General features: G+C 58.6%; 55 protein-coding genes and 1 tRNA gene (2 of these 56 cut by a window edge). 32 read left to right on the top strand and 24 right to left on the bottom strand.

Annotated features, from left to right (window positions below):
* The 8 genes from VOI23_RS03890 to VOI23_RS03855 form a co-directional block, all read right to left on the bottom strand.
* Positions 1-1,531 carry the 5' portion of an AMP-binding protein gene (locus tag VOI23_RS03890; protein ID WP_323781801.1) on the bottom strand. 218 nt of this gene lie to the left of the window's left edge, so 1,531 of the gene's 1,749 nt are visible here — the first part of the coding sequence; the start codon lies at positions 1,529-1,531; the stop codon falls past the left edge of the window.
* A gap of 12 nt (positions 1,532-1,543) precedes the next feature.
* Complete coding sequence (locus VOI23_RS03885; RefSeq protein ID WP_323781797.1) at positions 1,544-3,901, bottom strand: amidase; 2,358 nt, start codon at positions 3,899-3,901, stop codon at positions 1,544-1,546.
* A gap of 1 nt (position 3,902) precedes the next feature.
* Positions 3,903-4,619 (bottom strand): ABC transporter ATP-binding protein, encoded by a 717-nt coding sequence (locus tag VOI23_RS03880; protein WP_323781795.1) that lies wholly within the window; start codon positions 4,617-4,619, stop codon positions 3,903-3,905.
* Positions 4,612-5,649, bottom strand: a complete 1,038-nt coding sequence (locus VOI23_RS03875; RefSeq protein WP_323781792.1) for a branched-chain amino acid ABC transporter permease — start codon at positions 5,647-5,649, stop codon at positions 4,612-4,614. Before VOI23_RS03875 ends, VOI23_RS03880 begins: the two co-directional genes overlap by 8 nt.
* The gene (locus VOI23_RS03870; protein WP_323781789.1) at positions 5,649-6,515 is read right to left on the bottom strand and encodes an ABC transporter permease subunit; all 867 of its coding nucleotides are present in this window, start codon (positions 6,513-6,515) and stop codon (positions 5,649-5,651) included. The genes VOI23_RS03875 and VOI23_RS03870 overlap by 1 nt, the downstream gene beginning before the upstream one ends.
* Positions 6,516-6,605: 90 nt before the next feature.
* Positions 6,606-7,826, bottom strand: coding sequence for an ABC transporter substrate-binding protein (locus VOI23_RS03865; RefSeq protein ID WP_323781786.1), 1,221 nt, complete (start codon positions 7,824-7,826; stop codon positions 6,606-6,608).
* A 50-nt stretch (positions 7,827-7,876) separates the two neighbouring features.
* The gene (locus tag VOI23_RS03860; protein ID WP_323781783.1) at positions 7,877-9,466 is read right to left on the bottom strand and encodes a flotillin family protein; all 1,590 of its coding nucleotides are present in this window, start codon (positions 9,464-9,466) and stop codon (positions 7,877-7,879) included.
* 138 nt (positions 9,467-9,604) lie between these two features.
* Positions 9,605-10,723 carry a substrate-binding domain-containing protein gene (locus VOI23_RS03855; RefSeq protein WP_323781874.1) on the bottom strand — a complete coding sequence of 373 codons (1,119 nt, stop codon included), beginning with the start codon at positions 10,721-10,723 and terminating at the stop codon, positions 9,605-9,607.
* A 108-nt stretch (positions 10,724-10,831) separates the two neighbouring features.
* Here VOI23_RS03855 and VOI23_RS03850 point away from each other — a divergent pair, with 108 nt between their 5' ends.
* On the top strand, positions 10,832-11,254 hold the full coding sequence (locus tag VOI23_RS03850; RefSeq protein WP_323781778.1) for a MarR family winged helix-turn-helix transcriptional regulator: 423 nt from the start codon (positions 10,832-10,834) through the stop codon (positions 11,252-11,254).
* A 152-nt stretch (positions 11,255-11,406) separates the two neighbouring features.
* On the opposite strand, the gene VOI23_RS03845 is transcribed toward VOI23_RS03850, so the two are convergent.
* Positions 11,407-12,321 carry a LysR family transcriptional regulator gene (locus VOI23_RS03845; protein WP_323781776.1) on the bottom strand — a complete coding sequence of 305 codons (915 nt, stop codon included), beginning with the start codon at positions 12,319-12,321 and terminating at the stop codon, positions 11,407-11,409.
* Positions 12,322-12,467: 146 nt separating this feature from the next.
* Here VOI23_RS03845 and VOI23_RS03840 point away from each other — a divergent pair, with 146 nt between their 5' ends.
* From VOI23_RS03840 to VOI23_RS03815, 6 genes are all read left to right on the top strand, one after another.
* Positions 12,468-13,238 carry an HAD-IIA family hydrolase gene (locus tag VOI23_RS03840; protein WP_323781773.1) on the top strand — a complete coding sequence of 257 codons (771 nt, stop codon included), beginning with the start codon at positions 12,468-12,470 and terminating at the stop codon, positions 13,236-13,238.
* Complete coding sequence (locus VOI23_RS03835; RefSeq protein WP_323781771.1) at positions 13,232-14,161, top strand: ABC transporter permease; 930 nt, start codon at positions 13,232-13,234, stop codon at positions 14,159-14,161. The genes VOI23_RS03840 and VOI23_RS03835 overlap by 7 nt, the downstream gene beginning before the upstream one ends.
* 4 nt (positions 14,162-14,165) lie before the next feature.
* Positions 14,166-15,053, top strand: coding sequence for an ABC transporter permease (locus tag VOI23_RS03830; RefSeq protein ID WP_323781768.1), 888 nt, complete (start codon positions 14,166-14,168; stop codon positions 15,051-15,053).
* Between the two features lie 78 nt (positions 15,054-15,131).
* A complete protein-coding gene (locus VOI23_RS03825; protein WP_323781766.1) occupies positions 15,132-16,685 on the top strand; it encodes an ABC transporter substrate-binding protein in 1,554 nt (517 codons plus the stop codon).
* Positions 16,686-16,750: 65 nt separating this feature from the next.
* Positions 16,751-17,623, top strand: coding sequence for a metallophosphoesterase family protein (locus VOI23_RS03820; protein WP_323781763.1), 873 nt, complete (start codon positions 16,751-16,753; stop codon positions 17,621-17,623).
* Positions 17,624-17,626: 3 nt separating this feature from the next.
* Positions 17,627-19,477, top strand: coding sequence for an ABC transporter ATP-binding protein (locus VOI23_RS03815; protein WP_323781760.1), 1,851 nt, complete (start codon positions 17,627-17,629; stop codon positions 19,475-19,477).
* 112 nt (positions 19,478-19,589) lie between these two features.
* Here VOI23_RS03815 and VOI23_RS03810 read toward each other — a convergent pair whose 3' ends face one another.
* The gene (locus tag VOI23_RS03810) at positions 19,590-20,357 is read right to left on the bottom strand and encodes a DeoR/GlpR family DNA-binding transcription regulator (protein ID WP_323781758.1); all 768 of its coding nucleotides are present in this window, start codon (positions 20,355-20,357) and stop codon (positions 19,590-19,592) included.
* A gap of 190 nt (positions 20,358-20,547) precedes the next feature.
* Between VOI23_RS03810 and VOI23_RS03805 the strand changes: the two genes are divergently transcribed.
* Genes VOI23_RS03805 through VOI23_RS03780 form a run of 6 tightly spaced genes read left to right on the top strand, consistent with a single transcriptional unit; the run spans position 20,548 to position 26,358 of the window.
* Positions 20,548-21,519, top strand: a complete 972-nt coding sequence (locus VOI23_RS03805; protein ID WP_323781756.1) for an ABC transporter substrate-binding protein — start codon at positions 20,548-20,550, stop codon at positions 21,517-21,519.
* Complete coding sequence (locus VOI23_RS03800; RefSeq protein ID WP_323781755.1) at positions 21,516-23,222, top strand: iron ABC transporter permease; 1,707 nt, start codon at positions 21,516-21,518, stop codon at positions 23,220-23,222. The genes VOI23_RS03805 and VOI23_RS03800 overlap by 4 nt, the downstream gene beginning before the upstream one ends.
* On the top strand, positions 23,210-24,286 hold the full coding sequence (locus VOI23_RS03795) for an ABC transporter ATP-binding protein (RefSeq protein ID WP_323781752.1): 1,077 nt from the start codon (positions 23,210-23,212) through the stop codon (positions 24,284-24,286). The genes VOI23_RS03800 and VOI23_RS03795 overlap by 13 nt, the downstream gene beginning before the upstream one ends.
* A complete protein-coding gene (locus VOI23_RS03790; protein WP_323781750.1) occupies positions 24,279-25,364 on the top strand; it encodes an MBL fold metallo-hydrolase in 1,086 nt (361 codons plus the stop codon). Before VOI23_RS03795 ends, VOI23_RS03790 begins: the two co-directional genes overlap by 8 nt.
* Positions 25,361-25,924 carry a histidine phosphatase family protein gene (locus VOI23_RS03785; RefSeq protein WP_323781747.1) on the top strand — a complete coding sequence of 188 codons (564 nt, stop codon included), beginning with the start codon at positions 25,361-25,363 and terminating at the stop codon, positions 25,922-25,924. Before VOI23_RS03790 ends, VOI23_RS03785 begins: the two co-directional genes overlap by 4 nt.
* Complete coding sequence (locus tag VOI23_RS03780; protein WP_323781744.1) at positions 25,912-26,358, top strand: HAD family acid phosphatase; 447 nt, start codon at positions 25,912-25,914, stop codon at positions 26,356-26,358. The genes VOI23_RS03785 and VOI23_RS03780 overlap by 13 nt, the downstream gene beginning before the upstream one ends.
* 88 nt (positions 26,359-26,446) lie before the next feature.
* On the opposite strand, the gene VOI23_RS03775 is transcribed toward VOI23_RS03780, so the two are convergent.
* Positions 26,447-28,231, bottom strand: a complete 1,785-nt coding sequence (locus VOI23_RS03775; protein WP_323781742.1) for an SLC13 family permease — start codon at positions 28,229-28,231, stop codon at positions 26,447-26,449.
* 251 nt (positions 28,232-28,482) lie between these two features.
* Positions 28,483-29,415, bottom strand: a complete 933-nt coding sequence (locus tag VOI23_RS03770; RefSeq protein WP_323781739.1) for a 3-hydroxyacyl-CoA dehydrogenase NAD-binding domain-containing protein — start codon at positions 29,413-29,415, stop codon at positions 28,483-28,485.
* A gap of 552 nt (positions 29,416-29,967) precedes the next feature.
* Here VOI23_RS03770 and VOI23_RS03765 point away from each other — a divergent pair.
* The 5 genes from VOI23_RS03765 to VOI23_RS03745 all read left to right on the top strand — a co-directional run bounded on the left by VOI23_RS03765 (position 29,968) and on the right by VOI23_RS03745 (position 33,133).
* Positions 29,968-31,164 (top strand): tyrosine-type recombinase/integrase, encoded by a 1,197-nt coding sequence (locus VOI23_RS03765; protein WP_323781736.1) that lies wholly within the window; start codon positions 29,968-29,970, stop codon positions 31,162-31,164.
* Positions 31,165-31,887, top strand: a complete 723-nt coding sequence (locus VOI23_RS03760; protein WP_323781733.1) for a hypothetical protein — start codon at positions 31,165-31,167, stop codon at positions 31,885-31,887.
* 35 nt (positions 31,888-31,922) lie between these two features.
* Entirely contained in the window at positions 31,923-32,093 is a 171-nt protein-coding gene (locus tag VOI23_RS03755; RefSeq protein ID WP_323781730.1) for a helix-turn-helix transcriptional regulator, read from the top strand.
* Between the two features lie 112 nt (positions 32,094-32,205).
* A complete protein-coding gene (locus tag VOI23_RS03750) occupies positions 32,206-32,511 on the top strand; it encodes a winged helix domain-containing protein (RefSeq protein ID WP_323781727.1) in 306 nt (101 codons plus the stop codon).
* A gap of 127 nt (positions 32,512-32,638) precedes the next feature.
* Positions 32,639-33,133: a hypothetical protein gene (locus VOI23_RS03745; protein ID WP_323781724.1), complete on the top strand. Its 495-nt coding sequence runs from the start codon at positions 32,639-32,641 to the stop codon at positions 33,131-33,133.
* Positions 33,134-33,214: 81 nt separating this feature from the next.
* Here the strand turns inward: VOI23_RS03745 and VOI23_RS03740 are convergent, their stop codons facing one another.
* The 6 genes from VOI23_RS03740 to VOI23_RS03715 all read right to left on the bottom strand — a co-directional run bounded on the left by VOI23_RS03740 (position 33,215) and on the right by VOI23_RS03715 (position 38,100).
* Positions 33,215-33,616 carry a Rap1a/Tai family immunity protein gene (locus VOI23_RS03740; RefSeq protein WP_323781721.1) on the bottom strand — a complete coding sequence of 134 codons (402 nt, stop codon included), beginning with the start codon at positions 33,614-33,616 and terminating at the stop codon, positions 33,215-33,217.
* A gap of 222 nt (positions 33,617-33,838) precedes the next feature.
* Positions 33,839-34,291 (bottom strand): hypothetical protein, encoded by a 453-nt coding sequence (locus VOI23_RS03735; protein WP_323781718.1) that lies wholly within the window; start codon positions 34,289-34,291, stop codon positions 33,839-33,841.
* Positions 34,292-34,412: 121 nt separating this feature from the next.
* A tRNA-Thr gene (locus tag VOI23_RS03730) sits at positions 34,413-34,488 on the bottom strand.
* 44 nt (positions 34,489-34,532) lie between these two features.
* Positions 34,533-36,041 (bottom strand): heme biosynthesis protein HemY, encoded by a 1,509-nt coding sequence (locus VOI23_RS03725; protein ID WP_323781716.1) that lies wholly within the window; start codon positions 36,039-36,041, stop codon positions 34,533-34,535.
* A 14-nt stretch (positions 36,042-36,055) separates the two neighbouring features.
* Positions 36,056-37,330 carry a hypothetical protein gene (locus VOI23_RS03720; protein ID WP_323781713.1) on the bottom strand — a complete coding sequence of 425 codons (1,275 nt, stop codon included), beginning with the start codon at positions 37,328-37,330 and terminating at the stop codon, positions 36,056-36,058.
* A 53-nt stretch (positions 37,331-37,383) separates the two neighbouring features.
* The gene (locus VOI23_RS03715) at positions 37,384-38,100 is read right to left on the bottom strand and encodes a uroporphyrinogen-III synthase (protein ID WP_323781711.1); all 717 of its coding nucleotides are present in this window, start codon (positions 38,098-38,100) and stop codon (positions 37,384-37,386) included.
* A 75-nt stretch (positions 38,101-38,175) separates the two neighbouring features.
* On the opposite strand from VOI23_RS03715, the gene tsaD reads away from it, so the two are divergent.
* From tsaD to VOI23_RS03690, 5 genes are read left to right on the top strand one after another with little or no spacing between them, the layout of a single operon-like run.
* Positions 38,176-39,273: a tRNA (adenosine(37)-N6)-threonylcarbamoyltransferase complex transferase subunit TsaD gene (gene tsaD / locus VOI23_RS03710; protein ID WP_323781709.1), complete on the top strand. Its 1,098-nt coding sequence runs from the start codon at positions 38,176-38,178 to the stop codon at positions 39,271-39,273.
* Entirely contained in the window at positions 39,270-40,232 is a 963-nt protein-coding gene (locus VOI23_RS03705) for an NAD(P)H-dependent glycerol-3-phosphate dehydrogenase (RefSeq protein WP_323781706.1), read from the top strand. The genes tsaD and VOI23_RS03705 overlap by 4 nt, the downstream gene beginning before the upstream one ends.
* Positions 40,233-40,502: a YciI family protein gene (locus VOI23_RS03700; RefSeq protein WP_323781703.1), complete on the top strand. Its 270-nt coding sequence runs from the start codon at positions 40,233-40,235 to the stop codon at positions 40,500-40,502.
* Positions 40,502-40,921 carry an EVE domain-containing protein gene (locus tag VOI23_RS03695; RefSeq protein WP_323781871.1) on the top strand — a complete coding sequence of 140 codons (420 nt, stop codon included), beginning with the start codon at positions 40,502-40,504 and terminating at the stop codon, positions 40,919-40,921. The genes VOI23_RS03700 and VOI23_RS03695 overlap by 1 nt, the downstream gene beginning before the upstream one ends.
* A gap of 59 nt (positions 40,922-40,980) precedes the next feature.
* Positions 40,981-41,376, top strand: a complete 396-nt coding sequence (locus VOI23_RS03690) for a DUF1761 domain-containing protein (RefSeq protein WP_323781700.1) — start codon at positions 40,981-40,983, stop codon at positions 41,374-41,376.
* Positions 41,377-41,398: 22 nt separating this feature from the next.
* On the opposite strand, the gene glmM is transcribed toward VOI23_RS03690, so the two are convergent.
* On the bottom strand, positions 41,399-42,739 hold the full coding sequence (gene glmM, locus VOI23_RS03685; RefSeq protein ID WP_323781697.1) for a phosphoglucosamine mutase: 1,341 nt from the start codon (positions 42,737-42,739) through the stop codon (positions 41,399-41,401).
* Between the two features lie 404 nt (positions 42,740-43,143).
* On the opposite strand from glmM, the gene VOI23_RS03680 reads away from it, so the two are divergent.
* A complete protein-coding gene (locus VOI23_RS03680; RefSeq protein WP_323781694.1) occupies positions 43,144-44,970 on the top strand; it encodes a nucleoside-diphosphate sugar epimerase/dehydratase in 1,827 nt (608 codons plus the stop codon).
* A 47-nt stretch (positions 44,971-45,017) separates the two neighbouring features.
* Here VOI23_RS03680 and VOI23_RS03675 read toward each other — a convergent pair whose 3' ends face one another.
* The 3 genes from VOI23_RS03675 to VOI23_RS03665 form a co-directional block, all read right to left on the bottom strand.
* A complete protein-coding gene (locus VOI23_RS03675) occupies positions 45,018-45,359 on the bottom strand; it encodes a DUF2853 family protein (protein WP_323781691.1) in 342 nt (113 codons plus the stop codon).
* Positions 45,360-45,600: 241 nt separating this feature from the next.
* Entirely contained in the window at positions 45,601-46,995 is a 1,395-nt protein-coding gene (ahcY, locus tag VOI23_RS03670; RefSeq protein ID WP_323781688.1) for an adenosylhomocysteinase, read from the bottom strand.
* Positions 46,996-47,085: 90 nt separating this feature from the next.
* Positions 47,086-47,430, bottom strand: a complete 345-nt coding sequence (locus tag VOI23_RS03665; RefSeq protein ID WP_323781686.1) for a hypothetical protein — start codon at positions 47,428-47,430, stop codon at positions 47,086-47,088.
* Positions 47,431-47,893: 463 nt separating this feature from the next.
* Between VOI23_RS03665 and VOI23_RS03660 the strand changes: the two genes are divergently transcribed.
* Positions 47,894-48,490 (top strand): HD family hydrolase, encoded by a 597-nt coding sequence (locus VOI23_RS03660; protein ID WP_323781683.1) that lies wholly within the window; start codon positions 47,894-47,896, stop codon positions 48,488-48,490.
* Between the two features lies 1 nt (position 48,491).
* Entirely contained in the window at positions 48,492-48,974 is a 483-nt protein-coding gene (locus tag VOI23_RS03655) for a GNAT family N-acetyltransferase (protein WP_323781680.1), read from the top strand.
* 44 nt (positions 48,975-49,018) lie between these two features.
* Here the strand turns inward: VOI23_RS03655 and VOI23_RS03650 are convergent, their stop codons facing one another.
* Together VOI23_RS03650 and VOI23_RS03645 are read right to left on the bottom strand one after the other, a co-directional pair.
* Complete coding sequence (locus VOI23_RS03650) at positions 49,019-49,570, bottom strand: ActR/PrrA/RegA family redox response regulator transcription factor (RefSeq protein WP_323781677.1); 552 nt, start codon at positions 49,568-49,570, stop codon at positions 49,019-49,021.
* 77 nt (positions 49,571-49,647) lie between these two features.
* Positions 49,648-50,280, bottom strand: coding sequence for an SCO family protein (locus VOI23_RS03645; RefSeq protein WP_323781674.1), 633 nt, complete (start codon positions 50,278-50,280; stop codon positions 49,648-49,650).
* Positions 50,281-50,371: 91 nt separating this feature from the next.
* On the opposite strand from VOI23_RS03645, the gene regB reads away from it, so the two are divergent.
* The 6 genes from regB to addB form a co-directional block, all read left to right on the top strand.
* Positions 50,372-51,766, top strand: coding sequence for a sensor histidine kinase RegB (gene regB / locus VOI23_RS03640; protein ID WP_323781671.1), 1,395 nt, complete (start codon positions 50,372-50,374; stop codon positions 51,764-51,766).
* 225 nt (positions 51,767-51,991) lie between these two features.
* A complete protein-coding gene (locus VOI23_RS03635; RefSeq protein ID WP_323781669.1) occupies positions 51,992-53,377 on the top strand; it encodes a PAS-domain containing protein in 1,386 nt (461 codons plus the stop codon).
* A 40-nt stretch (positions 53,378-53,417) separates the two neighbouring features.
* The gene (gene tsaE, locus VOI23_RS03630; RefSeq protein ID WP_323781666.1) at positions 53,418-53,888 is read left to right on the top strand and encodes a tRNA (adenosine(37)-N6)-threonylcarbamoyltransferase complex ATPase subunit type 1 TsaE; all 471 of its coding nucleotides are present in this window, start codon (positions 53,418-53,420) and stop codon (positions 53,886-53,888) included.
* Positions 53,885-54,892 (top strand): aminoglycoside phosphotransferase family protein, encoded by a 1,008-nt coding sequence (locus tag VOI23_RS03625; protein ID WP_323781663.1) that lies wholly within the window; start codon positions 53,885-53,887, stop codon positions 54,890-54,892. The genes tsaE and VOI23_RS03625 overlap by 4 nt, the downstream gene beginning before the upstream one ends.
* Complete coding sequence (locus tag VOI23_RS03620; RefSeq protein WP_323781661.1) at positions 54,868-55,560, top strand: nucleotidyltransferase family protein; 693 nt, start codon at positions 54,868-54,870, stop codon at positions 55,558-55,560. The genes VOI23_RS03625 and VOI23_RS03620 overlap by 25 nt, the downstream gene beginning before the upstream one ends.
* Positions 55,553-57,112 carry the 5' portion of a double-strand break repair protein AddB gene (gene addB, locus VOI23_RS03615; protein ID WP_323781868.1) on the top strand. 1,401 nt of this gene lie beyond the right edge of the window, so only the first 1,560 of its 2,961 coding nucleotides appear in the window; its start codon is at positions 55,553-55,555; the stop codon falls past the right edge of the window. The genes VOI23_RS03620 and addB overlap by 8 nt, the downstream gene beginning before the upstream one ends.

The following is a 57,112-nucleotide window of genomic DNA, read 5'->3' as shown; positions in this document are numbered from 1 at the left end:
TACCAAAGACCTGCACATCACTTACCTTTGGATGGCGGATCAGGAATTCCTCGACCTCACGCGGATAGACGTTTTCACCGCCCCGGATGATCATGTCCTTTACCCGCCCCACGATGGAACAGAACCCGTCTTCGTCGAACACGGCTAGATCGCCAGTATGCATCCAGCCGTCGCGGATACTGTCGGCGGTCTTCTCGGGGTCCTGCCAATACCCTTTCATGACCGAATAGCCCCTCGTGCATAGCTCACCTTGCGTCCCAACGGGCACGATCTGGCCGTCCTGATCGACGATCTTGACCTCAAGATGCGGATGAACCCGACCGACGGTTTCGCAGCGTTTGTCGAGGTCATCATCAACAAAGCTTTGGAAGGAGACGGGTGACGTTTCTGTCATGCCATAGCAGATCGTGACCTCGCCCATATTCATTTCCGTATTGACCCGCTGCATGACCTCGACCGGACAAGGGGCACCCGCCATGATCCCGGTGCGCAGATGCGACAGGTCGCGCGGGTTTTGTTCCAGATCTTGCAGCATGGCGACGAACATGGTCGGAACACCGTAAACCGCCGTGCACTTTTCCGCCGCCAGAGCATCAAGCGTATCAGAGGCCACGAACGCTTCGCCGGGGAAGACCATCGCGGCCCCTTTGCTGACGGCCCCGAGAACCCCCATCACCATGCCGAAACAGTGGTAAAGCGGTACCGGAATGGCCAACCGGTCGGTTTCGGTCAGGTTGATCCGCCCGGTGACACAGTGCGCATTGTTGACGACGTTGTAATGCGACAGCGTCGCCCCTTTCGGCATACCCGTCGTACCGGATGTGAATTGAATATTGATCGCGTCATCCGGGTTGAGGGTTCGGTCAATTTCAGGCAACCGTAACTGCTGGGCCGGGCCGCCAAGTTTTTTCAGCTGGGTAAAAGAGTAGGTGCCGGGTCCCGGGGCGTCATCCATCACGATGACGCTGCGCAAATGGGGCAAACCCTCCGACTGCAACCGTCCCGGCGCGCAGGTTTCAAGTTCAGGGGCAAGGGTCCGGATCATACCGAGGTAGTCTGACGACTTGAAAGACCGGGCCGAAATGAGCGCCTTGCAACCGACCTTGTTCAACGCATATTTCAATTCGGCCAGGCGATAGGCGGGGTTGATATTGACCATGACCAGCCCAACCCGGGCGGTTGCGAATTGAGTCAGCACCCATTCGAAGCGGTTCGGGGACCAGATCCCGACGCGGTCGCCTTTTTCAAGCCCCAGAGCCAGAAGACCAGAGGCCAGTTCGTCAACCGCCCGATCCAGGTCGTAGTAGCTCAACCGGATACCCTGTTCGCAAAAGATGGCCGCATCACGCGGTCCGAAACGCGCCACCGCTTCGCGCAAAAGCTGCGGAATGGTGACATAGGCAAGCGGCGGTGCGCTCGGACCGCGCACATAGGACATTCCGTCGACCGGCGCGATCGTTTCAGCAATGGAATCCCGGGAACTGTCCCAGCCGGAAATCCGGTTTGCAAGGCTTTCGTTCAGGATCGACATGGGTGACCTCCCTTACATGGCGCGCCAGTCACCGCTTTGCTCGAAAGCATGCGCCGCCTGGTAAATTTTCAATTCCCCGTATTGCGATCCAACCAGCATCATCCCGATGGGAAGCCCTTCGCTCAGACCGCAGGGAACATCCATGGCAGGCAAACCGCCGTTGAAAGGTGCCGTATTGCCAATCATTTCGAACGCGCGCTGGACGTACAGGCTGATCGAACAATCGGCAGGCGGAATTTCCTGTGGTTTCATCGGGACGGTCGGCATCAGCAGAACGTCGTATTGCTTCAGGACATCAGAATATTTTTCGTTCACTTTGCGCATCAGGTTCTGCGCCTTGCCGTAAAAACGCCCGCGATATTGCTCCTGAAAGAATTCGCCCAGGAACATACAGACCTTCAGAGAATGAGAAAGTTCGTCCGCCCGCGACCGCCATTGCGCCATGTGATCCATCATCGAAGGCAGGAACAGGCCCTTGTAATTCGTGCCACCGGAATTGCCGCGCATCATGTGGTCCTGCAATCCTTCGACCGTAATCGCCGTCCAGCAATCGACGGCGAGGTGATGTTCGGGAATGGAAACTTCGTCGACACGGGCACCGAGTTCGCGGAAACGGTCGGCGGCGGCCAAGACCTTGTGATCAACATCCGCTTCGCTTTCGGGACGATGGAATCCTTCCTTGAGGACACCGATCCGCAACCCCTGCGCGCCACGTCCCAAGGCTTCTGTATAGCGGTATGTCTGCGGGCAATACTGACGCGGGTCCAAGCCATCACTGCCTGCGAGAACTTCAAGAAGAAGCGCATTGTCGGACACGTTATTTGTAACCGGTCCGACGTGGTCGATCGTCTGCTCGACCGGCATGATCCCGGTATAGGGAACAAGCCCGTGGGTGGGTTTCATTCCGTAAACACCGCAATTGGAAGATGGAATGCGGATCGACCCACCCTGATCGCCGGCGATCGCCATGTCCACCTCGCCCGTGGCCACCAACGCGGCGGACCCGCTGGAAGACCCGCCAGCCATATAGCCGTGTTTCCATGGGTTCTGAACCGGCCCCTTTGCATTGGTATGCGATCCGCCGGACAGACAGAAGTTTTCGCAATGGGATTTACCGGTGATGACCGCGCCAGCATCCAGCATCCGGGTGACGATGGTGGCGTCGATTTCAGGGGTGTAGCCTTCCATGATGGAAGACCCGTTCATCATCGGCACCCCGGCAAGGCAGACCGTGTCCTTCAAAACGATCCGTTTACCGCGCAGCGGCCCGTCCGGTGCCCCACGCACTTCGGTTTTCACGTACCATGCATTCAGCGGGTTTTCAGAAAAGTCGGGAAAATGCCCCGGCGCCCGCGGATACCTGACCGGAGGCAGGTTGTCGGGCGTTGCGTCCAACCGATCATAAGCCTGAATGTAAGGTTCCATGATCTGGGAAAATTCCTGCAGATCTGTGTCCGTCAGGCTCATGCCGAAGCGGTTGGCCATTTCGCGCATCTGGAAAAGAGTGGGGCGTCTCACGGTCATATTTGTCACCACGGATGTGGGCAGCGGATCGGGAATATGCCCGCCCGGTGCCTTGATTTCAGAAATACGCGATTGCGCTGCAACGGTACCGGACGCGGCTTGCCCACGGGTTGAACGCGCCGCGCCAAACCCGAGAAACTGATCGACTTTGGCCTGATCGGACAGATCGTGGCGGCTGAGTTCGCCAGTGATCCGGCCGCGTTCCAGAACCAGTACACGGTCGGAAAGGTCCGAGATGAAATCGAAATTCTGTTCGACAAGAAGGATCGACAGCCCCCGGTTTTTTCGAAGCTGTAAAAGGGTTTCAGCCATTTCTTCGATGATCGACGGCTGAATACCTTCGGTCGGTTCGTCAAGAAGCAGAAAATCGGGATCACCCATCAGGCAGCGCGCCAAAGCCAGCAATTGCTGTTCCCCGCCCGATAACGCACCGCCCTCCCGGTCGAGCAGCGGGCGCAAGCGCGGGAAATCCGAAAGCACCGCCTCCATCACATCGCTTTCAGAGGCTCCGGCATATTCGTGCCAGGCAAAGCGCAGGTTGTCGCGCACGCTAAGCTGCGGAAAGATCCCGCGACCTTGTGGGACGTATCCCAAACCCAGACCGGCGCGTTCGTAGGGTGACATGCGGGTGATGTCCGTAGCATGGAACCGCACCGATCCTGAACTTGCAGGCAGGAAACCCATGACGGTTTTCATCAGGGTCGTTTTGCCCATGCCGTTATGGCCAAGAATGCCCACGACTTCGTTCTCGGCAACCGAAAATTCGATACCATGCAGGATCGGCACCTTGCCATAACCGCCTGACAGACCCTTGATTTCAAGTATTTCCGTGACGTTTTCAGCCATGTCAGGCCTTCTTTCCAAGATAGACATTGCGAACGGTCGGATCGGACATCACCCGGTCGACGTGATCTTCCATCAGCACCTTGCCCTGATGGAAAACCGTGACATCCTGCGCGATCGACCGGATGAACTGCATGTCATGTTCAACGATCACAATGGCAGCCGTTTTGTTGAGTTCGTGAATGATGGTGGTCATGCGCTCGACATCCTCGGCGCTCATCCCTGCTGCGGGTTCGTCCAGCAGCACCAGCCACGGATCACCGACAGCCACCAGGCCCAGTTCGACCCGCTGGCGTTCGCCATGGGCAAGCTGACCCAGATCGCTCCGCGCGATCGCGTTCAGCGCCAGACGCTCAATCACTTCCTGGGTTTTCCGGTTTGCCTCGGCCGGATCATGGAACCTCCGCGCGGCCAGCCAGATGTTTTCAAATACGCTCAAGGCATCCATGACGTTCGGGGTCTGGGTTTTGATCCCAACCCCGAGAGAGGCGATCTGATGCGGAATCCAGTCAGTGGTTTCCTGTCCGCGCATATAGACCTGACCTTCGGTCGGGGTTTGTAACCCGGTGACGCATTTGAAGAACGTGGATTTGCCCGCGCCATTAGGGCCAATCAGACAACGCAATTCCCGCGCCCGCAGTTTGAAATCCACGTTGTTCGCAGCGACGACGCCGCCGAACCGCATGGTCAACCCGTGTGTTTCCAGCACAATTTCAGCCATGATTCCGTTCCCTGTTGCGCAGTCGCCGGGCCTGATGAATCCGACCCAACGGTCGGCGGCCAAAGCTGATTTTCCATAGCCCTGCCAGCGCTGGCACAATGCCGCGGGGCAGGAACAGCACGAAAAGAACGAGGATCAGGCCAGTAATCAGGGTGTTGTCGACCACGCTTTGCTGGCCCAGAAGGAATTTGAGATAGGCAAGCCCGGCCGCACCAAGGATCGGACCCAAGCGCGTTCCAAGCCCGCCAACGATACACCAGATGATAATTTCGGCGGATTGGCCCAGCGAAAACAGGTTGGGGGTGACGATTTCGCCCCAGTTGGCAAACAGTGCCCCGGCCAGCCCGGCAATCGCCGCGCCAGCGGCAAAGAGGACGGTTTTGCGCGCCCGCACGTCATAGCCCATCAGGGAAATGCGAGTTTCGTTTTCACGTATGCCAACGGCAACGCGTCCAAAGCTGGACCGAAGCAACGCCGATACCAAGAGATACACCAAAGCCAGCATTATGGCGCAGACGTAGAAATAGGTGTCACCCCAGATATAGGCGTCGGGGTTTCCGGGAATGTTCAGGGTCTGAAAACCGGGAATACCGTTGAAACCACCCAGCCGCGCCTTACCGATCACATATTGCGGTCCGGCAGTGGAATTGATGAACTTGAAAAGGATCAGCGTAACCACCAGCGTTATAACGCCAAGGTAGACATCCGTCAGCCTGCCGTAAAACATCATAATGCCAAGCAGTGCGGCAAAGAGGGCGGGCACCAGCACGGCAAGGATCATCGGCAGCGTGCTTTCACCAGTGTTGATCGCGGCGATTGCGTAAGTATAGGCGCCCAAACCGAAAAAGGCCGCTTGTCCGAAGCACAGAATGCCTCCGAAGCCCCAGATCAGGCCAAGACTGAGGCCAAGCATTCCGTAGATGGCCAGAACCGTAAGCGTGAAGGTTCCGATCAGCATCGGCATCACCCAGATCAGCAGCGCTGTAACGACGATAGTTGTTGCGAGGTCTTTTTGCAGGCTGCCAGGCATCACAGCTTCCCCTTGAAGAATTTGCCGGTAATTCCCTGCGGCAAAAGACGAAGAAGGATCACAGCAGCAACCAGAAGAGCGACCTCACCGATCACCGGAGAGAGGGCGAAGGTGAAAATCTGATTGACGACGCCGAAGAGTGAGGCGCTGGAAAACAACCCGGCGATCAGCGACGGACCACCCGCGATCACGGTGATAAACGCCTTGGCGATATAAGCCCCGCCCGAGGTTGGCACCAAACCGACCAGAGGGGCGAGCACTGCGCCCGCAAGACCAGACAAGGCCGAGCCGCAGAAGAAAGTCGCCATATATATACGGTCCGGGCTGTAGCCCAGCGCGGCCGCCATGTCCGGCCCCTGCATCGCTCCACGCGCGATCAACCCGGCGCGGGTCGCCTTTAGCGCGGTGAGCATGGCGATCAGAAGCAAAGCCGAAACAACGATAATGAAGAAATTATAGCCGTTGATCTGATAGTCGCCGATGGTGAAACCGGGGATCGGTGTTGAAATACCCGTTGTGGTGTTGCCAAAGATCATCGTGGCAAGACCGATGAAAAACAGGCTCAGCCCCCAGGTTGCCAGCATGGTATCAACCAGACGCCCATAGAGATGGCGGATCACCAGCCGTTCCACGACCAGACCGATCAGACCGACCACGATCGGCGCGATGACCAGCATTGCTATAAAAATGTTTACGCCAAGCTGCACCGCGGTGATGGTCGCATAGCCGCCCATCATCATGAATTCGCCATGCGCGAGGTTGATCACCTTCATCATGCCGAACACCACGGCCAACCCGGCGCTGATCAGGATCAACGAGGCAACCGCGTAAAGCATTTCCACCAATATGACGAATGTTAGGTCCATAAGCGCGAGGTATCCTTAGGCAAAGCTCGACCGTTCCCCCGCGAGGGGGGCAAGGCGGCAACCGCCGCCCTGCTTCGGATCTGCAAGGGTTCAGATCTTAATTTCGTACTGGGTGTTATCGTTCGGATTGGCCGACAGATCGCAGACCGCCTGAGTGTCGATCGGTTGCCGCTGTGGCAAGGTTTCGATCACGCGCATGCCCTGATTTTCGATTTCCATCAGATGAACATCAAGCACCGCATGGTGGGTTTTCGGATCGACGGTGACCTTGCCCGACGGACCTTCGATGGAAAGCCCGGTTTCAAGCGCCGCGATCATCGCATCCCGATCCAGAGATCCCGCCTGACGCACCGCTTCGGCCCATGTCAGAATGCCGTTATAGTTCGAAACGGCGATTTCATGGATCATACTGCTGTCGCCATAGGCCGCGGCCCATTTTTCCTTGAATGCCACGTTCCCGGGAGTATCCAATTCCTGGCTGTAATTATAAGCTACCATGATACCGTTACCCTCTTCGGGGGTCAGAACCTTGTGTTCGTTCCCCACCCCAAGCGTTGTGGAGGCCAATGGAATACGGTCTTTCATTCCCGCCGCCGCCCATTGCCGGAAGAAAGACAGATGCGCCCCACCGACCAGCGGCGCGATGACAAGATCGGGACCGGCCGATTGGATTTTCGCAATGGTCGACCCGAAATCGCTAACGTCGAGCGGGAAGAAATCGACCCCGACCGTTTCACCGCCATTTTCGGCGACGAATTTCTGAATCCAGCGCGCGGTGATCTGGCCGTAATTATAGTCAGCGGCAAGAATATAAACCTTCTTGCCCGCTTTCCCCATCGCATAGGGTACCAGCGCTGCGACCTGCTGGGCAGGGGTGACGCCATTGATGAAGATATTGCGGTCACAGACGCCGCCTTCGTAAAGTACGTTGTAGAAATAGAGCGTCTTTGTCTTGCGCATGGTCTGGCGGATCGCTTCGCGCGACGCAGACAGAATGCCGCCATGCACCACATCCACTTTGTCCTGCCGGGTCAGTTGCTGGGCGTATTGGGAATAAAGCGCCATATCGGATTGGGTATCATAGGCTTCGACTTCGATTTTCTTACCCAAAAGACCGCCGGCACCGTTGATTTCATTCACCGCAAGCCGCATCGCCATATCCATCGGCTTGCCGTAGGCATCGAAAATGCCGGACGTATCGATGATCGACCCCAGCTTGATCGTGTCCCCGGCCAACGCCACGCGGGGCAGAAGGCTTGCGCCTGCTATCGCGGCTGTTGCGTTCAAAAATTTCCGTCTGTTCAGTAACATGGCAATATCCTCTCTGATGGCATTCTGTGTCGGTGCGCAGTTTTCCTGCGTCACTCTTTTTTGGATTTGATACGGTTGGCGTAGTCAGCGGTCCGACCGGCGAGGTTGGCATCGAAATCAAGGCCGATTTCTTCGCCCATCTGTTTCATCGCGGGCAGGCGCACGGCCATGCCAAGGATCTGATCCATCGCGGCGCCAAAGGCCCCGTCAACACCTTCGCCAGAAGTACCGCCACCACCACCGGCACCGGAAATCTGGTTGATGCGGATCGAGTCGATCTTTTCAACCGGCTTCATCATCTGGGTCATGATCTCGGGCAACCGGTCGAGCTTGCGTTCTTCCAGACGCATCCGGATGACGGCATCGCTCAGGGTGTTCTCTGCGGCATTGAGGGCAACGCGCCCGGCGGCTTCGGCCTCCATCCGCGCCTGTTCGGCTTCGGCGGCCTTGGTCGCAACGGTGGCGTTGGCCTGCGCCTTTGCCAGCATCGTGCCGACGTCGCTTTTGACCCGGGCGTCTTCCAGTTCAAGTTCTTTTACCTGTTTCAGTCGGGCGGTTTCGCGTTCGCGTTCCGCGACCGCCCGGTCTTTCTGGGCCTGAACATGCTCGGCTGCCAAAAGGATCTTGGCGCGCGCTTCTTCCTCGATCGCCTTGGCTTCGGATTCCTCGGCGCGTTTCCGGGCAAGATGAATATCGTTTTCAATCCTGGATTCTTCCAACGAAAGGATCGCCGCCATTTCAGCTTTTCTCAGTGTCTCGTCCTGCTCGACCTGAGACGCCTTGGCACGGCCTTCGTTTTCTATCCGCGCGGTCTCACTTGCCAGCTTCGCGGCATCCCGCGCACGATCTTCCCGGGATTTCGCGTCCGCTTCCAGTTTGGCCAGATGCTCTTGCTGGGCGATCTCGGCTTCGCGCTCTTCGCGTTGCAGCTCAAGCTGGCGCTGGTGCTGGACAAGACGGCTTTCGCGTACTGAAATTTCCGCCTCGGTCTCGATCCGAACACGCGCCTTGCGCTGATCGGCGACCAGTTCGGCCAACCGCCGCATACCTTGGGCATTGAAGGCGTTGTTTTCGTTCCACAAGCTGAGATCGCTTTGATCAACCGCAATCAAAGCGGCGGATACCAGCGTCAGGCCAAGCCGTTCGGCCTGCGTTTCGACCGCCGTTGCGACATCTTGGGCAAAGCCGCTACGATCGAGATGTATTTCCTCAAGCGTGCGCGCCGCCGCCGCGTTTTGAATGGCATTCACCAACGCGCCGGAGAGAACTTCTTCTACGGTGTCACCGCCACGGGCAATCCGATGCCCGAGCGCCTGAGCCGCAGTCGAGATACCCGTCTCAGTCGGATCGACCCGCAGTTCGAATTCGAAAGTGACATCGGCCCGCATTTGATCCCGTGTCAGGACGGCGTCGCGTCCTTGGCGACGCGTTGAAAAGTTGAGCGCGCCCATCGAAACACGCTGCACCTGATGCAGGATGGGCAGGGCCAGGCACCCGCCATCGGTCACCACGCGGCGTCCCCCGAACCCGGTCCGAACCAGAGCAGTATCCAAAGTTGCTTTGGCGTAGAACCGTTGCAGGAACCAGATCCCGACAAGGACAATCAGTGCCGCAAGCACCAACAGAGCAATCCAGAGCAAGGCAGTTCTCCCCGATTTAGCATGTGTCGCACACCGGAAATGGTGCCGCGATCATTCTTGATTAAACCGTGGAAGATTTTAATTTCCAATTCAAGCATTAAATTTGAAAAGGAAAATAATTGTCTCTAGTGCATTGTTTTATAACTCTTTAATAACTTCGAACTTCAATCCATCCGCCCGAGCAAGGTATATCGGAGCCCGCTCGCTCTTGTTTGAATTGGCCCGTGTACGCCCGCTGCGATGAACCACAGGCAACACGTCTTTACTATAATGTTCACGCCAATCGAGCGCGTAGCTCTGCATCAGCCCGGCCAGGAAATGCACACCTTCATAGGTCGATTGTCCAAGCGCGTTCAGCGCAGGTGCGACATCGCCGTGGAGCTTGTAATAGAGTTCCTTGAAGGCCGCGTTCGCGTCGGTCGGGAGCGCCGCAAAGTAAGACGAGGCCACGAATAACCGTTTGCTATTGCGCGACCCGCTGGCCATCAACGCGTTTTCCTCGACGGCACAGGACAGGCGCACCATCCGGTTATGCAATCCGGCGCTGCCGAAGGCCCGGTTGAACGCCACGGCATCCTGACCAACGAGGGAAATCAGAACGGCTTCTGCGCCCGAACCGGCAATTTCGTCAACAAAGCGTGCCATATTGCGGATGCCGAATGGCAGGTATTTTTCGTAAACCAAACCCACTGACATTTCTTTCAGTTTCGATTTGGCAAAAGAATGCGACGTCCGCGGCCAGACATAATCGTTCCCGATCAACGCCCAACTTTTGGGACGGTATTTATTCTGAAGCAGCTCGATTGACGGGCCCAGCTGTTCCTGCGGGGTTTCGCCGATGGCGAAAAGCCCGGCCGTGCTTTCCCCGCCTTCGTAAAGAGGCGTATAGACATAGGGAATCCGCTGCCGCACGACTTTGCTGAGACGCTGGCGGATCGCGCTGATATGCATCCCGACAATCGCGTCGATCGCGCCCGCTTCGATAAGCCCGTTGACGGTCTCTTCGATCGAAATATTGGCCTCGAGAGCAGCGTCGATCATGATGAGCTGAATTTTGCGACCTTCAATCCCACCGGCCCGGTTCAGTTCCTCAACCGCAACCTGTGCGCTTGAGATACATGACGGTGCCCATAGCCCGGCCGAACCGCACAAGGGAATGAGCAGGGCGATCCGGTATGCTCCCTTACCGTATGTAAGAGAAAAGTCGTGAAGTTCCTCCAATTCCGTCGGAACCGTTGGAGCAGTCAAAAACGTCATCATGGCGCTGGCGCCCTTTCCGTGCGGATCGGGGACCAACACATTCCATTTGAATTCACTTTCCAAGTCAACTAAAATTTGATCAGCAGAAATTGGTGAGTATGTGTCATGGAACCCAGCGGCAGCCCGATCTACAACTATCTTTCTTACGCGCTTGCTGCGGCCCACCGAAAGGTCAACACGTCGCTGAGCGCCCGCCTGCGCAAGCACGGTCTTCAGATCGAAACATGGCGCGTTCTGGAAACGCTCGACGCCGGAAATAGACTGACCATGGGCGAACTTGCAGAAATCGTTCTGATGAATCCTCCCACTTTGACCAAACTGGTTGATCGCATGGTTTCGGACGGTCTGGTTCACCGTCAGGTCGCGCAAAATGATCAACGCCAGATCAACGTTCTGCCGACGGCTCTTGGTCGAAAACGCATGATGCAGATCAGACAGGAAATTCAGGATCAGGATTCCGCAATCCTGGATCAGCTTGGAAAATCCGAAACCGAGCAGCTGATACAGCTGTTGCGCGGGATTAGCTGACGCGATCTGTGTTTTCATGATCTGCCAACGAGGGTTCGGTCAGCAGGATCTGCCATCGCCCCTGCGGCGATCTGTCCATCGGGTTGTGGCTAACCGCCAAAATTTTAGGCACCTTACCGCGAAGATTTGGAATTACGCGCCGACACAGGGTGTCAGGGCAATATCGCCGTTTCTGGCCGGAACTGCCCCGCGACGTTGAAAAACAAGTCCGTCAACGCATTGCGGTCATCGGCAAGCGCGAACACCACCTCGTCCACCGTCGAACGAAATTCCGGAACCCTGATCCGGCGCACAGTGTCCGACCGGTAAGTGCCAAAGCGCCACATGAAGCCGACACCGATCCCCAAAGCTACCGCTTCATAGACCGCATCCCTTGTATCCGCCGTCAAACGCGGTTCGGGCGTGAGCCCGGCCTGACGGAACCCGCGGTCCACGACCTTCTGGGTGGACGACCCCGGGGATCTGAACACCAGCGGGCGGGCCGCGAGGTGATCCAGAGTTACCTCTTTTTTCCCGGCCATTGTATTATCAGGCGACACGATCGCCACCACTTCCTGTGACAGGACCGGGAAGCGCCGGAACCGCGAATCCACGGGCAGATTGGGCAGAACTGCGACATCGACTTCGCGCCGGGACACCGCGGCCATGATGTCCTGATGCGATCCACTTTCGACCGACACCGTCAGGGTCGGGTGGAGATCCAGCATACGCCCAATAATGGCGATGCCCGGCATCGAATTTCCCAAACCGACCCGCAGGCGATGTTTGCCCGAAGGTCCCCGGCGTGCCAGCACACGTTCAGCGTCACGTTGGGCCTGCAGCATACGGCTGGCGATGTCGCACAGTTCCAGACAGGCAGGGGTCGGTAGCAGCACCCCGCGCAAGCGATCGAACAAGTGGATGTCGTAGGCGCGCTCCAGATCTCGGATCTGCTGTGCGACGGCGGAATGCGAAATGCCGATTCGGCGGGCCGCAGCAGAATACGATCCTTCTTCCGCGACCGCCGTAAGGGCGCGCAAACGGGAAAGAGAGAGCCCTGAGACCGTTTCTGAAACCGATGCCTTCATGATCCGCAACATACACCTTCACACGTAACGGCGATGTTACAGTTCCCCATCATCACCGTCGCAACAGTCGGCGCGAGGCCGGCTCCAAGAAAGCAACAGCGCCGCAACGCGCAGACGGGGAATTCCCCGAACAAAAGGGTATTGCCATGCGAAAGCCGATCGGATTGCAGCAATTTCTGGACGGTCCCTGGCTCGGCCGGGACGCCGTTCTGGCGGATTTGGACGGCTGCCTTTTGTCTGGCGATACGGTGCTGCCCGACGTGCCCGAACTATTCGCCCGCTGCGCGGACCGGTTATGGATCGTTTCCAACAATTCATCGGACACAGCGCCAACCCTGTCGACACGGTTGGCAGGGCTCGGCCTTGCACTATCGTCAGACCGTATCCTGTTGGCAGGTGAGATGACGCTGCGCGCGCTGGCTGCTGCCCGGCCCGGAGCGCGGGTGGCTCTGTATGTGAATCCACCGCTGCAGGAGCTGGCGCGAGATTTGGGATTGCAGCCTGACCGTGACCAGCCGCAGTCGGTCGTTTTGGGCCGCGACACCGCCCTGAGCTTTGCCGATATCGCTCGTATCGCCGAATTGGCCGATGCCGGGCTGTCGATCTATTTGACCAATCCCGACACCAGCCACCCGGGCGCCGATGGCACCCCGCAGCCCGAAACCGGTGCGATCTGGGCAGCGATCACGGCCATCGTCCCGCAGGCCCGCATGACGAGCCTGGGGAAACCAGCCCCCGATTTGCCGCGCGAAGCACTGCGTCGCGCGGGCGTCACCCCGGGGGCCGCCGTTTTCATCGGCGACACCGAGGCAACCGACGGCGCCGCCGCCATGGCCGCCGGTGTCGAATTCGTGCGGCTGATACGCCCGGGCGAAACCCCAGCGCTACCCCTCAAAACTGGAGTCCATACATGCTGAGTTATACTCTGCGCACCCTGATGCGGATGGCTCTGACCTTCTTCGTAATCGTCACCATCGTGTTCTTTGCGACCCGGCTGTCGGGCAACGCGGTCGACTTCGTGATCGGCGACGGAATGACCACCGAAGATCGTGATCTGCTGATCAAGTATTATGAGCTCGACCGACCGGTCCTGTCGCAATATTTCGCCTTTCTGCGGTCCTTCACCGATGGTCAGTTCGGCCTGTCTTTCATCGAAAGGCGCCCGGTGGCGGATATGGTTCTGGAACGCGTCTGGCCCTCGACGCAACTGCTGCTTTCCGCTGTCACCCTGACCCTGCTGGTGTCGATCCCGCTGGGCATCACGGCGGCAATATGGCGCAAAAGCTGGATCGGCAGCGCGGTAATGGTGGTGGCCTTCCTCGGCTATGCGGTGCCGAATTTCGTCCTCGCGATCGTGATGGTTCTGATCTTCTCCTACTGGCTGAACTGGCTGCCAGTGGTGGGCAACGGCACGGCGTGGCATTTCATCATGCCCACCGTCGCGCTGGCGGGCGTTCTGATCGCGGCGCTGACACGATTTACCCGTAACGCCATGCTGGACGTGCTGGGACAGGATTTCATGCGCACCGCCCGTGCCAAGGGCCTGCCCGAAAGCGCAGTCATCTTCAAACATGGACTGCGCAATGCCGGCATCACCATCCTGTCGGTGATCGGGTTGCAGGTTGCCGGATTGGCGGCCTCGGGATCAGTGGTGATCGAGTCGATCTTCGCTTGGCCGGGGATCGGCGATCTGTTGGTCACCTCGGCGCTGCGCCGCGACTACCCGGTGCTGCAATTCGGCGTGCTGACCGTCGCGGTGGCCGTGATCATGATCAATGCTGCTATCGACCTCGCCTATGCCTGGGCCGATCCGCGCCTGCGTCACAGCGTGAAAGGCTGACCCCATGACCTACCCTGCCGTCCCTGCCACCTCTGTCCCGGCTGCCGCCCTGCAACTCTGGCATAGCGCCAATATCATCCAGAAGGCGGCGATCGTGATCGGTCTGAGCCTTGTCCTTATGGCCCTTCTGGCTCCGCTGATCGCTCCGTTCGATCCGAATTCGCAAAGCCTGATCTCACGGCTGCGCCCACCGCTTGGGCTTGAGCGGGCCAAGGCCGGGTATTTGCTGGGCACCGACGAATTGGGGCGCGACGTGTTTTCGCGCAGCCTCTACGGGCTGCGGCTAACGCTGATGCTGGCCAGTCTTGGCGCAATGTTGGGCCTGCTGATCGGCGGTACGCTGGGGCTGCTGGCAGGCATCGTTGGCGGCCGGGTCGAGGCGACAATCATGGCCGCAGTCGATACCCAGATCGCCGTGCCCTTCACGCTGGTCGCCCTGTTCCTGCTGGCGATCCTCGGCAGTTCGATCGAAGTGATCGTGCTGGTTCTGGGATTAGCAGGGTGGGAACAATATGCCCGTATCGTGCGGGGTGAAGTGAAGCGGTTGATGAACATCCCCTTCATTGAGGCCGCCCGCGCCGCTGGAGCCGGTCCGCTGCGCATTGCCCGGCATCACCTTCTGCCCAACATCATCTCGCCGCTGGTGGTGCAGTTCACGCTGGCACTGTCAAACATCGTGCTGCTGGAAAGCACCCTGTCCTTCCTTGGCCTTGGCGTACAGCCACCCACCGCGACGCTGGGATCGATGGTCGGGATTGGCCGCGACTACATGCCGACCGCACCATGGATCGTAGCAGCACCGGCGACGATGATCCTGCTTATTACCTTCGCCGTGCAAATCCTTGGCGACTGGCTGCGCGATGGCGCCGATGTGCGGCTGCGCGAAAGGTAGCCCCGAACATATCAACAACAGAGGCGCAAACGCCCGTCCCCTTCAATCGTCTAATCAATCCTTACGGAGACAAGACAAATGCTGAGACTGCTGCTTTCCACCGCCCTCGCCGCCGGGCTCGCCTCGGGCGCTTCTACCCAAGAGATCACCGTCGGCGCCGCCAACGTGTCGAGCTATCTCGACCCCGGTCGCGACCATTCCAATGTCGGGTCGCAATTCTACTACAACAGCTTCGACACCCTGATCGGCAAGAACCACGACACGCTGGAAGCCGATTGGCAACCGGCGCTGGCCACCGAATGGAAACTGGTCGACCCCAAGACCATGGAATTGAAACTGCGCGACGGCGTGACCTTCCACAACGGCGAAGTCATGAACGCCGATGACGTGGTATTTTCGCTCAACCGCATGTACCAGGCCGATTTCCCGCCCTATGTGGTGCGGTCGCGCGACCGGTTGTCGAACTTCGTCAAGGCCGAAAAGATCGACGACCTGACCGTGCGCATCAGCGTCGAAAAAGAAGAACCGCTGTGGGAAACCCTGTTGAACCTGCAGCAGGTCATGATCATCCCAGAGGACTATACCAAGGGCCTGACCGGCGACCCCAAAGTGGCCGAGCATGACGATTTCGAAGCCTTTTCGCTGGCACCCGTGGGCACCGGCCCCTATCGCATCGCCGAATTCGTGCCGGGCGAACGGGTGGTCTATGAACGGTTCGACGATTTTTGGGGCGAAAAGGCACCGCTGGCCAAAGCCACTGTGCAGCACATCCCCGAAACCGCATCGCGGCTGACCGCGCTGAAAACCGGCGAGGCCAACATCATCACCAATATCGCCCCCGACCAGCTGGCGCTGATCGAGAGCGACAAGAACCTGCGCACCGTGGGTAGCGCCACACCGCTGTTTCACGTCATGATCATGAACGTGAACCACCCCAAGCTGAAGGACCCGCGCATCCGTCAGGCGCTGAGCCTCGCCATCGACCGCGACACGCTGAACGAGGCGCTGTGGCTGGGTAAGGCTGTCGTTCCCTCGACCCACACGCTGAAGGAATACGGCGATCTCTATATGCCGGAACTGAAGACCTTCGAATACAACCCCGAAAAGGCCAAGCAACTGCTGAAGGAAGCCGGTTATGACGGGTTCGAGGTCACCTTCGACACCCACCCGACCTATTACACCAACGGGTTGCTGGCCGCACAGGCGATCACCGAAATGTGGAAAGAGGTCGGCATCAACGGCCGCGTCAACATCGCCGAAAAATGGTCAGGACGGTCGCCCGAGATGATGACCCGGAACTGGTCGAACCCGATGTATTTCGCCGACCCGTTCGGATCTTTCGGCGTGATGTGGGCCCCGAACGGTCCCTCCGAGGGCGAAGGCCGCTTTAACACCGACGCGGAATACGCCAAAATCTGGGAACGCTTCCGCTTCTCCAAGGACGTCGAGGCCCGCAAGACCGCCTACGGCGAACTTATGGAACGCATCAAGCAGGACCCGCCGGTGCTGCCGCTCTATCGTCCCTATGAGAGCTGGGCGATGCGCAAGGACGTGAGCTGGGCACCGAAGCCAGGCCACATTCCCTACGTGCTCGACTTCCGTGCCGGGTCGATCTCCTTCGCTTCGAACTGATCATAAAACGGCCCGCCGCCCACGCGGCGGCGGGCCCCTCCCCCCAATTCAGGAAAGTCCCCGCCATGTCCGTTCGTCTTGCCATTGTTGCCGATATCCACCACGGAACCCCTTCTGCCACCAAGCGCGGCGATACCGCGATGGGATTGATGGAGGAATTCGCCCATTACGTCCGCGACGCCGAAGTCGATCACGTGCTCGATCTGGGCGACCGGATTTCGGATGTCGACCACGACACCGACCTGCGGTTGGAGGCCGAGGTGGCCGAGGCCTTCCGCGCCGTGGAAAAACCGATCTGGCACCTGAACGGCAACCACGACCGCGATTACCTGAGCATCGCAGAGAACGAGGAAATCCTCGGCCAGTCGCTGGGCCACGAAACCCACGATATCGGCGATTGGCGCATCGCGCTGTGGCGTGCCGATACCCGCATCCTGCGCACGCCCGAACACAACGGTTTCGTGCTGCGCGAAGCCGACCTTCTTTGGCTGTCGCGCACCGTTCAGGCCGCCGACCGACCGCTTCTGGTGGTTAGCCACGTGCCGGTGTCGGGCCATTCCCAGATCGGCAACTACTATTTCCAGAACAACCCCGGTCATTCCACCTACCCGATGGCGGATCGCGCCCGCGCCGCGCTGGCACAGGCCAAGGTGCCGGTGGTCTGCCTGTCCGGTCACGTGCATTGGAACACCGTCACCACCGTAGACGGCATCCCGCACCTGACCCAGCAATCGCTGACCGAAAGCTTCACCACCGAAGGCGCCCCTGCCGGTGCGATGGGCGTGATCGAACTGGGCGACACTGTGCGCTGGGACGTGGTGGGCGATGATCCCTACCGCGCCGAAATCACCCCCTCCGCCCGGCGCTGGACCCCGGTCATGCCGGATTTCCGCGACCATCCCGAACGGCGTGCTCGTAACGCCAAAACCGAAAGCTGAGCCATGCCCCGTTCCCCCCTTCTGAGCGTCGACGATTTACGCCTGAACTTCGGATCACATGAAGCCGTAAAGGGCCTGTCCTTCGATATAGCGAAGGGGGAAACGGTGGCGTTGGTTGGTGAATCCGGGTCAGGAAAATCCGCCACTGCGCTGGCCCTGTTGCGCCTCATCGAGCGCGAAGGCGGAGCCATCACCGGCGGCACCATCACCCTGCATGGTACCCCCGCGCTGGAACTTTCGACACTGACCGACCGACAGATGCAGCAGGTGCGCGGCAACCGCGTTTCGATGATTTTTCAGGAACCGATGACCGCGCTCAACCCGGTGATGACGCTGGGCGAACAGGTGGCTGAGGTGCTGCGCCTGCATCGCCGGCTTGATGCAACCGAGGCCCGCGCCGCCGCGCGCGAGGCGTTCGAGCGGGTAAAGATTCCCGAACCGGAACGACGGCTGAATCAGTTTCCGCACGAATTATCGGGTGGACTGCGCCAGCGGGTGATGATCGCCATGGCGCTGGCCTGCCGGCCCGACCTGTTGATCGCGGATGAACCGACGACGGCGCTTGACGTGACCACCCAGGCCGAAATCCTGGCCCTGATCCGACAGTTGCAGGACGAGATCGGCATGGCGGTTCTGTTCATCACCCACGACATGGGCGTGGTCGCCAATATCGCCGACCGCGTCGTGGTTCTGAAACAGGGCGAAAAGGCCGAGGAAGGCCCGGTCGAGGATGTCTTCGCCCGACCCCGCGCCGCCTATACCCGGCAACTGATGGCTGCGACACCGAAACTGGGCAGCGGTGCGCCGAAACCGCTGCGCCGCCCGGCCAATCCGGTGCTGGCGGTTGAAAACCTAGCCGTGCGCTTTCCGGTCCAGCGCGGATTGTTCTCTGGCGGGCACCTGGATTACCACGCGGTGAACGGCGTTTCGCTATCGGTTGCGCCGGGCGAAACGCTGGGGCTGGTGGGCGAATCCGGTTGTGGAAAATCCACGCTGGCCCGCGCTGTCCTGCGCCTTGTTGAACCAAGCGAGGGCCGCGTCCACCTGAACGGACATGAGATCACCCGACTCGACGCGGTCGAGATGCGGCCGCTGCGCCAGAATGCTCAGATGGTGTTCCAAGATCCCTTCGCCAGCCTCAATCCGCGCATGACCGTACGCGACCTGATCACCGAACCGGCCCATATCCACCACCGGATGTCGCGCCGTGACCGCTGTGCGCTGGCCGATGAGCTGCTGACAAAGGTCGGGTTGGAATCGGACGCAGCCGACCGCTACCCGCATCAGTTTTCCGGCGGCCAGCGTCAGCGGCTGTGCATCGCCCGCGCCCTTTCGGCGCGTCCGGCCCTGATCGTCGCCGACGAGGCGGTGTCGGCGCTTGACGTGTCGGTCGCGCGGCAGGTCACCGACCTGATGGCGCGGTTACAGGCCGAGGATGGGGTGTCGTTCCTGTTCATTTCGCACGATATCGCGGTGGTCGAACGGGTCAGCCACCGGGTAGCCGTCATGTGGGCCGGGCAAATCGTCGAAACCGGCCCGACAGAAGCCGTGCTGCATAACCCGCAGCACCCCTACACGAGGCGGCTCCTGTCGGCTGTTCCGCTGCCGGATCCATCCCGCCGCAACGAATCCCGGCCAAATCTGGCAACCCTGACAGCGCCTAAACTTTTGCTGCCCACAGGGCATACACCGGTGCGCGCGGATATGGTCGAGGTTGCGAACGGCCATTTTGTAGCCGACCACGATCCGGCCAGCGCTCTTTTGTTCGGGAAATCGCCGCTATCGCAGGCGGAGATCAGCCACGGCGGTGCGACGCCCGAAGCCATGCGTCGGGACCAGTTTGACCGGGTCTGAAATCGCCATGTCGGCTGCGCGCCGGACGGGCACAAGATTCTGAATGGATGACCCGGGCCGCTTCCGCATAGCTACAACCCGAACCGACCTGCGGTTTTGCTGTGGCCGGTCGCTACACTTCGACAATTTCGCAGTTTTTTCGTCGCCCCTGCTGCTTCAGAACGGGTGGGAAACCACCGCCGCAGACCACCCGTTCCAAATCGTGAAACCGGCCCCAGCTATGCGGTGCCTGTCGCCCGATCTTGGCGTGATCGACGACAAGCGTACGGGTGCGTGCACAGGCGCAAATCGCTTGTCTGGCACGAATTTCATCAAGATTGAAATCAAGCAGATCGCCGTTCACCGACATTCCACCAACGGAAAAAATGGCATGGTCGAATTTGAGACCTGCAAAGAATTCAAGGCTCTCGGCGCCGATGAAGTCGAGATCGCGCAACCGCACCTCGCCGCCGGCGAGCAAAACGGTGATCCGTTCGGCCATCCGCAGGGCCAAAACCACATGGATGTTGTTGGTCGCCACCGTTAGGCCTTCATGTCCGGTCAGCGCCCGCGCAACAGCTTCGACCGTGGTGCCGGTTCCCAGCGCGACTGTGGCCCCGTTCGGGATCAATGCGGCGACGGCCGCGCCGATCCGGTTCTTTTCGTCGCGCGAAACGGCTAGTCGCGGTTGGTAGCTGATATTTTCGGTGGCCGAGGTCAGTGTCGCGCCACCATGGCGGCGGCGCACGATCCGGGCTTCGTCCAGCGCGCGCAAATCCGACCGCAGGGTTTGCACCGTGACGTCCAGCATTTCGGCCAACGCCGCCGCCGACAGTTCCCCATAGCTGGAAAGCAAGTTGACGATATGATCGCGGCGCCGGGCCGCATCACCTTTTTCCATTTTCGTTCGAAGCCTAACTGATTCATCAGGATGCTATGTTTTCCGTCATGTCATCGCAATCAATATCCGGAAAAACAACATTATTATGTCTGTCACTAAAGCTTCACGAGAAGGAGGTAGGAAGCGTTCAAGAGAGCCAAATTCTTCCATTTTGCTTTCGTACGAAAATCAACTCTGTATGGAGAAACCGATGTCCCGTTCCCTTCTGGCCGCCGCTATTGCCTTGACGCTGCCCTCTATGGCTGTTGCTGAAACGCTGACGCTTTACACGTCGCAACCAAACGCAGATGCCCAGCAAACCGTTGACGCCTTCAAGGCGGCCAACCCCGATATCGATGTTGAGTGGGTCCGCGACGGCACCACTAAAATGATGGCCCGCGTGGCCGCAGAGATCGAAGCAGGCGCGCCGCAGGCCGATGTATTGCTGATCGCTGACATGGTGACACTAGAAGGTCTGGCTCAGGCGGGTCGGTTGGCTGCCTACGCATCACCCGAAGATGCGGCTTATGACGCTTCGCTCTACAGCGCGGAAGGCTATTACCATTCGACCAAGCTGATCACTACCGGTATCGTCTACAACACCGGCGCCGAAATCGCCCCGACATCCTGGGCCGACCTTGCGAAACCGGAAATGGCCGATCTCGTCGCGATGCCCTCGCCGCTTTATTCCGGCGCCGCGCTGATCCACCTGGCGACCGTGACCGGCACCGACGGACTGGGCTGGAAGTATTACGAAGATCTGGCCGCGAACAACGCGCGCGCGCAGGGCGGTAACGGCGGCACGTTCAAAGCCGTTGCAGCAGGTGAAAAACCTTACGGCGTTCTGGTCGATTTTCTGGCCATCCGCGCCAAGGCAAAAGGGTCGCCGGTCGAGTTCGTCTTCCCCGAAGAAGGGGTGTCCTACGTCACCGAACCCGTCGCCATCATGGCCGGGACCAAGCACATGAAAGCGGCCGAGAAATTCGTCGATTTCCTGCTTAGCGAAGCTGGTCAGGAACTGGTTGTCGACATGGGCTATATCCCGGCACGCAATGGCGTGGCGAGCCCCGAAGGGTTCCCGTCACGCGACGAAATTAAGCTGATGGCGTTCAATCCCGCCAAGGCTCTGGCCGACACCGAAACCAACAAGGCGCGCTTTGCCAAGGTGTTTGACATCCAATGAGCTTGGCGTCTGTCGACAATGGCAGCAGCCGGTCTCTGGACCGGCTGCTGCCTCTCATTTTGCTTCCTGTCGGTCTTATTGCTCTCGGACCTGTGCTGCGGCTATTGCTGGAAGGAGTCGGTTTCGGTGACGGTTTTACAACCGATCACCTGACCACCGTTCTGACCCGTGACAGCACCCGCACGGCGCTGATCCATTCGCTTCTGACTGCGGGTGGTGGCACCGTTTTGTCGGTGCTGATCGGCGCGACCTTCGCCTTTCTGGTGGCGCTGACCGACATTCGCGGCAAGGGCGCCTTGGTGTTTTGCCTGATGATCCCGATGATGATCCCGCCGCAGATCACCGCGCTGGCCTGGATGCAGATGACGGGACCGTCTTCGGTGGTGTTGAAAATGCTCGGGATCGCGCCCCACCTCGGCAGCCCGCAACCGCTGCATTCCGCCACCGGCATCATCATTCTGTTGGGCATTCAACACGCGTCGCTGGTTTTCCTGACCCTTCGCGCGGGGTTGCGCATGATCCCCGCTGACCTGGTCGAGGCCGCTCGGATGTCCGGCGCCGGGGCCTTCCGGGTCTGGGCGCAGATCGTGCTGCCACTATCGATGCCATCGCTCATTGCGGGGGCTGCGATGGCCTTTGTCACCGCTTTGGGCAATTTCGGCATCCCGGCGATGCTTGGTATTCCCGCGCGCTATTCCACCCTGCCGACGCTGATCTATCAGCGACTGGTCGGCATGGGGCCCAGCGTCCTGCCCGAAGTCGCGGTGCTGGCGCTGCTGATCGGCGCGGTGGCGATCGCAGGTGTACTGATCAGCCGCTCCATGCTGTCGCGTCAGGGCTTCGGACTTGTCGGCCTGTCCGGCGTGCCGCTGGCGCTGTCGCTGGGCCGCGCGCGCCTGCTGCTGGAAATCACGCTCTGGGTCTTTATATTCGCGATCCTCGCTTTGCCGTTGTTCGCGCTTCTGGCGACCTCTTTGATTCCGGCATACGGGGTGCCGCTGACCTTTGACAGCGCCACGATCAAGGCGTGGATCGAGGTTCTCTTCGTTCAGCCAGTCACCCGCCGCGCCTATAGCAATTCGCTGTTTCTGGCGGTGCTTGCAGCGATGATCCTGATGGCGATCAGCTTCCCTCTGGCATGGTTGATGGAACGCCGCGCGAACCGCCTGAGCCGGGTATTGGATGCGCTGATCGACCTGCCTTACGCGCTGCCCGGCGTAGTGTTGTCGATCGCCTGTATCCTGACTTTCCTCAACCTTCCATTCACCGATCTGACGCTTTACGGCACCATCTGGATTATCCTGATGGCGTACCTCGCCCGGTTCTTCGTGGTGATGCTGCGCCCGATTCAGGCCAGCATTGCCCAGCTTGACCCTGCAATGGAAGAAGCCGCCGCAAGCGTCGGGGCCGGGCTAGGACGCCGCTTGCGCGACATCGTGCTGCCGCTTGCTGCGCCGTCCGCTGCTGCCGGGGCGATCCTCGTTTTCCTGACAGCGGTGAATGAATTGACGGTTTCGGCGCTGCTGTGGTCCTCGGGGACCGAAACGCTGGGTGTCGTCATCTACAACCTAGAAGACAGCGGCGAAACGGTAATGGCCTCGGCGCTGGCCATGTCGATCGTTGTTCTCATCATCGTGCTCATGGGGCTGGTTCAGGCCGGGGCAAAACGATTCCCGAAAGGAGTGATCCCGTGGCAGAGCTGACATTTTCCAACCTCACCAAACGGTTCGACGGGGTGTCCGCGCTGGACGGGATCGACGCCGTGATCGAGTCTGGTGAATTCGTGGCCCTACTTGGGCCCTCGGGCTGCGGCAAGACCACGTTGCTGCGCCTGACCGCCGGGTTCGAACAGCCTGATGAGGGCGAGATTCGGATCGGTGGCGATACTGTTGCAGGTGCAGGCTGTTTCGCGCCGCCCGAAGCGCGCGAAATCGGCATCGTGTTTCAGTCTTACGCGCTTTGGCCGCATAAGAGCGTCGCCGCCAACGTATCCTATCCGCTGGAAGTTCGCCGCCTCCCGCGCGCCGAACGCGAAGCGCGGGTGGCCGAGGCGCTGAACCTGACCGGGCTGCGCGATTTCGCCGACCGGATGCCATCACAATTGTCCGGCGGTCAACGTCAGCGCGTCGCGCTGGCTCGCTGCCTTGTTTTCGAACCGCGCGCGGTGCTGCTGGACGAACCGCTGGCCAATCTCGATCTGGCCTTGCGCGCATCAATGCAGGATGTCTTTTCGATGTTCCACCGGCGCACCGATGCGACCATGCTTTACGTGACCCACGACCAAAGCGAGGCGCTGGCGCTGGCCGACCGGGTGGCAGTAATGGAATCCGGGCGGATCCGGCAATTCGCCGCCCCCGAAATCCTGTATCGCGAACCTGCGGATTGCTTCGTCGCTGGCTTCGTCGGCGATGGCGCGGTGGTTCCGGCGCGGCTGACCGGGCAGTCAGACCCGGGGCGGGTTCTGCTGTCTGTTCTGGGGCAGAACATCTGGTGCCGCAGCGCCACCGCCACCCCCAGCCATGTCAGCATCCGGCCCGAGGCGATCACCCTGTCTGACGATGCGCCGTTGCGCGCGCGGGTGAGCAGCTGCACCTATCTGGGCGGCCGCTTCCGGCTTGTTCTGGATGCCGAAGGTGAAGCGCTGGTGGCCTTCGCGCCGCAACGGGCGGCAATCGGAGAACTGATCGGGGTGACGATCCGCGACCCGTGGGCCTTTCTCGATCCCGAGGCGGAAACCCTGATGCCGAAGACCCTGATCCATGCGTGACACCCATTCCTCAATCGCTCCTTGGGTCGAGGTCCTGTCCGGTCTGGGCGAAAAAGGACCCGCCTGCATCCGTCTGTGGACCGGTCGCGCAATTTGGGTGCTGGATGTGGGCTTTGGCCCCGAAGCGACATCGCCGTTTGAACCGCACTGGCTGGATGGGGCGGACCGGGTTTTCATCAGCCATGACCATATCGACCATATCGGTGGCGCTGCCCATGCCGTGGCGGCGGGATTGCCGATACATTGTACGGCTCAGACCGCCCGCTCACTGCCGCCCGGCGCGGCCGTCGATCCTTTGCCTGAGATCGGTCAGACGATGATCGACGGCATCACCGTCACCACCGGGCGCAATGGCCATGCGCTTGGTGGCGTCTGGTTCCATTTCGACCTCGGGGACGGATTGTTCTTTTCCGGCGACTGGTCCGAAGAAAGCAGCTGGTTCGCCTTTGATCACCCCCCTGCCGCAGCAACCGCGATGGTCGATTCCTCGTATCATCTGGATGACGTGCCACAGGCAGAGCGTCTGGCAACGCTGGACCGAACCCTTGAGGACCTGCGCCAGCGGCAAATCCTGTTTCCTGTCCCGCCTTCGGGCCGGGCGGGCGAACTGGCGCTGCATCTCATGCGGCACGGCGCGCTGTCCATTGATGACAGTTGCCGCCTTGCCATCGGCAGGGCGATTTCCAGCGGCAGCCTGAACAAAGATGCGGAAGCATTGACGCCGCTGCTGGATCGAAAATTTGACCCATCAGCGCGCTTTCTGATCTGCGATACGCCCAATGCCGATGGCGGCACAGCATGGCAACTGGTGCAGGATTGGCGTGATAGCGGCCGGTTGGGGCAGGAATCGATGGTTCTGTTTACCGGTCATATGACCGCCCATGCCCGCGCGATTGCGGCGCAAGGGGGCAGGTTTCTGCGCTGGAATGTGCATCCGCCACTGTCTGATCAGATCGGCATGGTCCGGCGGCTTGGCGCGCGTCGTTTCGCGCCGCTTTTCTGCAACCAGCCGGAGGACTATTTGCTTGAACCGAGATTCAACGCGGCGCTGATGTTGAACGAAAGGTGCCTGCTGTGATCGCTCCGACGCGTCCCTTCATCCTGATCCGTCATGGTCAGACCGATGCCAACCGCGACGGTGTGATTGCCGGTCGCATCGAAGCAAGGCTGACCGAAACAGGCCGCGCCACTGCACGCGCGCTTGCCGAGTGGCCCTGGCCCGACCCGATTGCCCTGTTTGCCAGCCCGCAACAGCGCGCACGTCAGACCGCAGAATTGGCGTTTCCCGACCGCGAACCGATCCTGCTTGAAGATCTGCGGGAACGCGACTGGGGGCGCTTCGAAGGCCGACCCGTGTCCGACGCGCCACCGCGCGAAGAAACGCCAGAAGGCGGCGAGTCGTGGCCGGACATGATCGTCCGGGTCCGCGCCGCCTTGTGTATCGCGCAGGACCGCGCGCACGGGGCGCTTCCGGTTCTGGTTGCCCATTCTGGTGTCGTGCGCGCCGCGCGACAGATTACCGGCGCATCACCGCATGGTCCGTCGCCAGCGAATTCAACGCCCTACCTTTTCGCGCCCGTCCCGGAGGGTTGGCGCGAAACCATGCTGCACAAGAAGGATAACAGATGGATTGCGTGATCTTCGACATTGACGGAACGCTGGCCGAATTCGATGCGCCGCGCTTGGGGCATCTGGTCCACGGCGAGATCAAACATTGGGATGCCTTCCACGACGCGATGGCCTCGGCCCCGGTGATCGAACCCGTGTTGCGGCTTCTGACCCGATTGAAAGCGCAAGGCGAAGCAATCGTGTTGTGCTCCGGACGCCCGGAAGGATGGCGCGATCAAACGGCAGCGTGGCTTGCGGCCGTGGGCATCCAGCACGATGCGCTTTATCTGCGCCGCCGGGACGAAGATCATGCCAGCGATCCCGAGGTGAAACGCTCTGCCCTCGATCGTATCCACGCAGATGGCTATCGCCCTTGGCTCGTGGTCGATGATCGCAGCGCAGTCGTCGACTTCTGGCGCGGGACGGGGCTGACATGTCTTCAATGTGCGCCCGGTGATTTCTGACGCCTTGCGAAACGCCTAGCACCAATGAATGTCGGCTAGGGGCCGCACTTGTTGGGTAGCCCTTTTGGTCGGGCTTATGTTGGCTTCGTCAAATCGGCCAGAAGAAGAGCAACGCCGGGACCGAGACCACAATGACGAGGATCTCAAGCGGCAATCCCATACGCCAGTAGTCGGAAAAGCGATAGCCGCCGGGGCCGAGTATGATGGTGTTGTTCTTGTGTCCGATGGGGGTAAGGAACGCACAGGACGCGGCGACCGCGACGGCCATAAGAAACGTATCCGGGTTTGCATCCAGCGCGCTTGCGATCGAGAGCGAAATCGGCGCCGCGATCAATGTCGTTGCGACGTTGTTGAGAAAATCCGACATCGTCATCGTCACCGCCATCAGCACGGCCAGGGTAACCCAGGGTGCACTGCCCTCTGTCAGTAGGAGAATCTGATTGGCGACAACCTGTGCGCCGCCGGTTCTTTCAAAGGCTTCGGCAAGCGGAATCAGGCTCGCCAACAGGACGATGACTTTCCATTCAATCGACATGTAAATTTCGCGTCCACTCACGAGCCCAAGGGCGAGAAAAGCGATGACAGCGCCCGAAAGCGCAACCGAGAGCGAAATCACCCCGGCAACGGCAAGCGCGACCGCAGCGAAAAAAATGCCAATGGAAAGACCCGCCTTGGGACGCTGAATCACTTCGGTTCTGCGACCCTCTATCGGAAGCACCCCGAGCCATTCAATGCTGCTTGCCACGCGTTCCGGGGTTCCGAGAAGCAAAAGCACATCGCCCGCACGAATGGTAAGAAGCCGGACCCGGTCCCGAAACCGCCTACCCTCGCGCGACACACCCAGAAGCGTCACCGAATGGCGGTGCAGAAGATTCAGGCTGCGCGCCGTACGACCGTTGATGCGCGCGCCATCCGGCACGATCGCCTCTTGCAGGGTAAGACCCGGAGCCGTGACACCGCCTTCGTGCTTTTCCGATCCGGCGAATTTGAGCGCAGCCTTACCCATGAAAGCCTCGATGGCTTTGGGTTCTCCTTCGACGACAAGGAAATCTCCGGTGCGCAGCGTTTCGCGGCTTGCCAGTCCTGGCCGCCGCTTGCCATGACTTATCAAACCAACGATGTGAACATCCGCATCGTCCGCTGTCGGATAAAGCTGCTGCACCGTTGTCTCTTGTTCCGATGGCAGTTCGTCAACCTGAAGTTCGGCTACGTAGCGGCCATTGCGGATTTCCTGTTCTACTTCCGCAACCGAGGTTCTGGAGGGCAGAAGCCGCCACCCGACAAGCGAAACAAAGGCGATCCCCGCAATCGCAACCGCCAGCCCGACCGGCGTGAAATCGAACATAGAAAACGATTGACCCAAAACGTCCTGCCTGTACTCCGATATGACAATGTTGGGTGGGGTCCCGATCAGCGTGACCATGCCGCCAAGGATGGTAGCGAAAGACAACGGCATCAGGCTTTGACCGGCAGCACGCTTGGCTTTGTTCGCGGCCTCCACATCAAGTGGCATAAGAAGCGCAAGCGCCGCGACATTGTTGATGACTGCCGAAAGCAGGGCCCCCACACTTGCGATCAGGGCGATGTGAAGCGGCAAAGGACGGTCGGGTTTGATGATCCGGGCAGCGATCAGTTCGACTGCTCCCGAGGATGACAGACCCCGGCTTACGATCAATACCAGCGCAATGATCGCAACAGCCGAGTGACCAAATCCGGAAAACACCTCCTCAGACGGCACAAGGCCCAGTGCCGCAGCACAAATCAAGGCTGCAAATGCCACAAGATCGTACCGGACCCGACCCCAGACAAGCATCACGAAGATCACCACGAACAGGATGAAGAGGAGCGTCTGGTCGTCAATCATGAATTTCATAGGAAAAGTTCCGAACACGCGTGATATGGTGAGGGGCAGACCATCCAGCACCCCCTTAATAATTTTCCCATCGGCCCTATCGAACGCGCCGACGGTTTGTCAGATCATAGCGTCCACTACGGCGCGGAAAAACCTGATATTCAAGACCAGAGGCATCCAACCAAACCAAAAGCTGAATGCCTGCGGTCTGTGTGGGGATCTGGGCAAACTCGTTTTTTACCGGTACGCCGCAATCGGGGGCGGCGGGAATGTCAGACCTGCGGCGCATCCTTGCGGGCGCGCAGCGCCGCAATCAGAGCTTTGTCACGAACTGTTTCCAGCTCGGCAACCTCGCGCCCGGCGGCTTCGCGCATGACGCCCGCGACCAGTGCGTCCTGAACATCCTGGGTCAGGGACGGCGCGCCCAACGCCGCCCAGCGTCGTTCCTGACTTGGCCCGAGATGCGCCAGATAGCCTGCCATGCCGCCCGTTCCGCCGCCCAGATGATAAGCCATATGCGCGCCCAGCACCGACCAGCGCAGGCCCGGCCCGTTGACGAGAGCGGCATCGATCGCCTCGACATCCGCGATGCCGTCCTGAACCATGAACACCGCTTCGCGCCAAAGCGCCGAAGCAAGCCGGTTTGCGATATGGCCGGTGGCGTCCTTTTTCAGCCGCACCGGCACCCGGTCGGCAGCGCGATAGATCGCTTCGGCCCGGGCGATCCTATCCGGGTCTGTGCCATAGATTTCGACCAGCGGAACCAGGTGTGGAGGGTTGAACGGATGCGCGGTGATCAAACGCGCCGGATCTTTCAGGCCGGGGCGAAGGTCGGACCAAGTCAGCGCCGAAGTGGATGACGCCAGCACTGCATCCGGCGCCATCAAAGGCTCTACATCTGCATAAAGCGCATGTTTCAGGGCAATAGCCTCGGGCGCGTTTTCCTGAATCAAATCCGCGCCAGTGACCGCCTCGGCCAGAGTTTCGCACAGGGTCAGTGTACCGCGCGGCCCGGCATCCGGTGCCACCTCGAACAATTGCGCCATCGGTGCATTCATACGCCCAGCAGTTGCGGCAAGCGCATCAGGCTCAGGATCCCAAACACACACATCGGCACCGTGATGCTGAAACAGCGCGGCCCAGGCCACACCGATCAGGCCAGCGCCCAGAATGGCAATCTTTGGTGTCTGTTCCGTTTCGTTCATCGGGAATCTCTTTGCGTTTCGTGATCACAGTGTTTCGTTATGCGGGACATCGGCGCAAGACAAATACCAATTCCGAAAACGCCGTATTAGGGGCAGGAGACCCCGGTCTGTCCTCTAGTATCCATCGCAGATCGGTCGCTGCGATCACAGATTGCAGGCAAATCGCCGTCGGGTCGCGGTCATGCCCGATACCTGCCCGTCATAGCGGCCTGCGCCGGCACCAAATCACCCTGTCATGCAACCTGTATCAGGTTTCGAATCTGCCTATCCTTTGGCGGCATCCGAGGGATTACACTCAGATTAGTTTGGTCCCAAACCGACAAGAATCTGCCGCTAAAACCCATAAATATTAGGGTTCTTTGTATATCTTTGACCATGTTTGGATAGGAAAGTGGTGCCGCTGAAGGGCATCAAAAACCTATATCTTGATAATCCACCACATACCGGCTCGCGAGCTATAGCCATCAATTATTGGATTTCCCCGTTCCGAACTGTTCCATTACGTCCTACTGTATTCCATATATAGTGGGTGGACGAATAGGTGGACGAAAAATGGCACACCCTAAAAACAAGCTGACCAACGCAGAGCTAAAGGCCAAGCCACCAGGCAAGTATTCGGATGGTGGCGGACTGTGGCTTCATGTCCGTGCCTATGGTGGGTCGCAATGGTTCCTGCGCTACACTAGTTTTGGGCGTCGCCATGAAATGGGCCTTGGCGGCTATCCGGGCGTCTCGCTGAAGGAAGCTCGACAGGAGGCCGAGAAATGGCGCGCGGTCGTGCGGGACGGCAAAAACCCCATCAAGGAACGCGAGCGCCTGAAACGCGAGGCCGAATACAACCTGTACATTCTGCGCGATATCGCTCTCGACGCCTTCGAAAGCCGCAAAGCGGAACTGAAGGGCGACGGCAAGGCAGGGCGCTGGTTCAGCCCCTTGGAAATTCACGTCCTGCCGAAGCTGGGAAAAATGCCGGTTTCGCAGATCGACCAGCGCGATATCCGCGACACGCTTGCGCCTATCTGGCACGACAAGGCCGACACGGCCCGCAAGGCGCTTAACCGCCTGTCCATCTGTATGCGCCACGCGGCAGCGCTGGGCTTGGACGTGGACTTGCAAGCCACCGACAAGGCAAAGGCACTTTTGGGCAGGCAACGACACAAGGCTAAGCACATTCCCAGCCTGTACTGGCAGGACGTGCCCGCCTTCTACCAGTCGCTCGACGGTGGATCGGTCACAGAACTGGCGTTGCGCCTGCTCATCCTGACGGCGGTGCGCAGCGCACCTTTGCGCCATCTGCACCTTGACCAGATCGACGGTGATATCTGGACCATCCCCGCAGAGGCCATGAAAGGCCGCAGGGACGCGACCGAGGATTTCCGGGTGCCCCTCTCGCAAGAGGCGCAAAAGGCCATTTCTGAGGCCACGCCGTTCGCCCGCGACGGCTTCCTGTTTCCCGGCATCCGCAAAGGCGTGATTTCCGACATGACCATGGGCAAATTTATGGAGCGGCGCGGTATGGCAGAGCGTCCCCATGGCTTCCGCTCCAGTTTCCGCGATTGGGTCGCCGAGGCAACGAACACCCCGCATGACGCGGCCGAAACGGCGCTGGGTCATACGGTAGGCGGCAAGGTGGAGCGGGCTTATCGGCGGACGGATTTTTTAGAGCAACGGCGGGCATTGATGGAGCGGTGGGCAGGGCTTCTCTGCTTTAAAAATAGTCAAGTCGCCCAATTCCATGGGACGGCCTAGATGGTAGAAAAGCCTGACATTCCACCTTTCGAACTTGCAAAAGAAATATTGGAAGAAGCTGCTAAGCAGTTTGGATGTGATGAGGTCGCAGATTTGCGCGAAGTCGACTATAAGCGAGTACTTATGTCGTTGCATCCGGGCATAGAGGCAATCGTGCTGGCTCATAATCGAGTTTTCTATCGCGTGGAGGAAGCAACTGCCGACCAGTTGGCGGTAATGTCCCATGGCAACAAAGTTATTTTTGAAATTGTCAGGGAGATTTGTCATGCAAACGTGTGGAACGGCGAACCTGTTCCAGAACCTTTGCGGGCGATTTGCTCACAATTGATACTGGGAAAAAAAGTGGGTTTTTCTGAAAGCGGAGCAATACCCGGGCGAAATTTTGCCATTCAATGGGTCACAACGCGAATGATTTCTTACCTATGCGATGCTTATTCAATCAAGAAAACGCGTAGCGATGCCAGCCCGTCCGATAGCGCGGTAGAATATGCGAAAAATGCGTTGGAATCCTTCGGAATTCACTACTCGTACAATGCTATCCGTGATTGGACTAGACCACACAAGAACTCTCAATTCACGCTATGGGCGGACGCTCTTGACGATTTCTTGAACGAAGAAACGATGATAGCCTTGGGGCTTTCAAAAAGGAGGAAACTACGGATTTTGAACCCGTGGGGTCAATTCGCGAGAATGCACCTTTCGACAGCCGCGAAGCACCGTTGATATTCTGGGGGCACCAAACAATAAGGTGTCTCAAAATGCGTTATCTCACTTTCCGCGACCTGCAAGAAAAACTCGGTGGCCGTGGTCGCACCACCATTTATCGTGACGTGGAATTGGGCCGTTTGCCCAAGCCCGTGAAACTCGGTTCCCGCCTGTATTGGGTGGAGGCCGATATCGACGCCGCTCTGGCGGAAAATGCGGGATAAGACCCGCCCCACCTGGCGCGGGCGCGCTGGGCGTATGGGCGGGAATATATCTTGGTGGATACCCCTCTTTCATACGCCTAACGCCGCGCCTTTTCAATCGAAAGGGCCAAACATGGCAAGAAAATCCGACTGGGGCGCTGCCCTTTTTTCCATCACTCACCCCAACGGGCTTACAGATGCGGTGGCGGTTTCAGGCCGTGACCGCTGGGCGCTGGAGGCGCTTGTCAAGTCCGGCTCCAAGGGTTGCACACCTATCGACACCCCCGGCCCGCGTTGGAGCGGCTACGTTCACAACCTGCGTAAGCTGGGGGTGCCCATAGAAACCGTCACAGAGTCGCATGACGGCCCGTTCGCGGGTACTCATGCCCGTTACGTACTCAAGGCCACCGTGAAGCGGTTGGAGGCGCGTACAGCATGACTTGCAAGCAACCCCCATCCCGCCCCACCCCGCGCGACCAGGTGGAAAAGCGACTGCGCCACCAATTCGGGCTGGATGGGCATATTGCACGGATCATCTTTGACCTTCACTTTCACAGGCCGGATTGATGGCGAGTAAATCATACAAGCGCAACAAAAAGGGGGCTGGGCGTCACGTCCAGCTTCCCGAATACCTGCAAGCGACGGAAGCCTGGGCAACACTGAGACCCGGCCCAAGGGCGCTCTACATCGAACTCAAGCGGCGCTTCAACGGGCGGAACAATGGCCGAATTGTTCTCAGTCACCGGGACGCCGCAAAGGCGTTGAATGTACACCGCAACACGGTAGGTGGATGGTTCGCGGAATTGGAGGCTCGCGGCTTCATTTCGATGACGCAAGGCCCGCATCTTGGCCCCTCTGGAATTGGGCAAGCTGCACTGTGGGCGCTGCAAGAGATTCCTACTGCTGATGGCAAGCCTGCCGAGCGTGGCTTCATGCGCTGGAAGGAAATGAAAAAGCCCCGCACAAAAACGGTGCAGGCCCGTCACAAAGATTGTGACACTGAAAGCGAAATCGGGCACGATAGCGGCAAACCTGTCCTCAAAATTGTGACGCGAGGATGAATTTTATCAATGTTTCCGAGGCACAAATAAAAGGACACATATAGATATTGCCATGGGCTGCGTGCCCATCCATGTGATTGACTACTCGCACGGAAAACTGTTTTGCAACGCAGACTGCACGAGAGTTCGCGCGCTCTCGTGGCGAATTTCTGGATTGGCCGTCAGATACCGAACGACGATATCGACGACTTGGCCATTCTCAACAGCAGACGGGATGCAGAAACCAAGCGCGACACTGGACAATATATCAAATTTGTCTGGCTCCAACTTATTCGATGAAGATGCAACCACCCCGACCAACGCCCCCCACTTCATGGATTCAACAGATCCCAGAATGAAACCTATGCAGAATCCGCTTTCGACCCCAACGGGATTCTCCGATTCACAAGCTTGGAGGATGGTATTGCCCGTAAACGGCTCCGCGCGAAGGGGCGCGCAAAGGAGCAATAAAAAAAGCGATGCAATCAGTCGGTAAAAAAGCATAGCTCGTTCCTTTTGCCCTAAGCCCAAGGTAAGCTTGCCCGAAGGCCTAAGAATTACAAATGATTTCGGTAAAATCCGGAGGCAGATATGGGCGGCATAGGCAGCGGGCGTCACTGGCACTGGGATGCCAAGAGTACCACTACTGATTATCGTAGGCTCGACGTGCGGCGCTGGGCGCGGGACGGGCTTCTGAAAGCGAACGCAGCCTTCGGCTGGCAGTGGTCACGAGAAGGCGATGTAGTCGGCTCTATCCGTGTTGCCGTGGAGTGTGAAGCCGTGAGGCTCATCTACCGGTCGCGCGACCATGGCGCGGATTGGCAGGATTGGAATTATCGGGTTTGGCTGGATAGAACACCCTGCAACCTGGGCGGAGAACGTGTTTGGTTTCTTTGCCCAGCGCGCGGTTGCAGACGGCGTGTGGCGCTTCTGTACGGTGGCGAGATTTTCGCCTGCCGTCATTGCCACAATTTGGCCTATCCTTCTCAGCGAGAGCACGGCTTTCAACGTATGCAACGGCGAGCTGACACCATTAGGTGTAAGCTTGGCTGGGAGCATGGAGATGACTTCGGGGCGAAGCCGAAGGGAATGCACTGGCGGACGTTCAATCGGTTGGTGGCCGAACTCGACAATTTTGAGGGATGCAGCAACTCGGGTTTCATTGAATACTTCGGTCAAAGATTTGGAAACTTACCCGTCTGAGCACTTCCATCAACGCTATTAGGGTGGGCAAAAGGGTGGACATTAACAAGAACAAACCAATTTTCTCGTTAAGTTTCATTATCTTATGAAGATTTTATGGTGCCGCTGAAGGGACTCGAACCCCCGACCCCATCATTACGAATGACGTGCTCTACCAGCTGAGCTACAGCGGCCTGGTAGGCGGGGCTATAGCACCCCGCCCGATCTTGGAAAAGACCTATTTTTCGGCGTCTTCCCCGGGGCGGTCGGCCGCTTCTGCAACGGTGTCGTCGTCCGCGGCCGGGTCCAGAATTTCAGCATCTTCGACCAGATCGGCCTGATCCGATTCGGTTTCACCGCTCTTGTCCTCCAGCGATCCGACGATCAGCGGCAGCATCGCCATGCTTGATGCCGAGGCAATTTCGGACTCGGGCGGCGATTGCCAGACAAGGGTATCGAACGCGCCGCAGTTTTCGCAAACCGGCACCCATTCATGATGGATATTGTGGCATTTATCGCAAACCCATTGTGGCCCGCGCGGTGCGTTCAGCGCCCGCGCCAGCCACCCCTTGACCACCGTGTCGGACGCCCCTTCGCCGCGCGCCACAGCGGCCATTATGGTCAGCGCCCGGGAATCCGGATCATGCTCGACCAGATCGCCCAGCGCGCGGCGCGCGGCGGGGAAATCTTCGGCCGCAATTTGCAACTCGGCTTCTAACAGCTTGGCTTCGCGGTGATCGGGCACCAGATGCAGCAATGGCCGGAACCGTTTCAGCCGTTCAGCGGCGGTTTCGTCGGGATGGATCGCGGCGAATGCGGTGGCCAGATCCGGATGCGGATGGACAGCCCAAGCCTTCTTCAGAATTTTTGCCGCCTTGCGTAGCTGTTGCTTTTCAATCAGCCCGCGCGCAGCCAAAGCAGCCGCCGGCACCAGATCGGGCGACAGGCGGTTGGCCTCAATCGCCTCTTCCATCGCCTCGATGCTGTTGCCTTCGGTCAGGATCGTCTTCGCCTCGGACAGGGCCAACACGGCATCGCGGCGTTTATGAACATCACGCGGCAGGGTGCCGTTCTTCAGCTTCAGGTTCAGCGTGCCACGCGCGCCCGACCAGTCGCGGGCCTGAGCCTGCAACTGCAGAAGCGTGTCTTGGGTTTCTTCATGCTTGGGTTTCAACGCGATGGCCTTTTCGGCCAGTTTGCGCGCGGTGTCGGTATCGCCTTGCGACAATTTCTGTTTCATGATGCCGCGAACGCCGACAAACCGTGTTTTGTCATCCTTCAGCAACCGCTTATAGACCTCTTGCGCCTTTTTGCTGTCGCCCGCCATTTCCGCCGCCTGCGCGGTCAGCAAATTGGTCAGGTTTGGTTGAGCAAGATAGCGTTCGGCGCGCGCCGCCTTATGCATTGCCACACGCGGTTCGCCCGATGCCAACGCCATCATGCCGTCGGTCAGGGCCTGATATCCTTTGCGTTCCCGGTTGCGGTCGAAATAGCGCGATAGGGCGGTTTCGTCACCGTTGAGAAATTTCAGAATCGCCACGGCCAGCGCAGCCAGCTTCAACAGCAGCCACAGAGACAGCAAAAGCACCAAGAAGGCGATCACGGCGCTGAGCGGGGTCAGACTGAATTCTATCCCGCCAAAGGCAATCCTTACACCGCCATCCATTTCCAGCAGATATCCGGCGCCAAGCGTAGCCGCGGCGACCAGGACAACGAAAACGACAATCTTGATAAGAGACCAAAGCATAAATCGTTATCCTCTTATTTGCTCATTACTTGCTGGCGCAACGCGGCGACCGCAGCCAACGCATCTGCACGGGCGGTGGCCTGCGCCATCCAATCGGTCAGTTCGACCCGGCCATCTTCGGGCAGGGCCTCCAATTCGGCCATGGCATCTGCCAAATGACCGGCTTTCAACGCGGCTTCGGCACGTGACAGGATCGCGTCAGCATCGTCGCCCTCACGTGGCTCAAGCGACCGAACCCCTAGCTGATCGCGCAGAAACTTCAGTGTGCCGCCACCGGTTTCCGCTTCGCGCGATGTTTTCAGCGCGGCGCGGGCGGCATCGGGGAAACTGTCCTGCAACGCGATCAGGCTGGGCGCACCATCGGCCAGACGGATCAGAATGTCCGGCACCGCGACACCGGCTTGTTCCAGTTCGGTTAAAGATTCGGCAAAGGACCCGCCGGTATCCAGCGCGACCTGAATCTGCGCCACGGCCCCGCGCAGCATCGTAGAGCGGGCGTCTTGTGCTGCCGACGCTTCCTTGGCTTCGGCTGCGGCCAACATATCCTCGATCTCGCCACGTTGTGTCGCCATCGCGTCCTGCAACGCCTGCAATTCGCGTTCATAGGCATCGACAGCTTCTTTCGATGCGAATTCGGTGATTGGGCGCTTTTCCAGATTGTTCAGGCGATCCTCATAGCCTGCGATTTGAGTCGCAAGCTGCTCCACCTGTATGGTGCTTTGCGACACACTTTGCGAAACCTTCGTCAACTCGGCGCTCAGATCGGGCGGTAGCTTGATTGCATCGACCTGTGCGGCCAAATCGTCGATCCGCCTGGTCTGAGCTGACAAGCTAGATTCTGTTTGAGCTTGCAACTGGGTAACGGTGTTGCTGCCTGAAATGCCTTCGGGGAACAGGTAGAGTGCCCCGCCTGCCCCGACCCCCGCAGCGATCACACCGCCCAATAGCGCGGGCCAAAACCCGCCCTTGCGCACGACAACCGGTTCTGGTGCAGCATCCGCAAGCGCATTTTCAACGATGTTGTCTGCTACCGGTTCGTCCAGAACCCCGGACGCTTCGGCTTCGGTCACATCCGGTCCATCAGACGATTCAGCGCTCTCATCCTCGGCAATGAGAAACGTGTCTTTTTCTGCGGCCTCAGGTTTTTCTTCTTCCGAGGCAGGATTTTCCACCAAGTCATTCGGAGAATCCGCGACAGCTTCCGCATCCGGGGCGTCAACATTTACGGCATCTTCGGTCTCTGCCTGATGATCTTCGGAATTCTCCGGGGATTTCTTTGGATCGGACACCTGCGACTACCTTTCGAATCTCTAATATTCTCGAAGCTCAATTTTACCCAAGCTTACTTTCCGGCGCGTGAAGCCTCAAGCGACCTAGCTGCGTCTAACAGTCCCTCTATCGTATCGATCATTGACTCGGCGTCGGGTGAATGTGCCCTCTCAATCCGAAAAACCGGCAATGTATCCAACGCCTCAGTCACCGCATCGCTTAGCGCCGCGATCAATAAGGGCGCGTCGCCCGCCTGCTGCGCCGCGAAGAGTTTTGCACTGCGTGGCGAAAAAAGAGGCACGATCACGGCCTGATCGCTCGCTAGCAGGGTTTTTGCGTCCTCAGTCAAAGGTGTTTCCAGTTGTTCGTAAACTACCTGTTCCCCGGTTGCCACGCCCGCAGCGGTCAGCCGGCCGGCCAGATTCCCGCGCGCATGACGCCCCCGCAGATGCAACAGCGGACCCTGAGGCGCATCGGCCATAATCCGCTGAAACAGAGTTTGGGCATCGCGTTCCATCGCTATGACATCAAACCCCTTGGCCCGCGCCGCCGCCGCTGTTGCCGATCCTACAACATAGCATCGCCGTCCCTGCCCCGCCTTTAGGGCCGCCAAAGCGTTTTGCGAGGTAAAGATCAGCATCTGCATACCGGTCAAATCGGGCGCTGGCAAAATTGTTTCGATCCGCAAAACCGGGGAAATCAAAACGGGAAGATCGCCCAAACGGTCCCGAAGCTGAGCCGCGAAACGCTGCGAAGACGCTAGGGGCCGGGTCAGCAGGAGTGTCGCCATTTCACGCGCGCCGGGATTGTTTGCACCTGCCTACGGTGTTACCTGCGGGGAAGCATTCATGCAACGGGCAGGATCATGGGTCGAACCCTTACCATTCTGGGATTGGAAAGCAGCTGCGACGACACCGCAGCGGCAGTCGTGCGCCAAACTGATGGGCAGGTGCCGGCTATTCTGTCTTCTGTCGTCTTTGGCCAGACCGAGCTGCACGCCGAATTCGGCGGCGTCGTTCCTGAAATTGCCGCCCGCGCCCATGCAGAAAAGATCGATATCTGCGTGAAACAGGCTCTGGAACAGGCAAAGCTGGCTTTGGCCGATATTGATGCCATCGCAGTGACTGCGGGTCCCGGTCTGATTGGCGGGGTATTGTCGGGGGTGATGTGCGCCAAAGGGCTGTCGGCCGGATCTGGCAAGCCGCTGATTGGGGTGAACCATCTTGCCGGACATGCGCTGACCCCGCGGCTGACCGATCAGATCGCCTTCCCCTATCTGATGCTGCTGGTGTCGGGCGGGCATTGCCAGTTTCTGCTGGTGAAAGGCCCCGAAGACTTCACCCGACTGGGCGGCACCATCGACGACGCCCCGGGCGAAGCTTTCGATAAAACCGCGCGGCTGCTGGGCCTGCCGCAACCAGGCGGACCATCGGTCGAAGCCGAGGCAGTGAACGGTGATCCGAAACGATTCCGTTTTCCCCGGCCCATGCTGGACCGTGAAGGGTGCGACATGTCCTTTTCGGGGTTGAAAACAGCCCTGCTACGCGCCCGCGATCAGGTCGTGGCAGAAAAGGGCGGGCTGACATTGCAGGACCGCGCCGATCTGGCTGCGGGATTTCAGGCGGCGATCCGCGATGTTCTGGTGGAAAAGACCCGACGCGCGCTGATCCTCTATCTGGCCGAAAACCCGACACAGCCTACCGTGGCTGTTGCAGGCGGCGTCGCCGCGAACAAGGCCATTCGGGCAGGGATAGAGACTGTTTCTGCCGAAAATGGCGTTCAGTTCACCGCACCTCCGCTGGCGCTGTGTACCGACAACGCAGCCATGATCGCCTATGCCGGACTGGAACGGTTCCGGTTGGGGCATAGGGATGACATGACTTTGACTGCCCGTCCGCGTTGGCCACTGGACAAACGTGCCCCGGCTCTGCTTGGATCGGGAAAAAAGGGAGCAAAGGCATGATCGCTGTTGCAGGATCAGGGGCGTTTGGCACCGCACTGGCGGTTTCACTGGCCGCAACCGGTCAGCCGGTGCAGCTTTGGGCGCGTGATCCCGATCATGCCACGCAAATGGAACGAACCCGGGAAAACGCCCGGCGCCTGCCCGGTGTGGCGTTACCGGACAACCTCCAGGTTGTGGCTGACTTAGAGTCTGTTGTGTCGGAAATCCCACTTTTGCTTGCCGCGCCGATGCAACAGTTGCGCGACATGCTGGTGCTCCACAAACTGGCGCTTGGCGGGCGGCCTCTGGTTGCCTGCTGCAAGGGAGTGGAGCTGTCCACAGGGCTGGGTCCGGTCGGCGTGATCGAGGAACTGATCCCTTCGGCAACGCCCGCGATCCTGACAGGGCCTAGCTTCGCCGTTGATATTGCCGGGGGCCTGCCCACCGCCTTGACGCTGGCTTGCCACGATCCGGTGATGGGAAAGCGCCTGCAGCAGGCCCTGTCGACGCAAAATCTGCGGATCTACCGCACCACCGATACGATCGGTGCCGAACTTGGTGGCGCGGTAAAGAACGTGATCGCCATCGCCTCGGGCGCAGTAATAGGTGCGGGACTGGGTGAAAGCGCACGTGCTGCGTTGATGACCCGTGGATTTGCCGAAATGCAACGCATGGCGCTGGCGCTTGGCGCACAGCCCGAAACCTTGGCGGGGCTATCGGGTTTCGGCGATTTGACGTTGACCTGCACCTCGGAACAGTCGCGCAATTACCGTTTCGGACTGGCACTGGGACGAAGGGAAACCTTCGATCCCACCGTAACCGTCGAAGGCGCCGCCACCTCCCGCGCGGTTCTGGAGCGGGCGCGGATCATGCTGATCGACATGCCAATCACCGAAGCTGTTGTCGCTCTGCTGGATGGCAGGCTGCAACTGAGTCAAGCCATGGAAATGTTACTGTCCCGACCCCTGAAGGAGGAATAAATGCTGGTAGCCCTGATCGCCCGTGACAAAGACGGCGCACTGGAAATTCGCAAGGCCAACCGGGCCGACCATTTGGCCTATATTGACGCGACCGGCGTGGTTTCCCAAGCTGGTCCGCTGATCGTCGGAGGCGACATGGCCGGGTCTCTGGTCATTCTGGACGTCGCCGACATGGCCGCTGCCGAAGATTGGGCCGCCAACGATCCCTATGCCAAGGCCGGGCTGTTCGATACAGTTGAACTGATCGAATGGAAAAAGGTCATCGGCTGATGCGTTACTGGCTGTTCAAATCCGAACCCTCGACATGGGGCTGGGATGACCAAATAGCCAAGGGCGATACGGGCGAGGAATGGGACGGCGTGCGGAATTATCAGGCGCGCAATTTCATGCGCGAAATGAAACTGGGCGATCGCGGCTTTTTCTATCATTCTCAGAAAGAAAAAGCGATTGTTGGCATTGTTGAGATTTGCGCTGAAGCCCATTCCGATAGCAGCACTGACGACCCGCGCTGGGAATGTGTGGATATCAAGGCGGTCTGCCCGGTGAAAACACCGGTGACGCTGGACCAAATCAAATCGGATGAGCGGCTGTCCGACATGGTTTTAGTGAAAAACTCGCGTCTTTCAGTGCAACCAGTGTCGTGCCGGGAATGGGCCGTGATTTGCGACATGGCCGGCGTGATTCTATAGCTTTCTCCGACAGGATAGGGCACCTTGCCGCGGGGAAACCTGAAATCAGGGAGGGACGCATGGAATTTATAAACATATTTGCGGCCGCACTTGCCAGCTATGCCTTTGGTGCAATCTGGTACATGGTCAATACCAAGGCTTGGGTCGCAGCCTCAGGTGTGGAACTGGGCGAGAATGGTCAGCCCAAGGATCGGTCCAATCCAATGCCCTACATCGTTTCATTCATCTGTACGGTAATCGTTGCGGGCATGATGCGCCATATCTTTGCGCTGGCCGGGATCGACAGTCTGGCCAAGGGTGTGGTGGCTGGTCTGGGGGTCGGGCTTTTCCTGGTCACGCCGTGGGTCGTCACCAATTACACCTTTGCCGGTCGTCCGCGCGCATTAAGCCTGATCGATGGCGGTTATGCCACCATCGGCTGTGCCATCATGGGCGCGGTTCTGACACTGTTCTAATCCCGAAAGACTCTGTTCCGGCCTAGCAGGCTGTTTCTACAGCATCGCAGATCGAGGTAATGACCTTGTCCAGCAGCGCCTGATCAGTGGCTTCACCCATCACACGGATCAAGGGTTCAGTGCCCGATTTACGGATCAACAACCGACCATCGCCATTGAGGCTTTTCTCACCGTCGGCAATGGCCTGTTGCACGCAATCGGAGTCGAGCGGCGTTTGTCCGTCCGAAAAGCGAACATTGCGCAGGATCTGCGGCACAGGTTCGAAGACCCGGGCCAGATCGCTTGCTTTCTTGCCGCTTTCGACCATTGCACGCAGGAATTGCAGCGCCGCAATCAACCCGTCGCCGGTTGTGGCGTAATCGGTCATCACGATATGGCCCGATTGTTCGCCCCCGAGATTGAAACCCTTTTCGCGCATCTTTTCGACCACGTAACGATCGCCAACGGCAGTGCGTTCCAGCGCGATCCCCTGCCCTGCGAGATATTTTTCCAGCCCCAGATTCGACATCACTGTCGCCACAAGAGTATCGCCCATCAACGTACCGTCGCGTTTCCAGATCGACGCGATCAACGCCATGATCTGATCACCATCGGCGGGGATGCCATTTTCATCCAGAATAATGACCCGGTCCGCGTCGCCATCCAGACAAATGCCCAGATTGGCGCGGGTTTCGCGGACCTTGGCCGCCGCCGCCGCAGTGTCGGTCGAACCGCAGCCGGCGTTGATGTTGCGACCGTTCGGGTTGACACCGACGGGCACCACCTCGGCACCCAGTTCCCACAGGACCGCCGGAGCGGCCTTGTACGCGGCACCATTCGCACAATCCAGCACCACCCGCAGACCGTCCAAGCGCAGCTTGTTGGGAAAAGTGGTCTTGGCATATTCCACGTAACGACCCAGCGCGTCGTCGATCCGTTTGGCACGACCGATATTTTCCGGCGCAGCAAGGGTCACGCCGTCATTCAGGATACGCTCGATTTCGATTTCGGCTTCGTCCGACAACTTGAATCCGTTGGGGCCGAAAAATTTAATGCCGTTGTCATAGGCCGGGTTGTGGCTGGCCGAAATCATTACGCCAACATCGGCGCGCATGGAATGGGTCAGATAGCCAATCGCCGGGGTAGGCATCGGCCCCAAAAGCAGCACATCCATGCCAGTTGATGTAAACCCTGCCGTCAACGCGTTTTCCAGCATATATCCCGACAGGCGGGTATCCTTGCCGATCACAACCCGATGTTCGTGCTTGTCACGGCGAAAATAGCGACCCGCTGCCGCGCCCAGCTTCATGGCCAATTCAGCCGTCATCGGAAAGCTGTTGGTCCGCCCACGCACTCCGTCGGTGCCAAAAAGAGAACGTGTCATCGCATCTAAAACCCATAAACCCAGATTGGGGCTTTCTTATGCGCCACAGCCAATTGTGTCCAGCCTCTGCGCTGAGACGGGCTTGGCTGACAGCGAAGACATCGGCTGATTTTTACGCGAATTGTTTCAGTTGGGCCAGGCTTTTTACGGCCAAAAAATAGGCAAGCTGTCCATTTTTGATGCGGTTTCATGCTTTGTTGCCACACAGCATGTCTTGCACCGGCTAAAATTTGGCAAGCTTCGTCAGGCCGCAACATAGTTCTAAGCGCAGATGCAGAATCCCTGATATCTGGAATTCGGGAGCGGGACGGGAATACCGGAACTTGATTAAAGACCTGAAGATAGCTGCTCTCGACCGGATTTTTTCTCAGCTGAATCAACTGCCCCGTCAACATAAGTCCATCATGATGCTGACGCTGGACGCTGTGCTGATCTGCGCCACATTTGTCGGGTCGCACCTGATCGCACGGACAATCTGGCCAAGCGCCCAACTGCTGATTGATATGCTCCCCTATATGCTGATCATGGGGATGGCAGGTATGGCGATGACGGCCGCGATCGGACTGCACCGGGTGCGGTTGATTGCTTTCCAGATGCGCAGCGTGGCGCAAAGCGCAGCCGTTTCCGGGTCCATGGCCATCATCGGCGCGGTCATGCTACTGGTGCCGGGGGTGCCTTTGAGCCCTCTGGGCAATGTAATCTTTGCCATGAGCTTTCTGATCCTCAGTGTTGCGTCCCGTCAGATCCTGCTGGACGCCGTAACTCAGATTTATCGTCATGGGCGCAAAAGGCAGCGGGTGCTGATCTATGGTGCCGGTCGTACCGGTCAGCAATTGGCCGCTGCATTGGCCACCGACGAAACGGTGGAACCGATCTGTTTCGTCGACGACAATCCGACCCTTCAAAGCCTGACTATTTACGGGTTAATCGTCTATTCCCCGGTGCAACTGGGCGATCTGATCACTACACAACAGATCGACCGCGTCGTGTTGGCGATGCCGTCGGTCAGCCAGCCCGAGCTGGCGCGGATCGAACGCAAAGTCCGCGATCTGGGCTGTGAAGTTCAGGCGCTGCCCTCTTTTGCTGAACTGTTGGAAAACGGTGGGTCACCACGCAACCTTTCGCATCGACAATTGCACGGGTTAATGAACCGCAATCGACTGGAAAAGGAACTGCCCGGAGTAAGCGACACCTATCAGGGTCAACGCATTCTGGTCACAGGTGCAGGCGGATCGATCGGATCAGAAATCTGCCGTCAGCTTCTGACCTGTAAACCAGCGGCTTTGGTTTTGTTGGATCACAGTGAACTGGCACTGTACGAAATCAACAAAGAACTGACTGGGCTGCAAAGTTCGATCCCGATCACGCCTGTGCTTGGGACCATCTGCCAGCGACCATTGCTGCGCCATGTGATGGAAGAAAACAAAATCGACGTGGTACTGCATGCTGCCGCCTATAAGCATGTGCCGATGGTCGAAGCGAATATCCTGGAGGGGTTGCGCAACAATGTGATGGGTACCCGGATACTGGCGGACGAGGCGCGCCGCGCCGGGGTCGGGCGGTTCACTCTGGTATCTTCGGACAAAGCGGTGCGCCCGACCAGCGTGATGGGCTGCACCAAACGTATGGCCGAACTGATCGTGCAGGATTTCGCATCGCGGTCGGAGCACACGCTGTTTTCGATGGTGCGTTTCGGCAATGTGGTGAATTCCTCGGGGTCTGTCGTGCCTCTGTTTCAGGATCAGATCGCGCGTGGCGGCCCGGTCACAGTCACTCACCCCGATGTGACGCGCTATTTCATGACCATCCCAGAAGCGGTGCGGCTGGTTCTGCTAGCCGGATCAATCGCCGAAGGTGGTGATGTCCTGGTGCTGGATATGGGGGACCCCGTCAAAATTGACGATGTGGCCCGCCACATGATCGAAGGCGCAGGGCTAAGCGTGAAATCAGATACCAATCCCGATGGCGATATCGCCATAACCTATGCCGGGCTACGCCCGGGCGAAAAACTGCACGAAGAATTGCTGATAAGCCGCGACATGATCACCACGCCGCACCCCAAGATAATGCGGGCGCAGGAAGGGCGGCTTTCGGAAATCGAAATGGCTAAGATAAATAAGGAACTGGCACGGGTGATCGAAGATCACGACATTTCCGGCGGTCTGGCGTTGCTGGATAACTGGATCGAAGGGCGCGGCGCCAGCCTTGTCGCTGCCACAAGGGGCGACTGAAAGCCGCCCCATAAGTTCGGCTGCGGCGGCGTCCAACGCTGCCAAGATCAGCCGTAAACAGCTTCTTTTTTGAAATGCTTGGTCAACATGTAATAGACCACGGCGCGGTATTTGTTGCGCTCTGAACGGCCATAAGTTTCGATCACTGAATTGATCGCTGCCATTAGATCCGGACCGTCCTCCAAGCCAAGTTTCTTGATCAGGAAGTTTGTTTTGACCGTTTCCAGCTCGGATTCCTGCGTCGCCGCCACGGTCGACGCATCGGCGTTATAGATCGCCGGACCACAGCCAATGGTCACCTTGGTCAAAAGATCCATATCCGGATCCATTCCGCATTTGTTTTTCAGATCATCGGCATATTGCGCGATCAGATCGTCCCGTTTTCCCATTTCTTCACTCCCGCCGTTCCGCCTTAGCAATAAGGCAATTTCTGTCCATACTGATGCGAGCGCAGCCTAGACGCGTTACCATCAGGCACAAAGGGGAAATTTGGGCAGCTTTCCCCATCGGCATCCCAACGGGGCAGGGCCGTGTTCTGCTCCATCTTTGCAATCACCTTTGCCCCCAAAAAAAAGAAACCCCGCCAAGGCATGGCGGGGTTTCTGACCAGTTCTTAAGAGGCATTTCAGCTCAATAGCGGTAATGTTCCGGCTTGAACGGGCCTTCGGGACTTACGCCGATATAGTCGGCCTGATCCTGGCTCAGCTTAGAAAGCTTCACGCCGATCCGGTCCAGATGCAGCCGGGCGACCTTTTCGTCCAGATGCTTGGGCAGGATATAGACTTCGTTCTTGTACTCCTCGCCGCGGGTCCACAATTCGATCTGCGCCAGCGTCTGGTTGGTGAAGCTGGCCGACATCACGAAGGACGGGTGGCCGGTGGCGTTGCCGAGGTTCAGCAGGCGGCCTTCGGACAGCAGGATGATCCGCGCGCCCGACGGCATTTCGATCATGTCCACCTGGTCCTTGATGTTGGTCCATTTGTGGTTCTTCAGCGCCGCGACCTGAATTTCGTTGTCGAAATGGCCGATATTGCCGACGATCGCCATATCCTTCATCTCGCGCATATGCTCGATGCGGATGATGTCCTTGTTGCCGGTGGTGGTGATGAAGATGTCGGCGCTCGACACCGCGTCTTCCAGCGTCACCACTTCGAACCCGTCCATCGCGGCCTGCAGAGCACAGATCGGATCGACCTCGGTTACTTTCACCCGGGCACCCGCACCGCGCAGCGAAGCGGCGGATCCTTTGCCGACATCGCCATAACCGCAGACCAAGGCGACCTTGCCAGCCATCATGGTGTCGGTGGCGCGGCGGATACCGTCGACCAGCGATTCCTTGCAGCCGTATTTATTGTCAAATTTCGACTTGGTGACGGAATCGTTCACGTTGATGGCGGGGAAGGGCAGGTGGCCCTTTTCCATCATCTGGTACAGGCGATGCACGCCGGTGGTGGTTTCCTCAGTCACACCCTTGATCATGTGACGCTGCTTGGTGAACCAGCCGGGGCTTTCTTTCAGGCGCTTCTTGATCTGCGCGAACAGCGCGACCTCTTCTTCACTGGTCGGGGTTTCGATCAGGTCGGTTTCGCCTTCTTCAACGCGCGCACCGATCAGAATATAGAGCGTCGCATCACCGCCATCGTCGAGGATCATGTTGGCGCCGCCTTCCTCGAAGTGGAAAATGCGGTCGGCGTAATCCCAGTATTCTTCCAGCGTTTCACCCTTGATAGCGAAAACCGGGGTGCCGGTCGCGGCAATCGCCGCCGCAGCGTGATCCTGGGTCGAAAAGATGTTGCACGAGGCCCAGCGAACATCGGCGCCCAGCGCCACCAGCGTTTCGATCAGGACCGCGGTCTGGATCGTCATGTGCAGTGACCCGGCGATACGTGCGCCTTTCAGCGGCTGGGTCTGCCCGTATTCTTCACGCAGCGCCATCAGGCCCGGCATTTCGGTTTCGGCAATGTCCAGCTCTTTGCGGCCGAACTCAGCCAGATTGATGTCTTTTACGATATAGTCGTTTGCCATCCGGACAGCTCCTTACAATCACATTTGCAAGGCAGATAACATTCGACCCTTAATCACACAATGTGCGATTGGCCCGATACGCCTTCTGGATCAGCCTTCTACACCTTCTTGAGGTACCAGGCTGGCTGCATTCCAATTTCGACCGGTTGCCAGAATGCAGCTGATCCCATCGGCCCGGGTAATGAACACGGTGAAGCTACCGGTGTCGGAAGACGACCAGACTTCAATCAATTGCTGCGGATTTTGCAGCCCGCCGCCAGTCAGCTGCTCATTGTATTTTTTCGACAGACTGTTCACCAAAGTGTCACGCGGCAAGCATTTGGATGCTTGGGCAGAAACCGCCGAAGCCAAAAAGCCAACACCCAGACAAATAGTCACAGCCAAAGCGTATCGTGGCGCGGGGCCGACGGCGCGGGTTTTCAGAAAAATGGACATACTCGTACTCCTTTTCCATGAAAATGCCGTCGGATCTGACGCCCGGGAAAGAGCGCGGTTCAGGCGGAATTTACAGCAAGTACCGGAGCAAACTATGTGCCTGAGTCATCCATGTTTCGGCATTCTTCTACTGATCAAATACGGCCAATTCACAATTAGTTTGAATCGTTCCGAACCGGACCTATCCGTAAGAAAGGGGTCATCAACACGACCGGTTGCGCCTTGTTTTGTTGATTCAATGGCTGGTTATCGAATGGTTCAAACGCTTTCGCTTTATGTCACAGCTATGGTTTGGCGCGGGATCATAACTCCCACCCCATACGATTCAGGTTCCGTGCACGTTGTGGCATTGACGTTACAACAACTCCACGAACAAGGCGGAATAGCCTCGTGTGGCAAAGCGTCCACGTTGCATGAATCGGGCTCACCGGCTACTCAGGACCAGAAGTTCACGAGGTGCCCTATGGCCGCAAAACAACCCCGCGCTTGGCAACGGATGTTGTCTGGTCGTCGGCTGGATCTGCTGGATCCAACCCCGATGGATATCGAGATCGAAGACATCGCGCATGGGCTGGCGTTTGTGGCGCGCTGGAATGGTCAAACACAAGGTGATTTCGCCTATTCCGTAGCCGAGCATTCGCTGCTGGTCGAAGAGCTTTATACTCGAATGACCCCGCAAGCCCCGGTCAAATGGCAGCTGGCCGCGTTGCTGCATGACGCGCCCGAATATGTTATCGGCGATATGATTTCCCCGGTTAAGGCGGCGGTCGGGCCGGAATATGACGAGCTGGATAAACGGCTGATGGCTGCGATCCACATTCGATTCGGTTTGCCAGCGACGATCCCGGCAACGGTAAAGAAACAAATCAAGAAGGCAGACCGCGTCAGCGCCTGGATGGAAGCGACTCAGATCGCGGGTTTCACGGTAAACGAGGCGACAAGGTTTTTTGGCAAACCCGACCCAGCGGTGATTGAGGGTCTGGCGATTCGACTGCGCCCACCGGTCGAGGCGCGGAACGACTACACTGGCCGTGTCGCAATGCTATTACAGGACTGCTGAAATGCGAATCCGTCGCGCAACCCGTATCGATACGCGACCGATGGCCGATCTGCTGAACGAAATTATTGCAGCGGGCGGAACGACAGCGATAACCGATTTGGTCAGCGGCAAAATGCTTTGGGACTGGATCGAAACTGGCGCAGAACGGGCCGCTTGGCACGTGGCGGACGACGCGGGCGACATCATTGGGTTTCAATGGATTGGCCCGCAGGATTATCTGCCGGACGAAGCGTGCGATATTGCGACCTTCGTACGGATCGGCCAGACTGGCCTGGGGACCGGATCAAAGCTGTTCGAAGCAACCCGGGCGGCCGCCGAAGCGCTTGGGTATGTCTGGATCAACGCCAATATCCGCGCCGATAACGACAGCGGGCTGACGTACCATCAAAGCCGCGGATTTCGCGACTATGACCGCTGGCATGATTACAGGCTCAATAATGGTCAGAAGGTCGATAAGGTTCTGAAACGCTTCGATCTCGATTGACCCAAGCGCGGCGAGCGCCGCTCACCCGCGCTTGTCCAAATTGCTCAGCGCGGACTACGCTTGGCCAGGATGCGCTGCAACGTCCTGCGGTGCATGTTCAGCCGCCGGGCGGTTTCGCTGACATTTCGGTCGCACAGCTCGTACACCCGCTGAATATGTTCCCACCGCACCCGGTCGGCGCTCATCGGGTTTTCCGGTGGCGGCGGCATTTCGTCATCGGCGGCCAGCAGAGCATTCGTGATATCGGTGGCATCGGCGGGTTTCGACAGGTAATCGGTCGCCCCGATCTTGACCGCCGCCACAGCGGTGGCAATGGCGCCATAGCCGGTCAGCACCACGATCCGGCTATCTGGACGTTTTTCCCGCAGCACTTCGACCACATCCAGTCCATTCCCGTCCTCCAGACGCAGGTCGCAAACGGCATAGGCTGGCGGTCGGGCGGTGGCGATGGCTTTGCCAGCGGCGACGGAACCTGCGGTTTCCACTTCGAAACCACGTTTTTCCATAGCCTTGGCCAGCCGTTTCAGAAACGGTTCATCGTCATCGACGATCAACAGCGATTTGTCCTCGCCGATCTTTTCAGAAAGCTCAGCCATGTGGATCCTCCAGCGTCGCGCGACCACGGTTTTACCGGTTCTATAGCGCAGGGTGTCTTGCGTCAAACCATCCCGGCTTAGCCATGCGCGTCCAGAAAACACTGAACCTTGTCAGCCATTTGTTCCGGCTCCAGATCACGGCGGAAAAATTCCACAAAACCGTCGTCGGGGAACACCAGATAAGTGAAGGTCGAATGATCAATCAGGTAGTAGTCTTCGTCACCCGCTTCGGGTTCCTGTTTCTGGTAAAAGGTACGATAGGCTTGGCTGGCCGCTTTCACCTGTTCCGGGGTCCCGGTCAGTCCAATCATGCGCGGATGCAGGTAATCGGTAAAATCGGCCAGCAATTCCGGTGTGTCGCGGTCAGGGTCGATGGAAATGAACACCGGCTTCACGATCTTGCCGCGGTTTTCCAGTATTTCGATCGTTTCGGCATTGCGCGCATTGTCCAGAGGGCAAACATCGGGACAGAAAGTATAGCCGAAATAGAGCAGCGTAGGCTGGTCGATCACGTCTTTGTCGGTGACCGTTTTGCCAGTTTCGTCAACCAGAGTGAACGGCCCGCCGAGCGTGGATCCACCAGCCACTGCGCCGGTACGACAATCGGCATATTTGTCATCCGGCCCGGTACCAGAGGTTACATACCATGTCGCCCCCAGCAATGCAGCTATGGCAACGGCCGAAATCGACGCGACAAATGTACGGTTCATGATGGTATCCTCGGTCCGGGAGCGGTCTGTTGATTGGTCTTTCTTGCATATTTATCATTAGACAAAGAAATTCAACGGGACGAAGTCGCACATGGCCGAAACGACATTCAAAGTACTCAAGGGCAGCGAGCGCGGTAACTGGATCAAGCTGCGCACGATCACCTTGCTCAGATGGGCGGCCATTGCCGGACAGTTGACGGCGATTTTCGTTGCTCAGGTCTTTTTTGACCTGCAATTGGAAATCAGCCTTTGCCTGTTGGTCATTTCCGTTTCGATTCTCGGCAATCTGATCACGATGTTCATTTTTCCCGAAAGCAAACGACTGACGGAAACCGAAAACCTGCTGATGGTGCTATTCGATCTGTTGCAGCTGTCGCTGTTATTATACCTCACCGGCGGTTTGCATAATCCGTTTTCGATCCTTATCCTTGGTCCTGTGACGGTATCTGCTTCGGCTCTGTCGCTGCGCTCGACCATGTTTCTTGGCATCACCGCGATTCTGGCGGTGACGCTGCTGGCCAGATTCCATCTGCCACTGCGGACCGATCAAGGCTTCATCTTGCGAATCCCGGATATCTTCGTTTTCGGAAATTGGATCGCCACCGTGATCGCGGTGATCTTTCTTGGAGCCTATTCGCGTCGCGTCACTGTGGAAATGCACGCGATGTCCGACGCGTTGCAGGCGACCTACATGGCCCTGTCCAGGGAACAGAAACTGACCGATATCGGTGGCGTTGTGGCGGCGGCGGCACACGAACTGGGCACTCCATTGGCGACGATCAAGCTGACCAGCGCCGAATTAATTGAGGATCTGGAGGACTGGCCTGAACTGCAGGAAGATGCCCGCCTGATCCGCGAACAGGCTGATCGCTGCCGCGATATTCTACGGTCGATGGGGCGGGCCGGCAAAGACGATCTGCACCTGCGTCAGGCCCCGCTGATGGCGGTCCTGCGCGAAGCGGCAGATCCTCATCTGGAGCGCGGCAAGGAATTGCATTTCGAATTGGCGGATGGGCTTGATGCGCAGTCACAGCCTTCGGTTCTGCGCCGACCCGAAATCATCCACGGAGTACGCAACCTGATCCAGAACGGGGTCGACTTCGCCACTGAAAATGTCTGGGTCGAAGCAAGCTGGAACGACAGCGAAATCCGTGTTCGCATCATGGATGACGGTGCGGGCTATCCACCTCAGTTGATCGGACGTATCGGAGACCCGTTCATGCGCCGCCGTCGCGCTGGGGCAGACATGACGAAACGACCGGAATACGAAGGTATGGGTTTGGGCCTTTTCATTGCAAAAACCTTGCTGGAACGGTCGGGAGCTGAGTTGAGTTTCGCTAATGGCCGCGATCCGCATATGCCACTCGGTATTCATTCCGAAAGATGTGGTGCAATCGTCGAAGTTGTTTGGTTGCGCCGGAAAATCGACGCACAAAGCGGTGAAAATGCTGTTCCAATTGGGGAAAATCAGCCTTTGGCGATCTAACCACTCACCCTTTAAGAGCTTGTTAACCAGTTATCTTCAACTTAGAGATTATTTTTAGACAGGTGTACCATGCTCGATTTACAGAGTTTTTTGGGGATTTGTGCAATTTCTCTGATCGCTGCGGCACTTACATTTCGTTTCGTTCAAAAGCCCCAAGCAGATCCCACGATTTCGGTTTTCAACGGTAACGAAGAGACCAGATTCCTTTATAATGGATCTGATCTGTTGAATGCCAGTGACAGCGGCGAAGTCCTGTTGGACATGGCCGAAGGTGACCGCACCGATTGGTACCAAATGGCAAAGCTACTACGCCCGCGTTTTCCTGATTTTCCAGACGTACCTCCGCCAGGGTTGTCTGGCAATCCACTGACGCTGGAATCCATCGATATGGGAGGAGACTCGACCGTCCTGATCGAGGATATAAATGGTCTGACCAGGGTCAGCCTGATTGATAATACTCCAAACCGGACCCAATCAGCCGCTGATCTGCATCAGCGCAGGGTTTGGGAAGCCCAAATCGATACGCTCAACAGCGCGGTTCAAGGGTCGCCCTATCCGATCTGGCAAACCGATGCACATGGTCGGGTCAAATGGGCCAATTCGGCTTATGAAATGCTGGCGAGAGCTTGTATTGGACCGAACGCCGAAGGTCACGAATCGCTCTTCGAGCTGACCGGGAGCAAACCGCCGGTGCCATCGCGCAAACGGTTGTCAGTCACGCTCAAGAACGGGTCCGAATGCTTGTGGTATGACGTTACATCGTCCCTGACGGACAAGTTTACCATGCACTATGCCACCGATATCAATGCGGTTGTGCAAGCGGAGATCGCACAACGCAATTTCGTGCAAACCCTGACCAAAACCTTTGCTCAACTGTCGATCGGCTTGGCGATATTCGATCGTAAGCGTGAGTTGGCACTGTTCAATCCGGCGCTAGCGGATTTGACCCACTTGTCAGTGGAATTTCTGTCCAAACGGCCAAGCCTGCACGATTTCTTTGACCGGCTACGCGACAATCAGACCATGCCGGAACCGAAGAACTACAATTCTTGGCTCGATGAAATGGACGACTTGATCGATGCTGCCAGCGACGGCCGCTACCTGGAAACATGGCATTTGCCAACGGGGCTGACATATCGCGTAAGCGGTCGGCCGCATCCGGACGGCGCAATGGCCTTCCTGATCGAAGATATCAGTGCCGAAATGTCGCTAACCCGTCGTTTTCGCGCCGATCTGGAATTAAATCAGTCGGTACTGAACCATCTGAACCTGGCAGTCGCGGTTTTTTCTTCGAGTGGTCAAATGTATTTTTGCAACAGCATGTATTGCGAGATTTGGAAAACCGAACCGGATTATGGCCTCACGGAACCAACGATCAGAGATTCCGTGCAGCATTGGAAAGGGGCCAGCCTGCCATCACCCCGTTGGGACGAAATCGCGCAATTCGTTACCACCGCCACGCCGAATTGCGATCAGCAGGTTCCGGTCCGGCTGAAGGACGGCACCAACCTGACCACCTGGGCTCGGAGGATCGGCGGCGGTGCGACGATGGTTCTGTTCGAATATGCCCAACAGGTCGAGATGCAGCCCAAATTGGTCGATAGTGCCTGATCCGGCTTGCAGCGGCGACGCTTCCGAGTAATCTCCGGGCATGGCCATTTGCCCCATTATCATAGATCTGAAAACACCGGACGAAACCGCGGCACTGGCACGCGCTATTGCCAGGGTTTTGGCCCCCGGCGACGTGATCCTGCTACAAGGCGGGATCGGCGCCGGAAAAACCCATTTCGCCCGCGCCTTGGTCCAATCCCTGCTGCACGAACCCGAGGATGTACCATCGCCAACCTTTACATTGGTACAAGTCTATGACGGCCAAACAGCCGAGATCTGGCATAGCGATCTGTACCGGCTGAGCAGCCCGGATGAAGCGGTTGAGCTGGGGCTGGAAGACGCTTTCGAAGGCGCGATTTGTCTGGTGGAATGGCCTGATCGGTTGGCGGAACTGACCCCGGCAAATGCGTTGACCCTGACCTTCGATGTCACCGGTGAAGAAACCCGCCGCGTCGCCCTGACCTGGAGCAACGACAAGTGGGACGACAAGCTGGAAGGGATCGCGGCATGAGCGAGCGGACAAAACTGATCGAAGGCTTCATCGCCGGATCGGAATGGGCCGGGGCCAAACGCAGCGCGCTGGCCGGGGATGCTTCGAACCGTCGATATGAACGGCTGCAGCGCGGTGGTGAAACCGCCGTGTTGATGGATGCACCGCCGGAAAAGGGCGAAGATGTCCGCCCCTTCGTTTCCATCGCGCATTATCTGACCGAACTGGGCCTCAGTGCGCCGCGAATCTGGGCCGAAGACGCCGAACATGGATTTTTGATCCTCGAAGATCTTGGCGACGATTTGTTCGCGCGCGTCATTCCCGATCACCCCGATCTTGAGGTCCCGCTTTATCAGGCCGCAACCGATGTTTTGATCCGGCTACACGAGGCGGAGCCGCCGTCAAATCTGACCCGGTATTCGCCTGAAGTGATGGCCGATTTGTCCGCTTTGGCCTGGACCTGGTACAAGGGCGGCGATGCTTCGTCGGAACAAATGTTTCGCGATGTTTTCGCGCCGATCCTGGAACACTACGCGGCGGATCATTCTGTCCTGATCCAGCGCGACTATCACGCCGAAAATCTGCTTTGGATGCCGGATCGCGCTGGTACCGCGCGGGTTGGGTTGCTGGACTTTCAGGATGCGATGACCGGGCATCGCGCCTATGATTTGGTATCGCTTTTGCAGGATGCCCGCCGCGATGTGCCGCCCGAAATCGAAACCGCGATGATCCGACGCTATGTTGACGAAGCAGCACTTGATCCGGATGCGTTTCAGACCGCCTATGCGGTGCTGGGGGCGCAGCGCAATCTGCGTATCATAGGTGTCTTTGCCCGGCTCTGCCTGCGCGACGGAAAATCACATTATATCGACCTGATCCCGCGGGTGTGGAACCTGATGTTGCGCGATCTGGATCATCCGGTGCTGGCACCGGTCAGTTCAATCGTGTTGAATGCCCTTCCGAAACCCACTCCCGACTACTTGCAGGACCTGAAACAGAAATGCGCCACCACCCGCACCCTGTAATGCTGTTTGCCGCCGGATTCGGCACCCGCATGGGGGCGCTGACAGCGGACCGGCCCAAACCCTTGGTCGAGGTTGCGGGTCGTCCAATGATCGATCGCGCGCTGGATCTGGTCGATGCCTATGGCAGCGAAAAGGTGGTCGCCAACCTGCACTACAAATCCGATATGTTGCGCGCCCATCTGGCCGGGCGCGATATCGGATTTTCAGAAGAATACCCTGAAATTCTGGAAACCGGCGGCGGGCTGCGCGCGGCGTTGCCCCTGTTGGGAACGGGGCCGGTGATGACCCTGAACACCGATGCGATCTGGTCTGGCCCAAATCCGCTGCAGATTCTGGCCAAGGCATGGGACCCGGAGAGAATGGACGCGCTGTTGATCTGCGTCTCGCGGGACAGCGCGGTAGGCCATAGCGGTACCGGTGATTTCCTGAGCGATGAACAGGGTCGGCTGCGCCGGGGACCCGGGGCGATCTATGGCGGCGCGCAGATCGTAAATCCCGACGGGCTGAATGCCATCGAACAGGATGCTTTTTCGCTCAATCTGCTGTGGGACCGGATGTTACGGGACGGGCGCCTTTTCGGGATCGGATATCCCGGGCAATGGTGCGATGTTGGTCGCCCCGAAGGGATCGCACTGGCCGAAAGGATGATCGGGTATGGCGATGTTTGATCCATCTGAAAAACCGCGCGTTTTCGGCCTGCCCCCGGGGGTGGATTTCCCGAAATTGCTGGTTAAAGGGATGTTGCAGCGTAGCGAAGGAACCCAGCCACAGGACCTTGCGCGGGCCACGTTGATGGTCAACACAAGACGAATGGCGCGGCGTATCCGCGACCTGTTCGATGCCGGTCCAGCGTTGTTGCTGCCGCAAATCAGGTTGGTGACCGATCCGGGTCAGGGCCACGTCTTCACCGACATTCCCGATGCGGTATCGCCGCTACGCCGCCGGTTAGAAGTCGCACAGTTGGTGTCGCGCCTTCTGGACCAACAACCTGATCTGGCGCCGCGCGCATCACTTTACGATCTGGCCGACAGCTTGGCCGATCTGATGGATGAAATGCAGGGTGAAGGGGTCGGGCCAGAGGCATTGCAGAACCTCGATGTCAGCGATGAATCGGGGCATTGGAAACGTGCGCTCGGTTTTCTCGATATCGTGCAGCACTATTTCAGCGACAGCGGGGCAACCCCTGACGCGCAAACCCGGCAGCGGATGATCGTCAACGCGCTGACCGAAAGTTGGCAGGAAAAACCGCAACAACAACCACTGATCGTCGCTGGATCAACCGGATCGCGCGGCACCACCATGGCGCTGATGAAGGCGGTGGCGAAATTACCGCAAGGGGCTCTGGTATTGCCTGGGTATGATTTCGAAATGCCGCTTTCGGCTTGGGACGACCTGAGCGATGCCCCAGATGCCCACGGCGAAAAAGGGATGCCCGCCGAAGACCATCCGCAATACCGGTTTCGCAAACTGATGGACGAACTGGGCGTCGGACCGCAGGATGTTCAGCCCTGGACTGACACCCCCGCCCCTTGTCCGGTGCGCAACCGGTTGGTGTCCCTGGCGCTGCGCCCGGCGCCGGTCACCGATCGCTGGCTAGAAGAAGGGCCGGAACTGACCGGACTCGATCAGGCCTGCACCGATCTGACCCTGATCGAAGCGCCATCGCAGCGAGATGAAGCGCTGACCATCGCGCTGCGCCTGCGCCAGGCCGCTGATGAAGGCATCACTGCGGCACTGATCACACCCGACCGGATGCTGACGCGGCAGGTCACCTCGGCTCTGGACCGTTGGGGCATCGTGCCGGACGATTCCGCCGGTACGCCGCTGCAATTGTCCGCGCCGGGACGGTTTCTTCGTCATGTTTCGGCTCTGTTTCACCGCAAACTGACGTCGGAATCGCTTCTGACGATGTTGATGCATCCGCTGACCCATATGGGCGGCGAACGCGGGGCACATCTGCGCCTGACCCGCGAATTGGAACTGCATATCCGGCGCCAGGGTATGCCGTTCCCCGATCCCGAGCAGATGCGATTCTGGGCCAACCTGCGCGACGACCCGGAAGCCATACCGTGGATGGAGTGGTTGATCGGGGCCTTCATAGACAAGGACGGGGCTAGTCTGATGGCGCTGAGCGATCACGTCGATCGCCATATTGCGCTGGCCGAAGTCATCGCCAATGGCAGCGCCCCGACCGGAGAAAACACACTTTGGGACAAGGAT

Origin of the sequence: Thalassovita sp. (assembly GCF_034670005.1) — a bacterium.
Taxonomy (GTDB): domain Bacteria; phylum Pseudomonadota; class Alphaproteobacteria; order Rhodobacterales; family Rhodobacteraceae; genus Thalassobius.
Note: the sequence above shows the minus strand (reverse complement) of the source record. Positions and strands in the feature narration are given on the sequence as shown.

Bases quoted from the DNA above. Each gene is read 5' to 3' on its own strand.
- VOI23_RS03885 (WP_323781797.1), bottom strand. From the start codon at position 3,901: ATGGCTGAAAACGTCACGGAAATACTTGAAATCAAGGGTCTGTCAGGC.
- VOI23_RS03880 (WP_323781795.1), bottom strand. From the start codon at position 4,619: ATGGCTGAAATTGTGCTGGAAACACACGGGTTGACCATGCGGTTCGGC.
- VOI23_RS03875 (WP_323781792.1), bottom strand. From the start codon at position 5,649: ATGCCTGGCAGCCTGCAAAAAGACCTCGCAACAACTATCGTCGTTACA.
- VOI23_RS03870 (WP_323781789.1), bottom strand. From the start codon at position 6,515: ATGGACCTAACATTCGTCATATTGGTGGAAATGCTTTACGCGGTTGCC.
- VOI23_RS03865 (WP_323781786.1), bottom strand. From the start codon at position 7,826: ATGTTACTGAACAGACGGAAATTTTTGAACGCAACAGCCGCGATAGCA.
- VOI23_RS03855 (WP_323781874.1), bottom strand. From the start codon at position 10,723: ATGACGTTTTTGACTGCTCCAACGGTTCCGACGGAATTGGAGGAACTT.
- VOI23_RS03850 (WP_323781778.1), top strand. From the start codon at position 10,832: ATGGAACCCAGCGGCAGCCCGATCTACAACTATCTTTCTTACGCGCTT.
- VOI23_RS03845 (WP_323781776.1), bottom strand. From the start codon at position 12,321: ATGAAGGCATCGGTTTCAGAAACGGTCTCAGGGCTCTCTCTTTCCCGT.
- VOI23_RS03840 (WP_323781773.1), top strand. From the start codon at position 12,468: ATGCGAAAGCCGATCGGATTGCAGCAATTTCTGGACGGTCCCTGGCTC.
- VOI23_RS03835 (WP_323781771.1), top strand. From the start codon at position 13,232: ATGCTGAGTTATACTCTGCGCACCCTGATGCGGATGGCTCTGACCTTC.
- VOI23_RS03830 (WP_323781768.1), top strand. From the start codon at position 14,166: ATGACCTACCCTGCCGTCCCTGCCACCTCTGTCCCGGCTGCCGCCCTG.
- VOI23_RS03825 (WP_323781766.1), top strand. From the start codon at position 15,132: ATGCTGAGACTGCTGCTTTCCACCGCCCTCGCCGCCGGGCTCGCCTCG.
- VOI23_RS03820 (WP_323781763.1), top strand. From the start codon at position 16,751: ATGTCCGTTCGTCTTGCCATTGTTGCCGATATCCACCACGGAACCCCT.
- VOI23_RS03815 (WP_323781760.1), top strand. From the start codon at position 17,627: ATGCCCCGTTCCCCCCTTCTGAGCGTCGACGATTTACGCCTGAACTTC.
- VOI23_RS03810 (WP_323781758.1), bottom strand. From the start codon at position 20,357: ATGGAAAAAGGTGATGCGGCCCGGCGCCGCGATCATATCGTCAACTTG.
- VOI23_RS03805 (WP_323781756.1), top strand. From the start codon at position 20,548: ATGTCCCGTTCCCTTCTGGCCGCCGCTATTGCCTTGACGCTGCCCTCT.
- VOI23_RS03800 (WP_323781755.1), top strand. From the start codon at position 21,516: ATGAGCTTGGCGTCTGTCGACAATGGCAGCAGCCGGTCTCTGGACCGG.
- VOI23_RS03790 (WP_323781750.1), top strand. From the start codon at position 24,279: ATGCGTGACACCCATTCCTCAATCGCTCCTTGGGTCGAGGTCCTGTCC.
- VOI23_RS03780 (WP_323781744.1), top strand. From the start codon at position 25,912: ATGGATTGCGTGATCTTCGACATTGACGGAACGCTGGCCGAATTCGAT.
- VOI23_RS03775 (WP_323781742.1), bottom strand. From the start codon at position 28,231: ATGAAATTCATGATTGACGACCAGACGCTCCTCTTCATCCTGTTCGTG.
- VOI23_RS03770 (WP_323781739.1), bottom strand. From the start codon at position 29,415: ATGAACGAAACGGAACAGACACCAAAGATTGCCATTCTGGGCGCTGGC.
- VOI23_RS03765 (WP_323781736.1), top strand. From the start codon at position 29,968: ATGGCACACCCTAAAAACAAGCTGACCAACGCAGAGCTAAAGGCCAAG.
- VOI23_RS03760 (WP_323781733.1), top strand. From the start codon at position 31,165: ATGGTAGAAAAGCCTGACATTCCACCTTTCGAACTTGCAAAAGAAATA.
- VOI23_RS03755 (WP_323781730.1), top strand. From the start codon at position 31,923: ATGCGTTATCTCACTTTCCGCGACCTGCAAGAAAAACTCGGTGGCCGT.
- VOI23_RS03750 (WP_323781727.1), top strand. From the start codon at position 32,206: ATGGCAAGAAAATCCGACTGGGGCGCTGCCCTTTTTTCCATCACTCAC.
- VOI23_RS03745 (WP_323781724.1), top strand. From the start codon at position 32,639: ATGGCGAGTAAATCATACAAGCGCAACAAAAAGGGGGCTGGGCGTCAC.
- VOI23_RS03740 (WP_323781721.1), bottom strand. From the start codon at position 33,616: ATGCTTTTTTACCGACTGATTGCATCGCTTTTTTTATTGCTCCTTTGC.
- VOI23_RS03725 (WP_323781716.1), bottom strand. From the start codon at position 36,041: ATGCTTTGGTCTCTTATCAAGATTGTCGTTTTCGTTGTCCTGGTCGCC.
- VOI23_RS03715 (WP_323781711.1), bottom strand. From the start codon at position 38,100: ATGGCGACACTCCTGCTGACCCGGCCCCTAGCGTCTTCGCAGCGTTTC.
- tsaD (WP_323781709.1), top strand. From the start codon at position 38,176: ATGGGTCGAACCCTTACCATTCTGGGATTGGAAAGCAGCTGCGACGAC.
- VOI23_RS03705 (WP_323781706.1), top strand. From the start codon at position 39,270: ATGATCGCTGTTGCAGGATCAGGGGCGTTTGGCACCGCACTGGCGGTT.
- VOI23_RS03700 (WP_323781703.1), top strand. From the start codon at position 40,233: ATGCTGGTAGCCCTGATCGCCCGTGACAAAGACGGCGCACTGGAAATT.
- VOI23_RS03695 (WP_323781871.1), top strand. From the start codon at position 40,502: ATGCGTTACTGGCTGTTCAAATCCGAACCCTCGACATGGGGCTGGGAT.
- VOI23_RS03690 (WP_323781700.1), top strand. From the start codon at position 40,981: ATGGAATTTATAAACATATTTGCGGCCGCACTTGCCAGCTATGCCTTT.
- glmM (WP_323781697.1), bottom strand. From the start codon at position 42,739: ATGACACGTTCTCTTTTTGGCACCGACGGAGTGCGTGGGCGGACCAAC.
- VOI23_RS03680 (WP_323781694.1), top strand. From the start codon at position 43,144: ATGATGCTGACGCTGGACGCTGTGCTGATCTGCGCCACATTTGTCGGG.
- VOI23_RS03675 (WP_323781691.1), bottom strand. From the start codon at position 45,359: ATGGGAAAACGGGACGATCTGATCGCGCAATATGCCGATGATCTGAAA.
- ahcY (WP_323781688.1), bottom strand. From the start codon at position 46,995: ATGGCAAACGACTATATCGTAAAAGACATCAATCTGGCTGAGTTCGGC.
- VOI23_RS03665 (WP_323781686.1), bottom strand. From the start codon at position 47,430: ATGTCCATTTTTCTGAAAACCCGCGCCGTCGGCCCCGCGCCACGATAC.
- VOI23_RS03660 (WP_323781683.1), top strand. From the start codon at position 47,894: ATGGCCGCAAAACAACCCCGCGCTTGGCAACGGATGTTGTCTGGTCGT.
- VOI23_RS03655 (WP_323781680.1), top strand. From the start codon at position 48,492: ATGCGAATCCGTCGCGCAACCCGTATCGATACGCGACCGATGGCCGAT.
- VOI23_RS03650 (WP_323781677.1), bottom strand. From the start codon at position 49,570: ATGGCTGAGCTTTCTGAAAAGATCGGCGAGGACAAATCGCTGTTGATC.
- VOI23_RS03645 (WP_323781674.1), bottom strand. From the start codon at position 50,280: ATGAACCGTACATTTGTCGCGTCGATTTCGGCCGTTGCCATAGCTGCA.
- regB (WP_323781671.1), top strand. From the start codon at position 50,372: ATGGCCGAAACGACATTCAAAGTACTCAAGGGCAGCGAGCGCGGTAAC.
- tsaE (WP_323781666.1), top strand. From the start codon at position 53,418: ATGGCCATTTGCCCCATTATCATAGATCTGAAAACACCGGACGAAACC.
- VOI23_RS03625 (WP_323781663.1), top strand. From the start codon at position 53,885: ATGAGCGAGCGGACAAAACTGATCGAAGGCTTCATCGCCGGATCGGAA.
- VOI23_RS03620 (WP_323781661.1), top strand. From the start codon at position 54,868: ATGCGCCACCACCCGCACCCTGTAATGCTGTTTGCCGCCGGATTCGGC.